General features: G+C 71.3%; 41 protein-coding genes and 1 pseudogene. 14 read left to right on the forward strand and 28 right to left on the reverse strand.

The window, feature by feature from the left end:
* The coding region (locus tag RIN80_RS00940; RefSeq protein WP_309093501.1) for a helix-turn-helix transcriptional regulator at positions 1–189 on the reverse strand (189 nt) is incomplete at its 3' end.
* 130 nt (positions 190–319) lie between these two features.
* Here RIN80_RS00940 and RIN80_RS00945 point away from each other — a divergent pair.
* From RIN80_RS00945 to RIN80_RS00955, 3 genes are all read left to right on the forward strand, one after another.
* Entirely contained in the window at positions 320–802 is a 483-nt protein-coding gene (locus RIN80_RS00945) for an ATP-binding protein (RefSeq protein ID WP_309093502.1), read from the forward strand.
* A 150-nt stretch (positions 803–952) separates the two neighbouring features.
* Entirely contained in the window at positions 953–1,933 is a 981-nt protein-coding gene (locus tag RIN80_RS00950; RefSeq protein WP_309093503.1) for an arabinan endo-1,5-alpha-L-arabinosidase, read from the forward strand.
* Positions 1,915–3,351, forward strand: a complete 1,437-nt coding sequence (locus tag RIN80_RS00955; RefSeq protein ID WP_309093504.1) for a family 43 glycosylhydrolase — start codon at positions 1,915–1,917, stop codon at positions 3,349–3,351. The genes RIN80_RS00950 and RIN80_RS00955 overlap by 19 nt, the downstream gene beginning before the upstream one ends.
* A 61-nt stretch (positions 3,352–3,412) precedes the next feature.
* Here RIN80_RS00955 and RIN80_RS00960 read toward each other — a convergent pair whose 3' ends face one another.
* From RIN80_RS00960 to RIN80_RS01000, 9 genes are all read right to left on the reverse strand, one after another.
* The gene (locus RIN80_RS00960) at positions 3,413–5,143 is read right to left on the reverse strand and encodes a histidinol-phosphate transaminase (RefSeq protein WP_309093505.1); all 1,731 of its coding nucleotides are present in this window, start codon (positions 5,141–5,143) and stop codon (positions 3,413–3,415) included.
* A gap of 193 nt (positions 5,144–5,336) precedes the next feature.
* Positions 5,337–6,485, reverse strand: coding sequence for an aldose epimerase family protein (locus RIN80_RS00965; RefSeq protein ID WP_309093506.1), 1,149 nt, complete (start codon positions 6,483–6,485; stop codon positions 5,337–5,339).
* A gap of 55 nt (positions 6,486–6,540) precedes the next feature.
* Positions 6,541–7,785, reverse strand: coding sequence for a multiple monosaccharide ABC transporter permease (mmsB, locus tag RIN80_RS00970; protein ID WP_309093507.1), 1,245 nt, complete (start codon positions 7,783–7,785; stop codon positions 6,541–6,543).
* Positions 7,782–9,332 (reverse strand): multiple monosaccharide ABC transporter ATP-binding protein, encoded by a 1,551-nt coding sequence (mmsA, locus tag RIN80_RS00975; protein WP_309093508.1) that lies wholly within the window; start codon positions 9,330–9,332, stop codon positions 7,782–7,784. The genes mmsB and mmsA overlap by 4 nt, the downstream gene beginning before the upstream one ends.
* 46 nt (positions 9,333–9,378) lie before the next feature.
* Positions 9,379–10,491 (reverse strand): multiple monosaccharide ABC transporter substrate-binding protein, encoded by a 1,113-nt coding sequence (chvE, locus tag RIN80_RS00980; protein ID WP_375141578.1) that lies wholly within the window; start codon positions 10,489–10,491, stop codon positions 9,379–9,381.
* Positions 10,492–10,631: 140 nt separating this feature from the next.
* Positions 10,632–11,600: a hypothetical protein gene (locus RIN80_RS00985; protein ID WP_309093510.1), complete on the reverse strand. Its 969-nt coding sequence runs from the start codon at positions 11,598–11,600 to the stop codon at positions 10,632–10,634.
* Between the two features lie 111 nt (positions 11,601–11,711).
* A complete protein-coding gene (locus RIN80_RS00990; protein ID WP_309093511.1) occupies positions 11,712–12,716 on the reverse strand; it encodes an alcohol dehydrogenase catalytic domain-containing protein in 1,005 nt (334 codons plus the stop codon).
* Positions 12,717–12,778: 62 nt separating this feature from the next.
* Positions 12,779–13,942 (reverse strand): mandelate racemase/muconate lactonizing enzyme family protein, encoded by a 1,164-nt coding sequence (locus RIN80_RS00995; protein ID WP_309093512.1) that lies wholly within the window; start codon positions 13,940–13,942, stop codon positions 12,779–12,781.
* A 1,215-nt stretch (positions 13,943–15,157) separates the two neighbouring features.
* Positions 15,158–15,610 carry a MarR family transcriptional regulator gene (locus RIN80_RS01000; protein ID WP_309093513.1) on the reverse strand — a complete coding sequence of 151 codons (453 nt, stop codon included), beginning with the start codon at positions 15,608–15,610 and terminating at the stop codon, positions 15,158–15,160.
* A 101-nt stretch (positions 15,611–15,711) separates the two neighbouring features.
* Between RIN80_RS01000 and RIN80_RS01005 the strand changes: the two genes are divergently transcribed.
* Positions 15,712–16,734, forward strand: a complete 1,023-nt coding sequence (locus tag RIN80_RS01005; protein WP_309093514.1) for an NADP-dependent oxidoreductase — start codon at positions 15,712–15,714, stop codon at positions 16,732–16,734.
* A 96-nt stretch (positions 16,735–16,830) separates the two neighbouring features.
* Positions 16,831–17,250, forward strand: a complete 420-nt coding sequence (locus RIN80_RS01010) for an organic hydroperoxide resistance protein (protein ID WP_309093515.1) — start codon at positions 16,831–16,833, stop codon at positions 17,248–17,250.
* Between the two features lie 63 nt (positions 17,251–17,313).
* On the opposite strand, the gene RIN80_RS01015 is transcribed toward RIN80_RS01010, so the two are convergent.
* The gene (locus tag RIN80_RS01015; protein WP_309093516.1) at positions 17,314–18,459 is read right to left on the reverse strand and encodes a serine hydrolase domain-containing protein; all 1,146 of its coding nucleotides are present in this window, start codon (positions 18,457–18,459) and stop codon (positions 17,314–17,316) included.
* The gene (locus tag RIN80_RS01020; RefSeq protein ID WP_309093517.1) at positions 18,456–21,032 is read right to left on the reverse strand and encodes a M14 family zinc carboxypeptidase; all 2,577 of its coding nucleotides are present in this window, start codon (positions 21,030–21,032) and stop codon (positions 18,456–18,458) included. Before RIN80_RS01020 ends, RIN80_RS01015 begins: the two co-directional genes overlap by 4 nt.
* Before the next feature lie 198 nt (positions 21,033–21,230).
* Here RIN80_RS01020 and RIN80_RS01025 point away from each other — a divergent pair, with 198 nt between their 5' ends.
* A complete protein-coding gene (locus tag RIN80_RS01025) occupies positions 21,231–22,046 on the forward strand; it encodes an EI24 domain-containing protein (protein ID WP_309093518.1) in 816 nt (271 codons plus the stop codon).
* Here RIN80_RS01025 and RIN80_RS01030 read toward each other — a convergent pair.
* Together RIN80_RS01030 and RIN80_RS01035 are read right to left on the reverse strand one after the other, a co-directional pair.
* Positions 22,009–23,241, reverse strand: a complete 1,233-nt coding sequence (locus RIN80_RS01030; RefSeq protein ID WP_309093519.1) for a pyroglutamyl peptidase — start codon at positions 23,239–23,241, stop codon at positions 22,009–22,011. The two genes, RIN80_RS01025 and RIN80_RS01030, sit on opposite strands and share 38 nt — an antisense overlap.
* A gap of 107 nt (positions 23,242–23,348) precedes the next feature.
* Complete coding sequence (locus RIN80_RS01035; protein WP_309093520.1) at positions 23,349–23,930, reverse strand: TetR/AcrR family transcriptional regulator; 582 nt, start codon at positions 23,928–23,930, stop codon at positions 23,349–23,351.
* A 64-nt stretch (positions 23,931–23,994) separates the two neighbouring features.
* Between RIN80_RS01035 and RIN80_RS01040 the strand changes: the two genes are divergently transcribed.
* Positions 23,995–26,469, forward strand: a complete 2,475-nt coding sequence (locus tag RIN80_RS01040; protein ID WP_309093521.1) for a glycoside hydrolase family 3 C-terminal domain-containing protein — start codon at positions 23,995–23,997, stop codon at positions 26,467–26,469.
* A gap of 69 nt (positions 26,470–26,538) precedes the next feature.
* On the opposite strand, the gene RIN80_RS01045 is transcribed toward RIN80_RS01040, so the two are convergent.
* Both RIN80_RS01045 and RIN80_RS01050 read right to left on the reverse strand, forming a co-directional pair.
* Complete coding sequence (locus tag RIN80_RS01045; protein WP_309093522.1) at positions 26,539–27,510, reverse strand: aldose epimerase family protein; 972 nt, start codon at positions 27,508–27,510, stop codon at positions 26,539–26,541.
* A gap of 10 nt (positions 27,511–27,520) precedes the next feature.
* Positions 27,521–28,414, reverse strand: coding sequence for an SGNH/GDSL hydrolase family protein (locus RIN80_RS01050; protein ID WP_309093523.1), 894 nt, complete (start codon positions 28,412–28,414; stop codon positions 27,521–27,523).
* A 258-nt stretch (positions 28,415–28,672) separates the two neighbouring features.
* On the opposite strand from RIN80_RS01050, the gene RIN80_RS01055 reads away from it, so the two are divergent.
* On the forward strand, positions 28,673–29,167 hold the full coding sequence (locus tag RIN80_RS01055) for a DUF3145 domain-containing protein (RefSeq protein WP_309093524.1): 495 nt from the start codon (positions 28,673–28,675) through the stop codon (positions 29,165–29,167).
* 79 nt (positions 29,168–29,246) lie between these two features.
* Here the strand turns inward: RIN80_RS01055 and fabF are convergent, their stop codons facing one another.
* From fabF to fasR, 5 genes are all read right to left on the reverse strand, one after another.
* Entirely contained in the window at positions 29,247–30,518 is a 1,272-nt protein-coding gene (gene fabF / locus RIN80_RS01060; RefSeq protein ID WP_309093525.1) for a beta-ketoacyl-ACP synthase II, read from the reverse strand.
* 86 nt (positions 30,519–30,604) lie between these two features.
* Positions 30,605–30,853 carry an acyl carrier protein gene (locus RIN80_RS01065; protein WP_121746777.1) on the reverse strand — a complete coding sequence of 83 codons (249 nt, stop codon included), beginning with the start codon at positions 30,851–30,853 and terminating at the stop codon, positions 30,605–30,607.
* 81 nt (positions 30,854–30,934) lie between these two features.
* On the reverse strand, positions 30,935–31,936 hold the full coding sequence (locus RIN80_RS01070) for a ketoacyl-ACP synthase III (protein ID WP_309093526.1): 1,002 nt from the start codon (positions 31,934–31,936) through the stop codon (positions 30,935–30,937).
* A 16-nt stretch (positions 31,937–31,952) separates the two neighbouring features.
* Positions 31,953–32,888, reverse strand: a complete 936-nt coding sequence (locus RIN80_RS01075) for an ACP S-malonyltransferase (protein ID WP_309093527.1) — start codon at positions 32,886–32,888, stop codon at positions 31,953–31,955.
* Positions 32,889–32,977: 89 nt separating this feature from the next.
* Positions 32,978–34,183, reverse strand: coding sequence for a fatty acid biosynthesis transcriptional regulator FasR (gene fasR, locus RIN80_RS01080; RefSeq protein WP_309093528.1), 1,206 nt, complete (start codon positions 34,181–34,183; stop codon positions 32,978–32,980).
* Between the two features lie 58 nt (positions 34,184–34,241).
* Between fasR and RIN80_RS01085 the strand changes: the two genes are divergently transcribed.
* Positions 34,242–34,895, forward strand: a complete 654-nt coding sequence (locus RIN80_RS01085; protein ID WP_309093529.1) for a pirin family protein — start codon at positions 34,242–34,244, stop codon at positions 34,893–34,895.
* A gap of 15 nt (positions 34,896–34,910) precedes the next feature.
* Here RIN80_RS01085 and RIN80_RS01090 read toward each other — a convergent pair whose 3' ends face one another.
* Together RIN80_RS01090 and RIN80_RS01095 are read right to left on the reverse strand one after the other, a co-directional pair.
* Positions 34,911–35,726, reverse strand: coding sequence for a serine hydrolase domain-containing protein (locus RIN80_RS01090; protein ID WP_309093530.1), 816 nt, complete (start codon positions 35,724–35,726; stop codon positions 34,911–34,913).
* A gap of 18 nt (positions 35,727–35,744) precedes the next feature.
* Entirely contained in the window at positions 35,745–36,215 is a 471-nt protein-coding gene (locus RIN80_RS01095; protein ID WP_309093531.1) for a GNAT family N-acetyltransferase, read from the reverse strand.
* A 98-nt stretch (positions 36,216–36,313) separates the two neighbouring features.
* Between RIN80_RS01095 and RIN80_RS01100 the strand changes: the two genes are divergently transcribed.
* The gene (locus tag RIN80_RS01100; protein WP_309093532.1) at positions 36,314–36,778 is read left to right on the forward strand and encodes a MerR family transcriptional regulator; all 465 of its coding nucleotides are present in this window, start codon (positions 36,314–36,316) and stop codon (positions 36,776–36,778) included.
* Positions 36,775–37,788, forward strand: a complete 1,014-nt coding sequence (locus RIN80_RS01105; RefSeq protein WP_309093533.1) for an aldo/keto reductase — start codon at positions 36,775–36,777, stop codon at positions 37,786–37,788. The genes RIN80_RS01100 and RIN80_RS01105 overlap by 4 nt, the downstream gene beginning before the upstream one ends.
* Positions 37,789–37,897: 109 nt before the next feature.
* On the opposite strand, the gene RIN80_RS01110 is transcribed toward RIN80_RS01105, so the two are convergent.
* The 3 genes from RIN80_RS01110 to RIN80_RS01120 form a co-directional block, all read right to left on the reverse strand.
* On the reverse strand, positions 37,898–38,749 hold the full coding sequence (locus RIN80_RS01110) for a DUF4429 domain-containing protein (protein WP_309093542.1): 852 nt from the start codon (positions 38,747–38,749) through the stop codon (positions 37,898–37,900).
* A 66-nt stretch (positions 38,750–38,815) separates the two neighbouring features.
* Entirely contained in the window at positions 38,816–40,024 is a 1,209-nt protein-coding gene (locus RIN80_RS01115) for an alpha/beta hydrolase (RefSeq protein ID WP_309093534.1), read from the reverse strand.
* Positions 40,025–40,097: 73 nt separating this feature from the next.
* Complete coding sequence (locus tag RIN80_RS01120) at positions 40,098–40,730, reverse strand: TetR family transcriptional regulator (protein ID WP_309093535.1); 633 nt, start codon at positions 40,728–40,730, stop codon at positions 40,098–40,100.
* Between the two features lie 116 nt (positions 40,731–40,846).
* Here RIN80_RS01120 and RIN80_RS01125 point away from each other — a divergent pair, with 116 nt between their 5' ends.
* Together RIN80_RS01125 and RIN80_RS01130 are read left to right on the forward strand one after the other, a co-directional pair.
* Positions 40,847–42,466: an MFS transporter gene (locus RIN80_RS01125; protein WP_309093536.1), complete on the forward strand. Its 1,620-nt coding sequence runs from the start codon at positions 40,847–40,849 to the stop codon at positions 42,464–42,466.
* A gap of 242 nt (positions 42,467–42,708) precedes the next feature.
* Entirely contained in the window at positions 42,709–43,020 is a 312-nt protein-coding gene (locus RIN80_RS01130; RefSeq protein ID WP_309093543.1) for a small hydrophobic protein, read from the forward strand.
* Positions 43,021–43,087: 67 nt separating this feature from the next.
* Here RIN80_RS01130 and RIN80_RS01135 read toward each other — a convergent pair whose 3' ends face one another.
* Both RIN80_RS01135 and aceE read right to left on the reverse strand, forming a co-directional pair.
* A complete protein-coding gene (locus RIN80_RS01135; RefSeq protein WP_309093537.1) occupies positions 43,088–43,822 on the reverse strand; it encodes a potassium channel family protein in 735 nt (244 codons plus the stop codon).
* 84 nt (positions 43,823–43,906) lie between these two features.
* Complete coding sequence (gene aceE, locus RIN80_RS01140; protein ID WP_309093538.1) at positions 43,907–46,654, reverse strand: pyruvate dehydrogenase (acetyl-transferring), homodimeric type; 2,748 nt, start codon at positions 46,652–46,654, stop codon at positions 43,907–43,909.
* A gap of 420 nt (positions 46,655–47,074) precedes the next feature.
* Between aceE and RIN80_RS01145 the strand changes: the two are divergent.
* Positions 47,075–47,175, forward strand: a pseudogene (locus RIN80_RS01145) (DUF3052 domain-containing protein); the annotation flags it as partial.

Here is a 47,175-nt window from a genome sequence, read left to right on the forward strand (position 1 = left end):
ATCCGGCATCCGCCTCCCCAACTCCACCGAAGCCACCGTGTGTTTGGAGAACCGCACCAGTTCCCCGAACTCCTCCCGGCTCAGCCCGGCGTGTTCGCGCAAGCCCTGGACCACCGCCCCGAACGTCCGCAGACTGTCCGACGACTCCGGCTCGCCACCCGTGCCCGTCCCCACCATGCCATCGACCACTGTCGGTCACCTCCCGCACGCATGGTTACGGGACGTCACCGGTACTGTCCAGTCCGTGACCGCGTACGCTGCCGCAGCGTACGCGGCGCCGGGCTGGAGAATCGCCGTTCCCGCACGTCACATTGGGCGCATGACAGCGCCGATCAACCGCAGCACCGCCCAACCTCCGGTTACCGTACGTGTGTTCACGCAGCGTCTCAGCTCCACCCCGCGCGGCGCCCGGCTCGCCCGCCGTCTCACGCTGAACCAGCTGCACTCCTGGGGCATCCCCTACGGCACGGACGTCTCCGACGCGGTCGGGGCGATCGTGGCCGAGCTGGCGGCCAACGCCGTGACGCACGGGCGGGTGCCGGGGCGGGACTTCGCGCTGCGGCTGGAGCTCGTGCCGGGCCGCGTCCGGGTCGAGGTGACCGATTCACGCGGCGGGCCGCCGCGTCCGCCCGCGCCCGGTGCCGTACGACCGCCCCGGCCCCTCGACGAGCACGGCCGTGGGTACGTCCTCGTCGACGCACTCGCCGACCGCTGGGAGGTGCTCGACCGCGAGCCGCCCGGCAAGACCGTGCGTGCGGAGGTCGACCTTCCGGAGTGGATCTGCCGCAGTGCCGCGAAATGACCGGGCGCCTCTCCGGGGCGGGGCGCCCTGGTTGTTGCTGCGCGAACCATTGACGCGCAAGGGGTTCGATTCTACGGTCCGTTCGAACTTGCGAGCACTGTTCGAAATGTCGACCAGTTGTGACACCCCCACCGCAAGGAGGACCCCCGTATGAGCCGCACCCCCTTCCGCAGGCGCACCACCCTGCTCGCCCTGCCCGCCGCCGCCCTTCTGGCGCTGATCCCGGGCACGGCGTCGGCCTATCCCAACCCCGGCCGGGTCACCGGCGACGTCGTCACGCACGACCCGTCGATGATCCGCACCTCGTCCGGCCAGTACCTGCTCTACGCCACCGGCGGCGGCATCGCCCACAAGACCAGCGGCGACCGCACCGCCTTCCGCAACGGAGCCGACGCCTTCTCCAGCAGGCCGAGCTGGTGGCGGAACTACTCCTCCGTCCCCGAGGCCTGGGCGCCGGACATCTCGTACCAGGGCGGCACGTACCTGATGTACTACTCCGTCTCGAAGTTCGGCTCGAACACCTCCGCCATCGGCCTGGCGACCTCCACCACCGGCCAGCCGGGCAGCTGGACCGACCAGGGCACCGTCTACACCTCGAACTCCGCCAGCGACTTCAACGCCATCGACCCGAACCTCTTCGTGGACGACGACGGCAAGTGGTGGCTGTCGTTCGGCAGTTGGTGGACCGGGATCAAGATGATCCAGATCAACCCGTCCACCGGGAAGCAGCTCGGCTCCAACACCACCCGGTACTCGCTCGCCTCCCGCCCCACCGGGACCAAGGCCGTCGAGGCGCCCTTCATCGTGAAGCGGGGCGGCTACTACTACCTCTTCGCCTCCTACGACACCTGCTGCGCCGGCACCAGCTCCACGTACAAGGTGAAGGTCGGGCGCGCCACCAGCGTCACCGGACCCTACGTCGACAGCAACGGCGTCTCGCTGATGAACAACGGCGGCACCCCCGTCCTCGCATCGCACGGCAGCGTCATCGGCCCCGGCGGCCAGTCGATCCTGAAGGACACCGACGGCGACCTGATCGTCTACCACTACTACGACGGCAACGACAACGGCACGCCCAAGCTCGGCATCAACCTCCTGAACTGGAGCAGCGGATGGCCCGTCGCCTACTGACCCTGCTGGCGGCCCTGCTGCTGGCGCTGTCCGTCCACCAGCCCTCCGCGAGTGCCGCCTCCTTCACGAACCCCGTCAAGTCCGTCAAGGGCGCCGACCCCTGGATCGCGTACCACGACGGCAACTACTACCTGGTGACGACCAGTTGGACCGACGCCATCACCATCCGCAAGTCCACCACCCTCGCCGGGCTCGCCACCGCCCCCAGCGTCCAGGTGTGGAAGGGCGACGCCGCCTCCCGCTGCTGCAACATCTGGGCGCCCGAGCTGCACTTCCTCAATGGCCGCTGGTACCTGTACTACGTCGCCGGACAGAACGTGTCCGACTACAACCCCACCCAGCGCAGCCACGTGCTGGAGAGCGCCGGCTCCGACCCCATGGGGCCGTACACCTACAAGGGGCAGCTCAGCAGCGGGTGGATGCTCGACCCGAGCGTGCTGAACGTGAACGGCCGGCTCTACATGCTGGGCAGCGCCGTCACGGGCGGGACCCAGAACCTCGTCATCGCGCCGATGTCCAACCCGTACACCGTCAGCGGCGCCTACTCGACCATCTCGACACCGACGTACGCCTGGGAACGGCAGGGCGGCACGGTCAACGAGGGCGCGGAGGTGCTCCAGCGGGGCGGACGGACCTTCCTGATCTACTCCGCGAGCGGCTGCTGGACGCCCGACTACAAACTCGGGCAACTGGAGCTGACCGGCACCGACCCGCTGTCCGCGTCCTCCTGGACGAAGAAGTCCGCGCCCGTCTTCCAGCGCAGTGACGCCAACGGGGTGTACGGGCCCGGCCACAACGGCTTCTTCACCTCACCCGACGGCCGCGAGAACTGGATCGTCTACCACGCCAACGACGCGGCCTCCGAGGGCTGCGACAACGGCCGTACGACCCGCGCGCAGAAGTTCACCTGGAACGCCGACGGCACGCCGAACCTCGGCACACCGGTGCGGCTCGGCGCCTCTCTCCCCGGGCCGTCCGGGGAGCCGTCCAGCGCCTCCGCCACCTACACGGTCACCAACCGCAACAGCGGCAAGTGCCTGGATGTCACGGGCGGTTCGACGGCGGACGGCGCCGACGTCGCGCAGTACACCTGCAACGGCAACGCCAACCAGCGCTGGCGCCTGGAGGACCTCGGCGACGACACCCACCGGCTGGTGAACGTCGCCACCGGCAAGGTCCTCGACACCGCCGACTGCTCCACCGCCGACGGCGCCGACCTGCGTCAGTGGTCGTGGCTGAACAACACCTGCCAGCGGTTCCGCTTCGTGGCGACGGACGGCGGCTTCGTCCGCATCACCAACCAGGCGACGGGCAAGGTCGCCGACGTGGCGGACTGCGGGACGGCGGACGGGGCGGACGTACGCCAGTGGTCATGGCTGAACAACGCGTGCCAGCAGTGGAAGCTGACGGCCGTGTAGCGCCGCCCCTGGGGGCGCGGGGAACCGCGCGACCAGCCACGACGGCCCCGCACCCGCCGGACTACCCCGCCTGCCCCATCCCCGCCGCGTTGGGCCAGCTCTGCGCGGCGGGCCACCCCGTGGCCGGCGCCGGTGTCAGCCCGTTCGTCCCCCGCACCTGCGCGGCCGTCAGACCACCCCGAGCGGGGACACCGGGCGGAGTGGGCCCGGTGAACGGCGCGGCCACGGGCTGGGGAGCCGGCTGCGCCACCTGGGGCTGCGGCACCTGCGGCATCTGCGGCATCTGCGGGACCGGCTGCGGCTGCGGTTGCGGCAGCTGTGCCGCGGCCGGCATCGGCATCCCACCGCCCGCGCCCGCCGGCACGGCGGACGCGGCGGCGGGGAGCGGCATGCCGATGCCGGCGGCCGGGGCGGGGGTGGGCATCGGGCTGGGCATCGGCGCGGTGGGCGCCGGCGCGGGGGCGAGGCCCGGGCCGCCGGAACCCGCGCTCGCGGCGGCCGGGACCGGGGCCGGAACCGCCGCCGGGCCGGGTCCGCCCGGCCCGGCCGCCATGGCCTGCGCCGCCAGCCCCCGGGTTCCCGCCCCGTTCGTCTCGCTCACCAGCCGGTCCACGGCCGCCGTACCCGAGCTGTAGCTGGTCCCGTTGCCCAGCTCGGGTACGGCGGCTCCCCTCCTGGACGTCCCGTAGAGCACCTGCTCCAGGCCGGACACCAGGCGACGCACGTCCACCTGGGGGCGCACCACGAGACGCAGGAAGCGGCTGGACGAACCGATCTTGTTGCCGCACTCGCGGACCAGGATCCGGTGCTCGGTGAGCATCCGGTCCCGGACCACGGTGCCCTCCGCGCCCACGGGCAGGCGCACGAAGAGGAAGTTGCCCTGGGACGGGTAGACCGTCAGCCCGGGCAGCGCGGAGAGCTGGGAGGCCATGTCGAGCCGGTCCCGGCGCACCTGTTGCAGGCTCTGCGCGTACTCGGCGCCGTGCTCCTTCAGCATGAAGACGACGTGCTCGGCGAAGGAGTTGAGGTTCCACTTCGGCAGCATCGAGCGGATCCGGCCCGCGAGCGCCGGGTTGGCGACCAGGTAGCCGAAGCGGATGCCGTGCAGGCCGAAGTTCTTGCCGAGGCTGCGCAGGACCACGACGTTGGGGCGGAGCATCGCCTCCTGCACGACGGACGGTTCGGCCTCGGCGTCCGCGAACTCCAGGAACGACTCGTCGATCACGACGAGGTCGAGGTCGGCCATGGCGTCCATGAACTGCACGACGGCGTGCTTGTGCACAAAGCCGCCGTCGGGGTTGTTCGGGTTGCAGATCACGGCGACCCGGGTGCCCCGGGCGCGGATGAACTCGGCGTACTGGGCGAGGTCCAGGGCGAAGCCGCTGGACTCCTGGAGCGGGAACATGTCGACCCGCTTGCCGGTCTCCATGGGCTGGTCGGTCCAGCGGCCGAACGTGGGGACGGGGACGGCGAGGGACTCGCGGACCAGCAAGTGGTCGATCCAGGTGATCAGTTCGGTCGAGCCGTTGCCCATGGCGACGCACTGCGGCGGCAACTGGAGCAGGCTGCACAGCTCGGCCGTGATCGTGTCGGCGCTGCTCGGGTAGTACGTGATGATGTCCCGCAGCCTGGCCGCCATGTCCTCGAACATGGCGGGGGTGGGGAAGTAGGGGTTGCACGGGATACAGAAGTCCACGGGACCGGCTCCCTCGCCGCCCTCGCGTGTCAGAGCCGCCATCGACGGGCTGTGGGCCGCGGTACTGCGGAACAGCGACGTGACGTTGTCGGCCATGGAACCTCCGTATAGGGCGGGCCCGTGGGGGCGGCGGGCCCGACGTTTGAGGGCGGCCCGCGCGGGGGAGCGCGGGCCGCCCTTACATACGGAGACTCCGGTGACGTCGTTCAACCAGTGAGGCTTCCCGCAGGAAGTTGTGTGCCACCTGTGAAGACGGCCGAAGACGGCCGAAGACGGCCGCGGGGCCGGATCAGCAGCCGAACGTGTGGATCGTGGTCGTCCGGTAGGTCTGCCCGGGCCGCAGCACCGTCGACGGGAACGACGGCTTGTTCGGCGAGTCCGGGAAGTGCTGTGTCTCCAGGCACAGCGCGTCGCCCTGCCGGTAGGTGCGACCGGACGGGCCGGTGAGCGTGCCGTCGAGGAAGTTGCCGGAGTAGAACTGCAGGCCCGGCTCGTTCGTGGCGATCTTCAGCGTGCGTCCGGAGGCCGGGTCGCGCAGGGTGGCCACGTGCTCGGGCCGGGCGGTGATGCCCTTGTCCAGCACCCAGTTGTGGTCGAAGCCCTTGGCGGTGACCAGCTGCGGGTGCGAGACGCGGATGTCCCGGCCGATCGGCTTGGCCTTGCGGAAGTCGAAGGGGGTGCCCGCGACCCTGGCCAGCTCGCCGGTGGGGATCAGGCCCGCGTCGGTGGGGGTGTAGCGGGAGGCGGCGATGTGCAGCTCGTGGTCCTCGATCGTGCCGCTGCCCTCGCCGGCCAGGTTCCAGTAGACGTGGCTGGTGAGGTTGACGACCGTGGCCTTGTCGGTGGTGGCCTCGTAGTCGATGCGCCAGTCGCCGTGCTCGGTGAGGGTGTACGTCACCTTCGTCTTGAGCGTGCCCGGGTAGCCCATCTCCCCGTCGACGCTCGTGTAGTACAGGTGCAGACCGACGTCGGAGCCCTTCACGAACGGCTCGACGTCCCAGACGCGCTTGTCGAAGCCCTTGGCGCCGCCGTGCAGGCTCTGCTCGCCGTCGTTGACGGACAGCTGGTAGGCCTTGCCGTCGAGCGTGAACCTGCCCTGGCCGATGCGGTTGCCGTACCGGCCGATCAGGGCGCCGAAGTACGGGCTGCCGGCGACGTAGTCCTCCATGTTGTCGAAGCCCGCGGAGACGTTGGCGTAGCGGCCCCGGCGGTCGGGGATCTCCAGGGACTGCACGATGCCGCCGTAGGAGAGGACCTTCAGGCGGGTGCCGCCGTTCTCCAGCGACCAGCTGTGGACCTTGGTGCCGTCGGCGAGCTTGCCGAAGAGCGTCTTCACCGGCTTCCTGCCTCCCGTGGCGTGCGCCGTGCCGCCGAGCGTGGTGGCGGCCATGCCCGCCGCCGCGGCTCCCGCGATGACCGTGCGTCTGTTCAGTTCCATCTGTGCGGCTCCCGATGAGGAAAGGGCCCCGCCTTCCGGCGGGGCCCGAGCTGACTTACGAACCGACCTTGCGCTTGTTCCACACGTCGAACCCGACCGCCGCCAGCAGCACCATGCCCTTGATGACCTGCTGCCAGTCGGTGCCGATGCCGACGAGGTTCATGCCGTTGTTCAGCACGCCCAGGACCAGGCCGCCGATGATCGCGCCGAGGACGGTGCCGACACCGCCGCTCATCGACGCGCCGCCGATGAACGAGGCCGCGATCGCCTCCAGCTCGAAGTTGAGGCCGGCCTTGGGAGAGGCCGCGTTGAAGCGGGCGGCGAAGACCAGACCCGCCAGGGCCGCGAGCATGCCCATGTTCAGGAAGACCAGGAAGGTGACCTTCTTGTCCTTCACACCCGACAGCTTGGCCGCCGGGAGGTTGCCGCCGATCGCGTAGATGTGGCGGCCGATGATCGCGTTGCGCATCACGTAGCCGAAGCCGACGAGCAGCACGCCCAGGATGAGCAGCACGATCGGGGCGCCCTTGTAGCTGGCCAGCAGCAGCGTCAGCGTGAGGATGGCCGCGCCGATCGCGACCAGCTTCAGCAGGAACAGCTTGGCCGGCGGGACCTCCAGGGCGAACTCCTGCTGCCGCTTGCGGTCACGGACCTCCTGGAAGATCACGAAGGCGATCATCGCGAAGCCCAGCAGCAGCGTGAGGTTGTGGTAGTTGGTGTTCGGGCCGACCTCGGGCAGGAAGCCGTTGGCGACCTTCTGCAGTCCGTCCGGGAACGGGCCGAGGGTCTGGCCCTCCAGGAAGATCTCCGTCAGACCGCGGAAGATCAGCATGCCCGCCAGGGTCACGATGAACGACGGTATGCCGCCGTACGCGATGAAGAACCCCTGGACGGCGCCCGCGACCGCGCCGACGGCGAGGCACAGCACCACCGCGAGCGGCCACGGCATGTCCTGTTTGACCATGAACACGGCGGCCATCGAGCCGACGAACGCCGTCAGCGAGCCGACCGACAGGTCGATGTGGCCCGCGATGATCACCAGCATCATGCCGATCGCGAGGATCAGGATGTAGCTGTTCTGCAGCACCAGGTTGGAGACGTTGCGCGGCAGCAGCAGGTCGCCGTCGGTCCACACGGCGAACAGGACCACGATCAGGCCCAGCGCGATCAGCATGCCGTACTGCCGCATGTTGCGGCGCATGCCGTCCAGCACCAGGGCCAGCAGGCCGTCGCCCGCGGCCCCTCCGCTCCTGCCCGGCGGCGCGGGGGCCGGGCTCTTTGCGGTCACGTCCGTGCTCATCGGGATACCTCTTTGTCCTTCGTCATCTGACGCATCAGCGATTCCTGGGAGGCCTCGGCCCGCGAGAACTCACCCGTCAGCCGCCCCGCGGCCATCGTGTAGATGCGGTCGCACATGCCGAGCAGTTCGGGCAGCTCGGAGGAGATGAAGACGACCGCCTTGCCCTCGGCGGCCAACTGGTCGATGACCGTGTAGATCTCGTACTTGGCGCCGACGTCGATACCGCGCGTCGGCTCGTCCAGGATCAGCACGTCCGGACCCGAGAAGATCCACTTGCTGAGGACGACCTTCTGCTGGTTGCCGCCGGACAGCTTGCCCACCGGCTCGAAGACGGTCGGCGCCTTGATGTTCATGGACTTGCGGAAGCCCTCGGCGACCTGCCGCTCCTCGTGCTCGTCGACCACACCGCGCCTGGCGACCTTGCCCAGGGCGCTCAGCGAGATGTTGCGGTTGATGGTGTCGATGAGGTTCAGGCCGTAGTGCTTGCGGTCCTCGGTGACGTACGCGATGCCGTGCTTGACCGCCTCGGGGACGGACTTCGTACGGATCTCCCTGCCGTCCTTGAGGACCGTGCCGCCCGCGTACCGGCCGTAGGCCCGCCCGAAGACGCTCATGGCGAGTTCGGTGCGGCCGGCGCCCATCAGGCCCGCGATGCCCACGATCTCCCCGCGGCGCACGTGCAGCGACACGTCGTCGCACACCTTGCGCTGCTGGTCGATCGGGTGGTGCACGGTCCAGTTGCGGATCTCCAGGGCGGGCGCGGCGCCCTCCTCGGGCTCGTGCGGCGACCGTTCGGGGAAGCGGTGCTCCAGGTCGCGGCCGACCATGCCGCTGATGATCCGGTCCTCGGTGGTCTCCGGCGCCTTCACGTCGAGGGTCTCGATGGTCTGGCCGTCGCGGAGGATCGTCACCGAGTCGGCGACCTTGCGGATCTCGTTGAGCTTGTGGGAGATGATGATCGAGGTGATGCCCTGCTTTTTCAACTCCAGGATGAGATCCAGGAGTTTGCCGCTGTCCTCGTCGTTCAGGGCCGCGGTCGGCTCGTCCAGGATGAGCAGCTTCACCTTCTTGGACAGGGCCTTGGCGATCTCCACGAGCTGCTGCTTGCCCACGCCGATGTCGGCGACGCGGGTGTCCGGGTGGTCGGACAGGCCGACCCGGCGCAGCAGTTCGGTGGCGTGCCGCAGGGTCTCGGTCCAGCTGATGATCCCCCGGGTGGCGTGCTCGTTGCCGAGGAAGATGTTCTCCGCCAGGGAGAGGTAGGGCACCAGGGCCAGCTCCTGGTGGATGATCACGATGCCGCGCTCTTCGCTGGCCCGGATGTCCTTGAACCGGCAGACCTCCCCCTCGAAGAGGATGTCGCCCTCGTAGGTGCCGTGCGGGTGGACGCCGGAGAGGACCTTCATCAGGGTCGACTTGCCGGCGCCGTTCTCCCCGCAGATGGCGTGGACCTCGCCCTGCCGGACGGTCAGTGTGACGTCCGACAGCGCCTTGACGCCGGGAAAGGTCTTGACGATCGAGCGCATTTCCAGGACGGGTCCCGCCATGGTCGTGCCTTCCAATCAGTGGTGAATCGTCGGTGGGTGGCGGGGCTTACTTGAGGTCGCTCTCCTTGATGTAGCCGGAGTCGACGACCTCCTTCTGGTAGTTGCCCTTGTCGACGGCGACCGGCTCCAGCAGGTAGGCGGGGACGACCTTGGCGCCGTTGTCGTAGGTCTTGGTGTCGTTGACCTCGGGCTTCTTGTCGCTCAGCAGGGCGTCGACCATGTTGGAGGCCACCTTCGCCAGCTGGCGGGTGTCCTTGTAGACGGTCATCGACTGCTGGTCGGCGATGATCGACTTCACCGAGGCGACCTCGGCGTCCTGGCCGGTGACGATCGGCAGCGGCTTGCTCTTGGAGCCGTAGTCGTCCGACTTCAGGGCGGACAGGATGCCGATGGAGATGCCGTCGTAGGGGGAGAGGACGGCGTCGACGCGCTGGCTCTTGTAGGCCGAGGTCAGGATGTCGTCCATGCGCTTCTGGGCGGTGCCGCCGTCCCAGCGCAGGGTGGTGACCTGGTTGAGCTTGGTCTGGCCGGAGCGGACGACGAGCTGCTTCTTGTCGATGTAGGGCTGCAGGACGTTCATCGCGCCCTGGAAGAAGTAGCGGGTGTTGTTGTCGTCGTTGGAGCCGGCGAACAGCTCGATGTTGAAGGGGCCCTTCTTCGAGCCGTCCTTCAGGCCGAGCTTCTCGACGATGTAGCTGCCCTGGAGCTCGCCGACCTTCTCGTTGTCGAAGGAGGCGTAGTAGTCGACGTTCTTCGTGCCGAGGATCAGGCGGTCGTAGGAGATGACCGGGATGTTCGCGTCCTTGGCCTGCTGGAGCACGTTGTTCATCGACTTGTTGTCGATGGCCGCGACGATCAGCGCCTTGACGCCCTGCGTGATCAGGTTCTCGATCTGCGAGACCTGCTGGTCCGGGTCGTCCTCGCCGTAGACCAGCTGGGTCTTGTAGCCCTTGGACTCCAGGTCCCTCTTGACGTTGTTGCCGTCGGCGATCCAGCGCTCGGAGGACTTGGTCGGCATCGCGATGCCGATGGTGCCGCCCTTGGCGCTGTCCCCGCTCTCCTCGCTGCCGCCCTCGCTGTTCTGCCCGCAGGCGGACAGGGTCAGGGCGAGGGACGCGGCTCCGGCTATGGCGGCGAGGGCGGCTCTGCGGTTTCGCATGATCATCATCCTTGATCTGTGTGCAGGGCTCGGTCTGGGAGGCCCGAAGTCGCTCCGGGGGTGGTGCCGGAAAGACCGAGAGGAGGTGTGTGGGATTGTGGTCGGCTGTGTCGTCTTTTGTAAGAAGAGTTTCCGGAACGTTATGACGAGATTTCGAACCGTTGCAGAGCGCCGGGCAGTCGCGAGCCCAGCGGCGCCATGTCACCGTCGGCTCCGTGACGGGCCAGGAGGTCGAGGGCGAGCCGGCCGCGCCGCACCCGTTCCTTGGCGGTGGCCAGGGTCAGCTCCCGCATGTGGTGTCCGTAGGGGTAGATCCCGGGCGCCTTCGACAGGCCGAACTTCAGGTAGAGCGGTGCGCCGCGCCGGATCAGCTCGGCGACCTCGTACATCCGGACGTAGCCACCGAGGTCGTCGGGGGCCTCGATGTACATGTCCATGGGAGCGCCGGACACCCGGCGGATCTCGGTGAGGTGATCGAGCGTCAGGTCGCTCGGCACGTTGACCGAGTCGGCGCCGAGGCGCTCGTAGACGGCGTAGGCCGCCGGGTTGACGGGCCCGATGAGCGCGCTCACCTTGAGCGTGGTGTCGGCCGGGATGATGCCGGCCGCGCGGGCCCGGTGCAGCGTCCACAGCACGCCCTCGTCGGCGACGAGCAGGCACTTGACGCCCAGCTCCGTGGCGCGGACGGCGTCTTCGACACAGCCGGCGACGGCGTCGTGGCCGCGGGCGCGCAGTCCGGCCCCCCGCGAGTCGGTGCGCGTGGAGCCGCCGATGTCCCAGGTGCCGCGCGGGCCGGTGAACAGGCAGAGCTCGATGTCGCGTTCGGCCGTCGCCTCCACCATCTCGGTGATCTCGGCGTCGGTCAGCATCCACACGCCGCTGCCCTGGCTGATCCGGTGGATCGGCACGTCCAGCCGCGAGGCCTCCTTGAGGACCACGGCCAGCGCCTCGGGCCCCTCGCAGGAGGGGATCTCGGTGCGCCAGCGGCCGCCGCCGGGGAAGGAGTGCGGCGAGGCGTCGGCGGGGTCGAGGGCGGGCGCGTTCAGGCCCAGTGCGGTGAGCGCCTGCTCACCGGGCCTGCGGGCGGCCGGGGCGGAAGCGTCGGTCACAGGAATGTCCTTCGGTTCGATATTTCGGACGAAGTTCGCGGCTCGGGGTACGGCAAGGCTGGGTGTACGCCGGTACGGGAGCCGTCAGGTCGCCCCCGTACCGGCGTACGTCTACGGGCGGAGCAGCACCTTGCCCACCTTCGGATCGCCGGCGCCCACCAGCTCGATGGCCCGCGAGAACTCGGCGAGCGGCAGCTCGTGCGTCACCAGCGGCAGCGGGTCGAGCAGCCCGGCGGCGAACACCCGCACGGTGTGCGCCCAGGCGTCCGGCGGAGCACCGAAGACGGTGTGCACCTCCAGTTGCCGCACGACCAGGTCGGTCGGGTCGAGGCCCTCGGCGCCCGGAGCCGGGATGCCCGTCAGGACCAGCCGGCCCCCGCGCCTGAGCAGGGCGGCGGAGATCCGGGCGGCGTCCGCGGACCCGGCAGTCTCGATCACCACGTCGACGTCGTCCGGGAGCTGCTGGTCCTTGGTCCGGAAGTCCGTCGCGCCGTACTGCCGCGACAGCGCCTCACGGTCCCGGCGGGTGCCGACGACCAGCAGCTCCGCCGGCGAGTTGGCCTTCAGGAACTGCACGGCGAACATGCCGAGCGTGCCGGTGCCGACCACGGCGACCTTCTCGCCGGGCCGCGCGTTCGCCTTCAGCGCGGCGGCCGCGATGCACGCGGCGGGCTCCAGCAGCGCCGCTGCCGTGAGGTCGCAGCCGTCCGGGAGGACGTGCAGCAGCCGCGCCGGGAGGGTCAGCGTGGCCGCCATCGCGCCCGGCTGGGTGAACCCGGTCTCCTCGTACCCGGCCGAGCACAGGGTCGTGTCGCCCGCGTGACAGCGGTCGCAGACCTGGCAGTTGCGGAAGCCCTCACCGACGACCTTGCGGCCGACCAGGGAGGCGGGGACGTCCGCGCCCACGGCCTCCACCGTCCCGGACCACTCGTGGCCCGGGGTGAGCGGGTAGCGCACATAGCCCTCGGGGCGGTTGCCCTGGTACACCTCGCGGTCGCTGCCGCAGATGCCGGAGGCGTGCACGCGCACCAGGGCCTCGCCGGCCCCGGGCCGCCGGGGCTCGTGCGGGACGAGACGGTGCTCGCCCGGGGCGTCGATCACTACCGCGGTGCTCACGGGGCGCCTTTCGGTTTTCGAAGGTTTCGGTGGCCGGTTCCGGGTTTCCGGGGGCCGGACGGTCACTGGGTGCCCTTGGGCTTGCGCTGCTCCCAGCCCTCCGCCCAGAGGTCGAAACGGGCCTGCTGCTGCGGGAACTCGGCGGCGGCGTCGACGTCCAGCTCCACGCCCAGGCCCGGGGCGTCGGACAGGTGGAAGCAGCCGTCCTCCGGGTTCACCTGCGGCGCGCCCTTGACGACCTTCTTGATCTCCGCGTCCGCGAAGTCGTTGAAGTGCTCCAGGATCTTGAAGTTCGGGGAGGTGAACCCGACCTGGAGGGAGGCGGCGGTCAGCACCGAGCCGCCCACGTTGTGCGGAGCGACCAGCATGTAGTGGGTCTCGGCGGTCGCGGCGAGCTTCCGGGTCTCCCAGATTCCGCCGATGTGGCCGACGTCCGGCTGGATGATGTCGACGGCCTGGTTCTCGAACAGCTCCCGGAACTCGATCCGGTCGTGGATGCGCTCGCCGGTGGCGACCGGCATGTCGACCTTGGCGGCGACCTTCTCCAGCGCCTTCAGGTTCTCCGGCGGGACCGGCTCCTCCAGCCACGCCGGCTTGAACGGCGCCAGCTCCTTGGCCAGGCGCACGGCCGTGGCCGGGGAGAAGCGGCCGTGCATCTCCAGCATCAGCTCGGCCTCGGGGCCGATGGCGTCCCGGACCGCCTCGATCAGGGAGACGGCGTACAGGGTCTCCTTGTGGTCCAGCTCGAAGTGGCCGGTGCCGAAGGGGTCGATCTTCAGCGCCCGGTAGCCGCGCTCCATGACCCCCTGGGCGGCCTTGTGGTAGGCCTCCGGCGTCCGCTCGGTGGTGTACCAGCCGTTGGCGTACGCCTTGACCTTGTCGGTGACCTTGCCGCCCAGGAGCTGCCACACGGGGACGCCCAGGGCCTTGCCCTTGATGTCCCAGCAGGCCATCTCGATCACGGCGATGCCCGACATCACGATCTCGCCCGCGCGGCCGTAGTCGCCGTACTTCATGCGCTTGACGAGGTCCTCGACAGCGAACGGGTCGGAGCCGAGAATGTGGTTGACCTCGGCTTCCCTCAGGTAACCGAGAAGGGCGTCGGTGTGTCCCAGCATCCGGGTCTCGCCGACTCCGGTGATGCCCTCGTCGGTGTGCACCTGGACGTACGTCAGGTTGCGCCACGGCGTCCCGACCACGTGTGTGCTGATTCCGGTGATGCGCACGGCGATTGTCCCTCGCAGCTTCGTCGGCTCGGTTTCCGTCAGTGTTCCGTCCGTGTGCCCGTCATGCGACGTTCGAGATTTCGGCACACGTTCGAAATGCTGGCGTGACAGTAAGGACGGGGCGGCGGGGGTGTCAATGGGTCGCGCGCATAACGGTTTCGACAGTTTCGAAACCACCGACGGGGTGTGTCCCTACAGAACTTTCACAGCGGAATCTAGGAACGGGACCCGCGCGGAACTTAATCTTCCCGCGTCATGGACTACTGCGACCCGTGCCGACGGCACCTCAACGGCGCGCTGGCCTGCCCCGGGTGTGGCACCTCAGCGGAATCGCTGCACTGGCGTGAGCCTGAGCAGGGCGGGTACGACGGCGATGCCGACGACGCTGCCGAGGGGGTCTTTGGCGACACGGTCGACCAAGCCGATGACGAGCCCTCGGGGCGTGCCGCGCGCCGGCGTGGCCAGGGTCCGGACGGTGACGGCCCGGGCGGGTCGACCCGGCGGGACCGCAAGGCGGCGGCACACCGCCGGCGGCGGCGCCGGACCCTGTTCGTCGCGGCCGGGTTCGTCCTGGCGGCGGGCGGGCTGAGCCTGGCGGAACTGGGCATGGACGCGCAGAAGCAGGCACCGAAGCCCGCGGCGGCCGGCGGGGAGTCGGCAGACGGCGACGCCACCGAGGTCGAAGTGGGCGAGCAGGAAGCAGGTCCCGGTGGGGGCACCCTCCCTGAGGGCTCGTCAGCGAGCCCCTCGGCGAGCACGTCCGACTCCCCGTCGGCCTCCGCGTCCCCGAAGGACGGGACGTCGGAGTCGCCGGAGGGGAAGGAGGCGGCCAAGGGCCCGGAGTCGGCCCCGGCGGGCACGTCCCCCAGCCGCCCGCCCTCCGCCCCCACGACCGCCCCGCCCGCCCCGGCACCGACCGAGACCTCGGACCCGACGACCCGCCCCCCGGACCCGGAACCGTCCCCCTCGCGAACCTGCGACCGGTTCCTGTGGTGGTGCACGTAGCGCCTGACAGTGGGCGGGGGGTCGGGGCCGCGCCGGGGGGCGCACCCCGCTGCGGGCATGCGTGCCGCGGGGGGCGGCACGGGTGGGCGCAGCGGTATCTCGTCGCCGAGTTGCGCACCCACCCGGCCTCAACAGCGACGCAGAGCCCTCCAAAGCGCCGGGTTGCTCAACGCGCCCGACCCGGGCATCACACCCGAGCGCCCCGCGACCTCACCCCAGCATCCCCCGCAGCGCATCCCGCAGCGCCAGTCTCTCCCCCTCCGACAACCCCGCGAGCGGCTCCCGCGCGAACCGCAGTGACTCCCGCAGACTCCGCGCCACCCGCCGCCCCTCCGCCGTCGCCGCCGCGACCTTCACCCGCCGGTCCGCCGGATCCGGCTGCCGCTCGACCAGCCCGCGCGCCTCCAGCCGGTCCACGATCCCGGTGACGTTCGACGGCTCGCACTTCAGCCGCTGCGCCAGCCTCCGCATCGGCAGCGGCTCCAGGCACAGCAGGCTCAGCAGCCGCGCCTGCGCGCCCGTCAGCGCGTGCTCGGCCGCCGCCGACTCGTAGTCCTCGTGGAACCGCGCGACGACCTCCCCGATCAGCTCCACGACCTCGAGCGTCAGCGGATCGGGGCGGCGGTTCGTCCTGCTCTGGGGAGTCGGTGTGGTGGAGGCCATGCCGTCGAGGGTACCCGGTTGTTTGACAACCTGAAATATTCAGGAGCATGGTTGTTTCAGGTACTGAAACATTTGCCGGAGACCGAAGGAAAGGCCGCACCATGACCGACACGCCCACCCTCCCCGCCGTCAGTCGCGAGTGGCACCTGCTCAACCGCCCGGTCGGCTGGCCGAAGCCCGAGGACTTCGCCCTGGTGGAGGCGGAGGTCCCGCGGCCCGGTGAGGGGCAGGTGCTCGTCCGGAACAAGTACCTCTCCGTGGACCCGTACATGCGCGGCCGGATGAGCGCCGCGAAGTCCTACGTGGCCCCGTTCGAGCTGGGCAAGGTCATGCAGGGCGGCGCCGTCGGCGAGGTCGTGGCCTCCAACGCCGAGGGCGTCTCCGTCGGCGACCACGTGCTGCACTTCTTCGGCTGGCGCGAGTACGCCGTCGTGGCCGGGAAGAACGCCGTGAAGGTGGACCCGGAGGCCGCGCCGCTCTCGGCGTACCTGGGCGTGCTCGGCATGACCGGCCTCACCGCCTACGCGGGCCTGCTGCGCACCGCCTCCTTCAAGGAGGGCGACGCCGTCTTCGTCTCCGGCGCCGCCGGTGCCGTGGGCGGCCAGGTCGGGCAGATCGCGAAGCTGAAGGGCGCCTCTCGGGTCATCGGATCGGCCGGGTCGGAGGAGAAGGTGAAGCTCCTCGTGGAGGAGTACGGCTTCGACGCCGCCTTCAACTACAAGGACGGGCCGGTGAGCGAGCAGCTGCGCGCCGCCGCCCCCGACGGCATCGACGTCTACTTCGACAACGTGGGCGGCGACCACCTGGAGGCGGCCATCGGCTCCCTCAACGAGGGCGGCCGGATCGCGGTCTGCGGCATGATCTCCGTCTACAACAACACCGAGCCCGCCCCGGGCCCGAAGAACCTCGCCCGTCTCATCCAGACCCGCGGCCGGATCGAGGGCTTCCTGGTCGGCGACCACTACGACCTTCAGCCGCAGTTCGTGCGGGAGGTCGCCCCCTGGGTCGCCTCGGGGCAGCTCAAGTACCGCGAGACGGTCGTTGAGGGCATCGAGAACAACCTGGAGGCCTTCCTGGGCGTCCTGCGCGGCGACAACACCGGGAAGATGATCGTCAAGCTCTGACCCCCTGTGCTGGCATTCCGGCATGCGGTAGTTTCTTTCCGAATCCGGCCCGGCCCGGGCGCGAGCCGCGGCGGACGACCGAAGGAACACCACCGCATGCCGATCCAGCAGTCCGACGTCCTGTACACCGCCGTGGCGACCGCACAGAACGGGCGCGACGGGCGGGTGGCCACCGACGACGGCAAGCTCGACGTCGTCGTCAACCCGCCGAAGGAGATGGGCGGGAGCGGCGCCGGGACCAACCCGGAGCAGCTCTTCGCCGCCGGGTACAGCGCCTGCTTCCAGGGCGCCCTCGGTGTCGTCGCCCGTCAGGAGGGTGCCGACCTCACCGGTTCGACCGTGACCGCGAAGGTCGGCCTCGGCAGGAACGGGGAGGGGTTCGGGATCATCGTCGAGATCTCGGCCGACATCCCCCGGGTCGACCGGGGCACCGCCCGGTCGCTGATCGAGAAGGCCCACGACGTGTGCCCGTACTCGAAGGCGACCCGCGGGAACATCGCCGTGACGCTGGTCTGACGACCGTCGTCGCGCACGCGGAGGCCGCACCCCCGATGGGGTGCGGCCTTGTCCGTGCCCGGCTCAGGCGGCGAGCGCGGCCCTGTGGACCGCCCGCGCCAGCCGGTCGTTCTCCGGGGCCGCCCCGCCCGGGAAGGCGAACCGCCGGCGCGTGTAGCCGTACGCCAGGCCGCTCCACGGGTCCGCGAAGGCCTGGGAACCGCTCGCGCCGCTGTGCCCGATCGTCCCGGCGCCGAGGAACGGGTGCCACGTGTCAGCCGTCGCCTGGAAGCCCAGGCCGAACGACCTGTGGGACCGGGCGACCAGGTCGTAGCCGACCGAGTGGGGCTGGCCGAACTCCGCCACGGTGTCGGGCTTGAGCAGCGGCGCCCGGTCGCCCAGCTCGCTGATCGCCGCCGCGTACATCCCGGCCAGGCCCCGCGCGGACGCCACCCCGCCCACGGAGGCCGGGCCCTTGGCCCGCACCAGCGGCATGTTGGGCAGCGAGGCCAGGTCGGCCGGCTCCGCCGCGTTGCCGTTGAAGGCGATCGAGGTGAGGGTGTGCGGGCCCGCGGGCACCGCGTCGAGAAGGGCCTGCTGCCGCGGGGTCGGGGCCATCGGCTGCGTCGTGCGGAAGCGCGGTTCCTGCGGGGCGGGCAGGCCCAGGTGGAAGTCCAGGGCGTACGGGGTCCGGATCCGCTCCTGGTAGACCTCCTGGAGCGTGCGGCCCGTGGCCCGGTGGACCACCTCGCCGGCCAGGGCGCCGCTGACCAGCGCGTGGTAGCCGAACGCCGTGCCGGGGCGCCAGAACGGCCGCTGGTCCGCGAGGCGTTCGGCGAGCTGGCGGTCGTCCGCCAGCTCCGCGAGCGTGAAGCCGGTGTCCGTGCCGACCACGCCCGCCCGGTGCGCGAGCAGGTCGCGCAGGGTCAGCGCCCCCTTGCCCTCGGCCGCGAACTCCGGCCAGTAGTACGTCACCTTGCGGTCCAGTTCGAGCGTGCCGTCCTGGACGAGGAGGGCCACCACCAGGGAGGCGGCGCCCTTGGTGGAGGAGAACACGCCGTACAGGGCGTCCGCCTCGGTGCCCGCCCACAGGTCGACGACCTTGCGCCCGTGGACGTAGGCGCACAGCTGGCCCTCGTAGTCGGGCCGTTCCCCGGCCACGAACGCGGCGAACTCCTCGCGTACGTCCTCGAAGCCGTCCGCCACGGTGCCGTGGATCTCCTGCGTCATCCGCTCTCCTCAACCGAACCGCTGTGTGCCACTGTGAACAATGCCCTCGCCACCTGCGCGAATTCTCCCTTGGGGTGGTCCCGGAAGAGTGGTTCCGTACCGAACAGGACCGTCCGGTCACCGCTGACCACGGCCGCCCGGCCGGCCGCCGCGGCCGGGCCGCCGGAGCCGTCCCGCAGCGGACGCCAGTGGCCGGAGAGCAGCGGATTCCCGGTCGCATACGCCTGTTCGACGCGCACCCCGGCACCCAGGCCGGTGAACCAGAGCGGGGCGTAGACGAAGGTGTGGTCCGGTGCGCCCCGGGTGAGCGGGCCCGGATTGGTCACCCGCACCACGCCGTTGGCGTCCCCGTTGCCCGCCACGGGCGTGACGGGCAGCAGACCCGCCGCCGCGTTCAGGGCCGCGCCCGTCGCGCCCCGGCCGACCAGGCCGTGACGGCCGAGGAACGCGTCCAGGGCGCTGCGGGCGGGCGCCGTCAGCCGGGCCCGGTCCAGGCCGGCGGAGACGAACAGCACGTCCGTGCCGGACCAGTCGAAGCCCGCGTTCAGCACGGCCGTCGAGACGGGCGTGACGTCGAAGTCCATCTCCCGCAGCGCGAACAGCTCACCGGGCGTGACGGCGGCGGCGACGCGCGGGCGGCGCAGCGGGGTGGTACCGGTGAGCCGGGTGGCGGTGAAGGCCACGTCGTGCGTCCGGGCGGCGGTGAGCGCCTCGCGGCGGGCCGAGGCGGGCACGATCGCGCTGCCGTCCGGGGCCTCGCGCACGGTGACGCCGCGCCGCAGGAGGGAGTTGAGCGCCGCGATCTCGCGCGGGTCGTCCAGGCGCAGACCCAGGTCGCCGTGCGGGGCCACGCGGGCGACGGCGGCCGCCTCGGTGACCGGGCGCAGGGGCGCGCCCCGCAGGCTGCCCGACGCCACCGGCTCGACCGTGGCGCCCCACAGCCGGCCCAGGCTCCAGCCGGAGATGTCGTACATCACCGACACCTTGTCGCTGATGTCCCGGCCGTCGGCCAGCAGCACGTTCGCCATGCCGCGCTTGGGCTGGTGCATGTCCACGACGTACGAGCCCGCCGGGTGGGTCCGCCCGGCGAGCCGGAACGGGCGGGTGGCGCGGGTGACGCGGACGTCGTTGGCGAGGAGGTGGTCCACCAGACGCGCGGCGGCCGGGGCGGAGCGCTGCGCGCGCGAGGTGCCCGGCGGGATGACGTAGGCGCGCGGGAAGGCGGTCGTGTAGACGTCCTCCGGGCCGATGCCGGGCACGCCGGGGACCGTCCGCGGCGACACCGGCACCTGCGGGGCACCGGAAGCACCACGGCGGAAGACCTCGATCTGGTCGGCGATCAGGCTCGCGCGCCGCTCCCGGACGTGGTCCAGGGTCGCGCGCACGGCCGCGCCCGCCACGGCCGTGTTGACCGCCGAGCGGCGGCGCAGCTCCGCCACGGGCAGTTCGTCGTACTCCTCGTTGTTCACCGCCAGCGGGATCTCCACGGTGTGGGCTGCGACCGTGCCGTGGAAGGCCGCGTACTGCGGGGTGAAGATCGGTGGCCAGTCGTCCCAGCCCTCCTCCTGGTCGCGGAAGGGGATCTGGGCCGGTTCCACGCCGTCCTTCGCGGGCGTGTAGCCGAGGGCGTTGACGGCCGCCTCCATGCCGAGGGCGTTGGCGTAGGTGTGCTTCAGGAACAGGTCGTACTCGTAGTTCTCGCCGTGCGGGGGAGTGGTGGGCTCGATGAGGGTGCCGTTGACGTAGCCGTGCAGGTCGAGCAGGACGGCCGGCTGCGTGTCGAGCTGGATCCGCCGCATCGCGCGGGACTCGGGCTGCGAGGCGGTGACGAAGTCCCGGTTCAGGTCGAAGCCGCCCGCGTTGGCGCGGGTGCCGGCGATACGGCCGTCCGGGTTGGCCGTGACGTTGAAGTACAGGCGGCTGTGCGCGAGGAGGTCCCGCGTCCTGGCGTCCTCGGCGGTCGCGAGCTGCTCGATGACCTTCAGGGAGGCGTCCGTGCCCTCCCACTCGTTGCCGTGGATGTTGCTGTTGACGAAGACCGGGGTCTTGTAAAAGCGCTTGATCTCGGGGGACTTGGCCGCCGTGGCGGGCGCGCGCTCGATGAGGTCGCGCATCCGCTGCTGGGCGCGGGCCTCACGGGTGGTCTCCGGGGCGGTGACGGTCACGAGGTAGAGGCGGTGCCCGCCGGCCGAGCGGCCCGCCACCTCCACGCTCACCCGGTCCCCGAGGCGTTGCAGGGCGTTCAGCTTCGGCGCGATCCCGTGGTACGGGACGAGCCCCAGCTTCAGGGACTTGTCGCCGGGGTTCACCGGGTCGGGGGAGAGGACCTGGCGGCGGGGGTAGCCGCGGGTGTCCGTCGCGGTGGAGGAGGTCTCCCCGGCCGCGGCCAGGGCCCGCCGGGCCGCGCTCTCGGGAGCGCGGGCCGCCCGGTCGTCGACGGGGGCGCCCTCCCGGGTGACGGGCTTGGGGTCGGCGCCCGCGGTGCCGGGGGCCAGCAGGAGCGAACCCGCCGTGGCGAGGGCGAGGGGGACGATCAGTACAGGTCTCGCAGGAACGGTTCTCGTGGTGCGCACGCGTACCTCCTGTGGGGCTTCCTGAGATCGGTACGGCGAGGTGTACCGGTTCGACTCAACGGCAACAAGGGCGCGTTGGTGTCACCCGTGACCCGGATGGCTCCGCCGGCGGCCCGCGCCCCGACCCGGGCGGCCTGTGACACCGGTGTGACCGGAGCGCGTCAAGGGCGCGACCCCGGCCCGGATAGGGTCGTCCCCATGCGCGATCTGGGGACGGGTTTCCGGTACCTGCTCAAGGGCCAGCGATGGGTGGCCCGGCACGGCAGGAGTTACGGCTTCGGGCTGCTCCCGGGCCTGATCACCCTGGTGCTCTACGCGGCGGTGCTCGTCGCGCTGGGGCTGTGGGGGGAGGACGCCGTCACCTGGGCGACGCCGTTCGCCGACGGCTGGTCGAGCCCCTGGCCCGGGATCTTCCGCGGCTTCCTCACCGTCATGCTGTTCGCCCTCGCCCTGCTGCTCGCCGTGGTGACCTTCACCGCCGTGACGCTGCTGATCGGCCAGCCCTTCTACGAGAACCTCTCCGAGAAGGTGGACCGGGACGTGTCCCCGGACGGGCACGCCCCCGAGTCCGGGCTGCCGCTGTGGCGGGAGCTGTGGATCTCCGCCCGAGACAGTCTCCGGATCGTCGTGCGGGCCGCCCTGTGGGGCGTGCTGCTGTTCGCGTGCGGTTTCATCCCGGTCGTCGGCCAGACGGCCGTGCCGGTGATCGGGTTCTTCGTCACCGGGTTCTTCCTCACCGAGGAACTGACCGCCGTCGCCCTCCAGCGCCGCGGCGTGGAGCTGCGCACCCGCCTCGCGCTGCTGCGTGGCCGCAGGACCCTGGTCTGGGGCTTCGGCACCCCGCTCGCCGTGTCCTTCCTGGTGCCGTTCGTCGCGGTGTTCCTGATGCCGGGCGCGGTGGCCGGCGCCACCCTCATGGCGCGTGAACTGCTGGGCGAGGAGATCCGGGAGGGCGATGAGGGCGGCGGCCAGACGGTCAAGACGCTTCCGCAGCCACCTTCAGGATCGTCCTGACCTGCGCGATGATGTCCAGCCGGTTGCGCACGAAGTCAGCGTCGGTGACCTCGGTGGTGTTCCCGGCGCCGAACTGCAGCACCGGCGTGTGCACGTGTCCGCCCGGCAGGGCGTCGTGCAGCCCGAGCCGGTCGCGCAGCAGGGTCGCCCGGTAGGCGATCTCGTTGGAGAGGTAGTCCCCGCCGCCGCCCGCGCGCGCGGTCGAGCCGGGGGTCGGCCCCTCGGGACGCACGACGGGCTCGGTGCCGCCGGCCGGGATCTCGGTGACGCTCGTGTTGTCGTACACCGGGAAGCGGCCGGTGGGGGCGGCGACGACCGCCGCGTACGGCAGCGTGGTCGTCGTCCACTGCGGCTGCGAGGCGGGGTCGGTGACGGGGACCGTCTCGGTGCGGCCGATGTTCTCGTTGTCCCCGAAGCCGCCCCGCCAGGCCCCGTTGGTCCGCTCGATGTCGAACCGCCCGACGCGGCCCTGGCTCACGGTCGTGAACAGATCGACCTTCCCCAGGTGGGGCCGCAGGGTCCGCTCCACGGTCCCTTCCGTGAAGTCGCGCCAGCGCACCGGGAACACGGCCGTCTCGATCCGGGCCGGGCCGTCCGCGGTCTCGACGACCGTGCCGTCGAGGGCGAGCGCGGTGGCGCCGGACGGATTGGAGATGCGGATGTCCCGGTCCAGGGTGAACGGGTCGAAGCCGGTGAGCAGGATCCGCTTCAGGCCCTTGCCGTGCGGGTAGCCGATGGCCGACTGGCCGCGCGAGGTGCGCTCCAGCGCGTCCAGCAGCGCGGCCCGCTGCCGGTCGGTCAGACCGAACTCCGGCTCCCAGGTGCGCACTTCGCGGGTCATGCCCAGCCGCGCCCAGTACAGCGGCCGGTCGTCGTCCCGGCTGAGGTCCCCGCCCGCGGGGCCGCGCCCCTGCGCCCGGTCCACCGCCCGCCGCCACAGCTGTGTGCCCTCGCGGGTGACGGCCCGGCGGGCCTCCGCGTAGGAGCGGGCCGAGTCGAGTGCCCGGGCCAGGCGCGGGGCCACGGCGTCGAATCCGGAGCGGCGCAGGATCTCCTGCGGGGCGGCCCGGTCGAGCCGCTGTTCCTCGACGGTGGGGGCGGGGGCCGCCTCGGCGGCGCTCGCCGAGGAGGGAGTGGACAGACCGGTCAGCAGCGCGAGGCCGAGGACGCCGAGGCGAACGCGTAGGGAGTTCAAGGGGGTTGGGCCCTTCCGTCACGGTGGGGGTGGCGTGGTGCCGGACGGCGGAAGTATCGCGTGACGGCAGTGGTCCACGCCATACGTGCCGGGCGGGGGGAGGGGGCTCAGCCGCCGCTCTCGCCCAGCAGCGTCAGGAAGTCCCGGAACGCCGACGCCATGTCCACCGACTCCGGGTCGAGCAGCCACTGGTACTGCAGCCCGTCCAGGATCGCCACCAGCAGCGGGGCGGCCCGCTCGGGGGTGAGGCCGCTGGGCAGGCGGTCGCCGTACTCGGCGCGCAGCACCTCGGCCATGCCGGCGCGGACCCCGACGTAGCGCTCGGTGAAGTAGGCGCGGGCCGGATGCCCTTCGGTGACGCTCTCGCCCAGCAGCGCCGAGAAGGTCTGGATGATGGCCGGGCGCATCGCGTTGTACTCGACCAGCGCGGCCAGCAGGTCCAGGCGCAGCCGGCCGGCGGGCATCGCGTCCCAGCGGTCCCGCTCCTGAAGGACCGCGACGAGCAGCGCCTCCTTGGTCGGGAAGTGGTGCAGCAGGCCCTGCTGGGTCAGCCCGACCCGCTCGGCGACCGCCGCCAGGCTCGCTCCCCGGTAGCCGCGCTCGGCGATCACCTCCAGAGCGGCCCGCACGATCTCCGCGCGCCGTTCCTCGCTCCTCGTCCTGCCCGTCATGGCGTCACCGTACGACATGCCGAACACCTGAACATCACGGGCGAATAACGAAACCTACCGCGTCACAGGCTCCGGGTGCACGATGGTGACATCCAGCGGCTTTCGACGTGGAGGTGCCGACGTGACGGAGACAGCGGAGCAGCGGCGCGAGGCAGCCGTCGAGGCGGCCCTCGGCAAGCTCGACCTGGACGCCAAGGCACGGATCCTGGCCGGCCAGGACATGTGGAGCCTGCCCGCGCTGCCGGAGGCCGGCCTCGCGTCGCTGGTCATGTCCGACGGCCCGATCGGCGTCCGCGGGGTGCACTGGAGCGCCGACGACCCCTCCGTCGCCCTGCCCTCCCCGACCGCCCTCGCCGCCACCTGGGACGCCGGCCTCGCCCGCCGCGCCGGTGTCCTGCTCGCCCAGGAGGCCCGCCGCAAGGGCGTCCACGTCCTGCTCGCCCCCACGGTGAACCTGCACCGCTCCCCGCTGGGCGGCCGCCACTTCGAGGCCTACAGCGAGGACCCGTACCTCACCGGCCGGATCGGCGCCGCGTACGTCCGGGGCGTCCAGTCCGGCGGCGTCGGCACCACCGTCAAGCACTTCGTCGCCAACGACGCCGAGACCGACCGCCTCACCGTGAACAACCTCGTGGGCGAACGCGCCCTGCGCGAGCTGTATCTGGCCCCCTTCGAGGCGATCGTCGCCGACGCCCGCCCCTGGGGCATCATGACCGCCTACAACTCGGTCAACGGCCCGACCATGACCGAGCACCACCACCTGGTCAACGAGGTCCTGCGCGGGGAGTGGGGCTTCGACGGCGTCAACGTCTCCGACTGGACCGCCGCCCGCTCCACCACCGGCGCCCTCACCGGCGGCCTCGACATCGCCATGCCCGGCCCCGGAACCGTCTACGGCGAGAACCTCGCCCGGGCCGTGCGGGCCGGCGAGGCCGCCGAGACGCTGGTCGACGAGGCCGTCCGCCGCGTGCTGCGCCTCGCCGCCCGGGTCGGCGTCCTGGAGGGCGCCGAACCCGTCGTCACCGACCCGCCCCCGGGCGTCGACGGCGAGGCCCTCGCCCGCGAGATCGCCCGCCGCTCCTTCGTCCTCGTCCGCAACGAAGGCGGCGCCCTGCCGCTGAGGCCCGGCCGGGTCGCGCTGATCGGCGCCGCCGCCCGCGACGCCCGCGTCCTCGGCGGCGGCTCCGCCACCGTCTTCCCGGCCCGGACCGTCTCCCCGCTCGACGGCCTGACCGCCGCCCTGCCCGAAGGCACCCTCGGCTACGCCCTCGGCGCCGACCCCAACACCGAACTCCCCGTCGCCGACCGGGGTTTCGAGCTGCGCGCCATCTGCCGGGACGCCGCGGGCACCGTCCTCGGCACCCGCTCCGCGCCCAGCGGCCACATCCAGTGGACGGGCGCCGACCTCCCCGACGGCGTCAGCCACGACATGCTGCACAGCGTCGAACTGACCGGCACCTTCACCCCGCGCGAGACCGGCACGCACACCTTCGGCATCAAGGGTCTCGGCCCCTTCCGGCTGACCGTCGCCGGCACCGTGTACTACGACGACGTCCAGCGCCCCGACGGGGACGACCCGTTCCTCACCTTCTTCGGCCCGCCCGTGCCGCACGCCCGGGTCGACCTCACCGCCGGGGAACCCGTCGAGGTCTCCCTGACCCACACCGTCCCGCCTCCGGACGGTCCCATGCGGGTCATCGGCTTCACCCTCGCCCACCAGGACCCGCAGCGCGACCCCGCGGAACTGATCGCCGAGGCGGTCGAGGCCGCCCGGGCCGCCGACACGGCCGTCGTCGTGGTCGCCACCACCGAGCGCGTCGAGTCCGAGGGCTTCGACCGCGCGGACCTGCGCCTGCCCGGCCACCAGGACGACCTGGTGCGCGCCGTCGCCGCGGCCAACCCCCGCACCGTCGTGGTCGTCAACTCCGGCTCCCCGGTGGAGCTGCCCTGGCGCGACGAGGTCGCCGCCGTGCTGCTGTCGTGGTTCCCCGGCCAGGAGGGCGGCGCGGCCCTCGCCGACGTCCTCACCGGCGCCCACGAGCCCGGCGGCCGCCTGCCCACCACCTGGGGCTCGCTGGCCGACGCCCCGGTCACCCGGGTCGTCCCCGAGAACGGCGAACTCCCCTACGAAGAGGGCGTCTTCATCGGCTACCGCGCCTGGGAGAAGCACGGCCGCACCCCCGCCTACCCCTTCGGCCACGGCCTCGGCTACACCGACTGGACCTACGAGTCCGTCGAGGTCGCCGAGGCACCGGAAGGGATTACCGCGAAGGTCCGCCTCCGCAACACCGGCGACCGCCCCGGCCGCGAGGTCGTCCAGCTCTACCTCGCCCCCCGCGAGCCCGGCCCCACCCGCCCGGCGCGCTGGCTGGCCGGCTTCGCGGGCGTCGAGGCCGGCCCCGGCGAGACGGCCGAGGCGACCGTCGGACTGCCCCGCCGCGCCTTCGAGATCTGGGACGAGGCGACCGGCTCGTGGTCGTTTGTGAAGGGTTCGTACGAGATCCAGGTCGGACGCTCGATCACCGACCGCAGGATCACCGCGACGATTAACGTCTGATCCGGGACAAGTTCCCCACTCGGCAGCCCCGGTCCGGGACCTGACCTCCGGACCGGGGCTCGTGGCCCCTCAGCGGGTGCCGAACCCGTACACCGTCTCCGAGCGGAACACCTCGCCCGGCCGCAGCACGGTCGTCGGGAACTCCGGCCGGTTCGGCGAGTCGGGGAAGTGCTGGGTCTCCAGCGCGACGCCGTCGCCGGGCGCGAACGGCTCGCCCAGGTGATCGGCGGTGTACAGCTGGAGCCCGGGCTCGGTGGTGGCCACCGTCAGCACCCGCCCCGACGCCGGGTCGTGCAGCTCGGCGACCTCCACCGGAGTGTCCGTCACCCCCTTGTCCAGCACGAAGTTGTGGTCGTAGCCGCTGCCCACCTTGCGCGCCGCACGGAAGTCGAACCGCGTGCCGGACACCTCCTCCGGGCCGCCGGCCGGGATCAGGTCCGCGTCGACCGGCGTGTACCGGGAGGCCGCAAGCCGCAGCTCGTGACCGGCCGCGTCACCGGAGCCGGCCAGGTTGAAGTAGCTGTGGTTCGTCAGGTTCACCACGGTCGGCGCGTCCGTCACCGCCTCGTACGCGATCCGCAGCGCCCCGTCCGCCGACAGCGAGTACGTCGCCGAGACCTCCAGCCGCCCGGGGAACCCCTCCTCGCCGTGCGGACTGACCCGGGACAGGCGCACACCGTGCTCGACCGGGCTCACGTCCCACACCCGCTTGTCGAAGCCACGCACCCCGCCGTGCAGCGAGTTCGGCCCGTTGTTCGCCTCCAGGGCGTACGTCCGCCCGTCCAGCGGGAACCGGCCGCCGGCGATCCGGTTGGCGTACCGCCCGACGAGGGCACCCAGATACGGCTCCGGATGGCCGAGGTACCCGTCGAGATCCGGGAACCCCAGCACCACGTCGGCGGCCCGCCCGGCCCGGTCCGGCACCTCGACCGACTGCACGATCCCGCCGTACGACAGCACCCGCACCCGTACACCCGCCCGCTCCAGGGTCCAGCGGTGCACCGGGGTCCCGTCGGGAAGTGTGCCGAAGAGTTCGCTCATGTGCGGAACCCTAAGTCAGGGGCTTTTCCGCCGTGACGGTGCGGTACGCGATCTCCGCCAACCGGGCCTGTCCGTTCACGCTCGGGTGGAAGTAGTCCCAGCGGCTCAACTGGGCCGTGCCGAAGCGGTACTCGTACACCGCCCCGCCGTCGTGACGGCACCGCTCGTCCTGGTCGCAGACCTCCGCCAGGACCTTGTTGTACTCCTCCACGCGCTGGCGCACCCGCTCCCGCCGCAGGGTCGCCGACGCGTCCAGGGCGTCCGCGTCGCCCAGCATCGACGGGCAGATGCCCAGCTGCCAGACCTGCCTGGCCATCGCGCTGGAACGGCCCTCGGACCACAACCGCTTCAGGTCGGGCACGCTCGCCACGAACACCTGGGCCTTGGGCAGGGCCTTGCGCAGGGAACGCAGCGAGTCCTCGAAATCGGCACGGAAGGCGGAGACCGGGGTCATCGCCGAGGGCGTGGCCCGGCAGGCGTCGTTCGCCCCGACCATCACCGTCACCAGCTGCGGTTTGCGCCGCACCGCCCGGGCCATCTGCCCGGGCAGGTCGGCCATCCGCGCGCCCGTCACGGCGTGGTTCCAGCTCCGCCGGGCGGCCCCGGTCCTGCCCAGCAGCCGCACCGCCAGCGAGTCGACCTCGGGGCTGGTGCCGGTCGCCCAGGACGCCTCCGGACAGTCCGACAGCACGTCACACGCGTCGAAGGCGCGCGTGATGGAGTCACCGACGGCGGCGACGGAACTCGGGCTGCGGTCCCACAGGGGCGTGGGCTTCGGGGACGGTTGCGCACGCTGGGACGGGGCTGCGGAGTCGCCGCCCACGGCGTCACACCCGGCCACGCCCAGCACGGCCGCGGCGACCACGGCGAGGACACCCCGTGCGCGATGGCTCCGCGTCCACATGTCTGGTCCGTCCCCTCGCCGTGCCGTCCCTGTCTGCCCAACCCATGACAACGCACGAGGGTTCCCGGCCGATCAGGTGCAACGGCTCACACCCGCACAAGCGTCCCCCTGGGTGAATGGCGGGAGTTTCCCGGCACCCGGACCGACCGTACGTCACACTCCTCGCGCCCCCGCACGGTAGCCTCGCCATCAACGTGACCCGCCCGGTCACCGCCGTTCCGCCTGTTCCAAGATGGTCCGCTCTGCCCGGAGGTTCCGGTGACGACACGTGGAGTTCTGTACGTGCACTCCGCGCCGCGCGCGCTGTGCCCGCACGTCGAGTGGGCCGTCGCCGGGGTGCTCGGCACACGCGTCAGCCTGGACTGGATCCGGCAGCCCGCCGCGCCCGGCACCTGGCGCTCGGAGTTCTCCTGGCAGGGCCAGGTGGGCACGGCGTCCAAACTGGCCTCCGCGCTGCGCGGCTGGCACCTGCTGCGCTTCGAGGTCACCGCGGAACCCTGCCCCACCGCCGAGGGCGAGCGCTACAGCTGCACCCCTGACCTGGGCATCTACCACGCCGTCACCGGCATGCACGGCGACATCCTCATCCCCGAGGACCGCCTGCGCGCGGCACTGCAGCGTTCCCAGCAGGGTGAGACCAACCTGGAAGCGGAGCTCAGCAAGCTCCTGGGCAAGCCCTGGGACGACGAGTTGGAACCCTTCAGATACGCGGGCGAGGGCGCCCCGGTGCGCTGGCTCCACCAGGTGGTCTGATTCCCGCTCGCGCGTACGTGAAGGGCCCCCACCCGCAGGTGGGGGCCCTTCACGTGGAACGAGTGGGAAGCCGGGCTTCTCAGACGGTCCGGAACGCCAGCACCACGTTGTGCCCGCCGAAGCCGAACGAGTCGTTCAGCGCGGCGATACGGCCCTCGACCGGCAGCTTCCGGGCCTCACCCCGCACGACGTCGGCGTTCGCCTCGGCCTCCGGGTCCAGGTTCTCCACGTTGATCGTCGGCGGAGCCACCCGGTGGTACAGCGCGAGCACCGTCGCCACGGTCTCCACACCACCGGCGCCACCCAGCAGGTGCCCGGTCATCGACTTCGTCGCGGACACCGCGATGTGGTCGGTGTCGTCACCGAACACCTTCCGCAGCGCCTTCAGCTCGGCGATGTCCCCGGCCGGCGTCGACGTCGCGTGCGCGTTGACGTGCACGATCTCCGCCGGGTCCAGGTCGGTGCGCTCCAGCAGGTTCTGCAGGGCGTGCGAGATGCCCCGCCCCTCCGGCTCCGGCTGCACGATGTCGTGCGCGTCGGCGGAGATGCCCTGCCCGACCGCCTCGGCGTACACCCGGGCCCCGCGCTTCGCGGCGTGCTCGGCGGACTCCAGGACGACGACTCCGGCGCCCTCACCGAGGACGAAGCCGTCACGGGCGACGTCGTAGGGGCGCGACGCGCCCTGCGGGTCGTCGTTGTTCTTGGACATCGCCATCATGTTGCCGAACGCGGCGATGGGCAGCGGGTGGATCGCCGCCTCCGTGCCACCCGCGACGACGACGTCGGCGCGGCCGGTACGGATCATCTCGATGGCGTAGCCGATGGCCTCGGCGCCCGAGGCGCAGGCGGAGACCGGCGTGTGCACGCCCGCCCGGGCGCCCACGGCCAGACCCACGTTGGCCGACGGGCTGTTGGGCATCAGCATGGGAACGGTGTGCGGGGAGACGCGGCGGACGCCCTTCTCCTTCAGCACGTCGTACTGGTCGAGCAGCGTCGTCACGCCGCCGATGCCGGAGGCGATGACCGCGCCGAGCCGGTCGGGGTCGATGTTCGGGTCCTCGCCGGCCTTCGCCTCGAAACCGGCGTCGGCCCAGGCCTCCTTGGCCGCGACCAGCGCGAACTGGGCCGAGCGGTCCAGTCGGCGGGCCTGCGGCCGGGGGATGACCTCGGTCGGCTCCACGGCGACCGGCGCCGCGATCCTGACGGCCTGGTCGGCCGCCCAGTCCTGCTCCAGGGGCTTGACGCCGGAACGTCCGGCGACCAGGCCCTCCCAGGTAGAGGCTGCGTCGCCACCCAGCGGTGTGGTTGCGCCGATACCGGTGACGACCACGGTGCGATTGGTCGAGCTCACGGGAATTCTTTCTCCAACGGATCCGAGGATTAAGCGGCGCCACCGCCGGGTGGCGGGGCAGTCAGCCAGACGGCCTGATCGGCCGGTCAGCTCTGGTGCTTGAGGATGTAGTCGGTCGCGTCGCCGACGGTCTTGAGGTTCTTGACGTCCTCGTCCGGGATCTTGACGTCGAAGCGCTCCTCGGCGGCGACGACGACCTCGACCATGGACAGCGAGTCGACGTCCAGGTCGTCGGTGAAGGACTTGTCCAGCTGGACGTCCTCAACCGGGATGCCGGCGATCTCGTTCACGATCTCGGCGAGACCGGCGACGATCTCTTCCTGAGTGGCGGCCATGTTGGCGCTCCTTCGTAGATATCCAGAGGGTGTGGCAGGTGGTTCTTCCCGTCCCGGATCGCATGATCCGGCACGGAGTGCCTAGGGGAGGGTAACGACAGTCGCGGCGTAGACGAGACCCGCCCCGAAGCCGATGACGAGCGCGGTGTCGCCGCTCTTCGCCTCGCCGGTCGCCAGGAGCCGCTCCATCGCGAGCGGGATCGAGGCGGCCGAGGTGTTGCCGGTGGTGCGGATGTCACGCGCGACCGTGACGTGCTCCGGCAGTTTCAGGGTCTTCACCATCGAGTCGATGATCCGCACGTTGGCCTGGTGCGGGATGAAGACGTCCAGGTCGTCCACGGTGATCCCGGCCGCGTCCAGCGCCTGCTGGGCGACCTTCGCCATCTCGAACACGGCCCAGCGGAACACCGCCTGGCCTTCCTGGGTGATCGCGGGGAACTTCTCGACCGTCCCGTCGCGGTAGTCCGTCCACGGCACGGTCTGCTTGATGGTGTCGGACTTGTCGCCCTCGGAGCCCCACACGGTCGGGCCGATCGCGGGCTCCTGGGACGGGCCGACCACGACCGCGCCGGCCCCGTCGCCGAACAGGAAGGCCGTCGCCCGGTCCTCCAGGTCGGTCAGGTCGCTCAGCCGCTCGACGCCGATCACCAGGACGTACTCCGCCGAGCCCTCGACGATCATGCCCTTGGCGAGGGTCAGGCCGTAGCCGAAGCCCGCGCAGCCCGCCGAGATGTCGAATGCGGCGGCCCGGTCCGTGCCCAGCTTGTCGGCGATCTCGGTGGCGACGGCCGGCGTCTGCTTGAAGTGCGAGACGGTCGAGACGATCACGCCGCCGATCTGCTCGACGGAGATGCCCGCGTCGGCGATGGCCTTGCCGGACGCCTCGATCGACATCTGCGCGACGGTCTCCTCGTCGGAGGCCCAGTGCCGCGTCTCGATGCCGGAGCGCGAGCGGATCCACTCGTCGGACGACTCGATCGTCTCCAGGATCACCTCGTTCGGCACGACCCGGGTCGGGCGGTAGCCGCCGACGCCCAGGATCCGCGCGTACGGGGCGCCCTTGCTGGGCTTGATCTTCGCCATGCTCTCGGGCTCCTTCTCAGGCACTGTGCTCGGCGACGAGCTCGCGAGCGGCGTCGAGGTCGGCGGGGGACTTCAGGGCCAGCGTCCTCACGCCCGGCAGGGCGCGCTTGGCGAGGCCTGTCAGGGTGCCGCCCGGGCAGACCTCGATCAGGGCCGTGACCCCGAGCTCCTTGAAGGTCTCCATGCACAGGTCCCAGCGGACCGGGTTGGCGACCTGGCCGACCAGACGCTCCAGCACCTCGCCGCCGGCGGCGACGGCCTGCCCGTCCTTGTTGGAGACGTAGGTGACCTTCGGGTCGCCGGTGCCCCGGGCGTCGGCGGCGGCCTTCGCCAGTGTTTCGACCGCGGGGGCCATGTGGTGCGTGTGGAACGCGCCGGCGACCTTCAGCGCGACGACCTTGCGCACGCCCTCGGGCTTGTCCGCCTCCAGCGCGGCGAGTTGCTCCTTGGTGCCGGCCGCGACGATCTGGCCCGCGCCGTTGATGTTCGCCGGGGTCAGGCCCAGCTCCTCCAGGTGCGGAACCGTCACGGCGGGGTCGCCGCCCAGCAGCGCGGCCATGCCCGTCTCGGTGACGGCGGCGGCCTCGGCCATGGCGAGACCGCGGGCACGGACCAGGCGCAGCGCCTCCTCGTGGGGGAGCACCCCGGCGAGCGAGGCGGCGGTGAACTCGCCGACGCTGTGACCGGCGAGGGCGCCGACCTTGCGCGGGAGGTCGGCCGGGTCCTCGAACAGCAGGGACGCGGACGTCAGTCCGGCCGCGACCAGCAGCGGCTGCGCCACCGCGGTGTCGCGGATCTCCTCCGCGTCGGCCTCGGTGCCGTAACGGATCAGGTCGATCCCCGCGGCGTCGGACCATGCCTCCAGGGCACCGCGGACACCGGGGAGGTCGAGCCATTCAGTCAGGAAGCCGGGCGTCTGGGCGCCCTGGCCGGGAGCGACGAGTACGAGCACTCTCACACTCTCTCTTGCGTACGGGCACGGCCGCCCGTGGGGACAGGGACGAAGAACACGGGGGGGTTTTGTCGAGCTTCCACAAAACCTTAGGGCTGGAGATCTCCATCGACCAGGCGCCCCAGGATCAGCGCGATCCGCAGCGTGAAGGCAGAGCGTACATCGGAGGGTGACCAGCCGGTGACGTCAGTCACACGTCGAAGCCGGTAGCGGACGGTGTTGGGATGCACGAACAGCATCCGGGCCGCGCCTTCGAGGCTGCTCGCCTGTTCGAGATAGACGCTGAGGGTCTCCAGGAGCGCAGCCCCGGCCTCCTCCAGCGGTCTGTAGATCTCCTCCACCAGTTGCTCACGCGCCGAGGGGTCACCGGCGATCGCCCGCTCCGGGAGCAGGTCGTCGGCGAGGACCGGGCGCGGGGCGTCCTGCCAGGCGGAACACGCCTTCAGGCCGGCGGCGGCGGCCTGCGCGGACCGCGTCGCGGCCTGCAGGTCGGGTACCACAGGACCGGCCACGACCGGCCCGGCCGCGAACGGGCCGATGAGCGACTTGGCCACGGCCAGCGGGTTGTTGCTGCCGCCCGCGATGACGACCAGCCGGTCGCCGAGCACCCCGGTCAGCACCTGGAGCTTGGCGTGCCGGGAGGCCCGCCGTATGGCCTCGACGGTCAGCTCGCTGTCCCCGTCGGGGGCCGTGCCGAGCACCACGCAGACGTGCTCGGGCGAGTTCCAGCCGAGGGCGGCGGCCCGGGACACGGCCCCTTCGTCGGCCTCGCCGCTCAGCACGGCGTTCACGACCAGGGACTCCAGCCGGGCGTCCCAGGCGCCGCGTGCCTCGGCGGCCTGGGCGTACACCTGGGCGGTGGCGAAGGCGATCTCGCGGGCGTAGACGAGCAGCGCCTCGCGCAGGACGCGCTCGTCGCCGGGGGCCGCGACCTCGTCGATCGCGGACTCCATGACCTCGATGGTGGTGCGCACCATCTCCACGGTCTGGCGCAGCGTGATCGCCCGGGTCAGCTCGCGCGGCGCGGTGCCGAACACGTCGGTGGAGATGGCCTGCGGGGCGTCCGGGTGCCGGAACCACTCGGTGAACGCGGCGATGCCCGCCTGCGCGACCAGACCGATCCAGGAACGGTTCTCCGGGGGCATGGCCCGGTACCAGGGCAGCGTCTCGTCCATCCGCGCGATGGCCTGCGCGGCGAGTGATCCGGAGGACTTCTCCAGCCGCTTCAGGGTCGCGGCATGTGCGTGGAGGTCACGGGCTGCGGCTGCGTTCTTGCTGGTTTCGGGTTCGGGCACGGGACAAGACTGCCTTATCCGGACGGGAAGGTGCGCCGCCGGGTCTACGGTGGACCGCGTGACGGACATTCGGCGCGCCGGCGAGCGCTACCAGGGCGGCGACCCGGCGGCCGGGATCGAGACCCGGCACGCCTTCTCCTTCGGGCCCCACTACGACCCCGACAACCTCCGCTTCGGCGCGCTGCTCGCCTGCAACGAGGAACGGCTGGCCCCGGGCGCCGGGTTCGACGAGCACCCGCACAGCCACACCGAGATCGTGACGTGGGTGGTGGAGGGCGAGCTGACGCACCGCGACTCCAGCGGGCACGAGTCCGTCGTCCGCCACGGCGACGTGCAGCGGCTCAGCTCGGCGGCCGGGGTGCGGCACGTGGAACGCAACGACGGGCCCGAGCCCCTGACCTTCCTGCAGATGTGGCTCGCCCCCCTGGAGCCCGGCGGCGAGCCGTCGTACGAGGTGGTCCGCGGCATCGCCGACTCCACGCCCTACGCCGTCCCGGAGGCCGGCGCCATGCTGCACGTACGGCGCCTGGCGGCGGGGGAGCGGACGGCGGTGCCGGACGCGGCGTACGCGTACGTGCACGTCGTCCGCGGTGAGGTGCGCCTGGACGGCGAGGAGCTGGGCGCCGGCGACGCGGCCCGGATCACCGGCGCCAGGGGCCTGGAGGCCGAGGCCGTGACGCGGGCCGAGCTGCTCGTCTGGGAGATGGCGTAGGGCTGCGGGCCGCTGCTAGAGCTCCGCCAGCACCGCGTCCGTGAACGGCGGCCACGCCTCGATCGCCCACGGCCCGAACGCCCGGTCCGTCAGCGCCACGCACGCCGCCCCCGCGTCCGGGTCGACCCACAGGAACGTACCGGACTGACCGAAATGCCCGAACGTGCGGGGTGAGGACGAAGCGCCCGTCCAGTGCGGCGACTTGGAGTCGCGGATCTCGAAACCGAGCCCCCAGTCGTTGGGGTTCTGGTGGCCGTACCCCGGCAGGACGCCCTTGGTGCCCGGGTAGTGCACGCTCATCGCCTCGGCGACCGTACGGGGGTCCAGCAGCCGCGGCGCCTGCACCTCGGCGGCGAACCGCAGCAGGTCCTCCACCGTGGAGACCCCGTCCTTGGCCGGGGAGCCCTCCAGGGTCGTCGAGGTCATGCCCAGCGGCTCCAGCACGGCCTGCCGCAGGTACTCGGCGAACGGGATGTCGGTCGCCTTCGCGACATGGTCGCCGAGCTGCTCGAACCCGGCGTTGGAGTACAGACGCCGCTCCCCGGGCGGGGCCGTGACCTTGTGCTCGTCGAAGGCCAGGCCCGAGGTGTGCGCGAGCAGATGCCGCACGGTCGACCCGGTCGGACCGGCGGGCTCGTCGAACTCGACCGCGCCCTCCTCGTAGGCGACCAGCACCGCGTAGGCGGCCAGCGGCTTGGTCACCGAGGCGAGCGGGAACCGCCGCCCGGCCGGACCGTGGGTGCCGAGGACGGTGCCGTCCGCCCGGACGACACCCGCCGCGGCGGTGGGAACCGGCCACTTCTCGATCAACGCGAGGCTCTTCAGCGACATGCGTTCGAGCCTATGCGCTCAGAGCGTCAGCTCCAGCAAGGGGTCGGGCTTGGGGCGGAACCCGAGCGAGACGTACAGCGGCTCGGCCTCCGGCGAGGCGGTGAGCTGCACCCGCCGGACGCCGCGCTCGCGGAACCAGCCCAGCAGCGTCGTCATGCACGCGCGGGCGTATCCGCGGCGCCGGGCGTCCGGGTCGGTGGCGACGCTGAACACGAAGCCCACCAGGCCCCGCGGGTCGCCCGGCCTGCCGATGCGGTAGTCGATCGTCCCGGCCACCAGCGAAGCCAGCGCCCCCGGCCGCCGCGGGTGGTCCACCACGAACGCCGCGAAGTTCCCGTCCGCCTCGCCCAGTTCGGACCTCAGCGTCGGAAGGGAGTCGCCGTGCCAGGCGGGGGAGGGGCCGGAGGGGAACAGCGCGTCGATCATGACCTGGCGCAGGCGCAGAACTTCCTCGGCGTCCTCGGGCAGGGCACGGCGTACGAGACTCATGACCCCGTACGCTAACCAGCCGGATCAGGAGACGTCCTGCCGATTTCTTGCCGTCGGCGCTTGCTTCGAGCGCACTCCAAGGTTCTAGCGTGGGGGGCATGACGGTGATGGAGACCACGGGGACCAGGGCCGACACCTGCGCCGGCCCGCCGCAGCAGAACCGGCGCCCGGACGGCGAGGACCGCTACACGATCAGCGAGGTCGTCGCCTTCACCGGCCTGACGGCCCACACCCTGCGCTGGTACGAGCGCATCGGCCTGATGCCGCACATCGACCGCTCCCACACCGGTCAGCGCCGCTACACCAACCGCGACCTCGACTGGCTCGACCTGGTCGGCAAGCTCCGCCTGACGGGCATGCCGGTCGCCGACATGGTCAGGTACGCGGAACTGGTGCGCGAGGGCGACCACACCTACGCCGAGCGCTTCGAGCTGCTGCGGACGACCCGCGAGGACGTCCTCGCGCGGATCGAGGAACTCCGCGGCACGCTCGCCGTGCTCGACCGGAAGATCAGTTTCTACGCGGACGCCGGGCGTGCCCTGGCGTCGGAGAGGTCCCGATGACGGACGGCAGGATCACGACGGCGAAGCTCGGCGACCACGGCCCCGAGGTGGGTGTCCAGGGCCTCGGCTGCATGGGTATGAGCTTCGCCTACGGCCCCTCGGACGCGGACGCCTCCCGCGCCACCCTGGAGAGGGCCCTCGAACTGGGCGTCACCCTCTACGACACGGCCGACGCGTACGGCGCCGGCGAGAACGAGCGGTTCCTGGCGCCGTTCTTCAAGGCCCACCGCGACGAGGTCGTCATCGCGACCAAGTTCGCCCTGTCCATCCCCGCGGACGACCCGACGCGCCGGATCGTCCGCAACGACCCGCCCTACATCCGCCAGGCCGTCGAGGCGAGCCTGAAGCGCCTGGACGTCGAGGCCGTCGACCTCTACTACATGCACCGGCGCGATGTGAACGTGCCGATCGAGGAGAGCGTCGGCACCATGGCGGACCTGGTCCGCGAGGGCAAGGTCAAGCACCTGGGCCTGAGCGAGGTCACGGCGGACGAACTGCGCGCCGCGCACGCCGTGCACCCCATCGCCGCCGTGCAGTCGGAGTGGTCCCTGTTCAGCCGCGACATCGAGGCGCGCGTCGTCCCGGCGGCCCGCGAGCTGGGCGTGGCCCTCGTGCCGTACTCCCCGCTCGGCCGGGGCTTCCTGACCGGCTCGTTCACCAGCGCGGAGGAGCTGTCGTCCGACGACTTCCGCCGCCATCAGCCCCGCTTCACGGGCGACAACGCGATGGCCAACGCCACCCTGCTGGAACTGATCCGCTCGGTGGCCGAGGCCCACGAGGCCTCCCTCGGCCAGATCGCCCTGGCCTGGGTCCACCAGCAGGCGGCCCTCCGCGACCTCCCGGTCATCCCGATCCCCGGCACCCGCAAGCCCTCCAGGGTCGAGGAGAACACGGCGGCGACCAGGATCGTCCTGACGGACGAGCAACTGGACCTGCTGGACGGCATCGCGGCCCAGGTGGCGGGCAACCGCTACGCGGACATGGCCTTCACGTCAGCGGGCCGGGAGTAGCGAAGCGCGCCTTCGGGGGCGCGGGGCCGTGCCGATGTGCGGCTCCGCCGCGTGTGCGCGACCGGCCACGCACGAACCCGCGCCCCTCCACGGCGAGATCGAGCAGACGCTAGAGCTGCGCCAGCAACTCCGCCTTCTTGACCGAGAACTCCTCATCCGTCACCAGCCCGGCCTGATGCAGCTCCCCGAGATGCCGGATCCGCTCGGCGATGTCCGCGGGGTCCCGGCGCGGCGCGGGCACGGCGGCCACCGGACTGGACGTCCGCACCGCGGCCAGCACCGCCGCGGCGAACGGCAACGACTCGTGCACCGGCCCGTACCCCAGCCCGAACACCACCGCGGCCGGATCCTGGTCGGCCTGCGCCGCCGTCTGCCCGGCATCCCGCCGCAGCAGCCGCAGATGCCCCTCGAAGACCTCCGGCGAGCGCCACTCCACCCCGTCGAGCTCTCCGACGGAGAAGCTCTGGTCCCCGGCCTTCCACTTCGCCGACGACGCACCGGTCCAGAACCAGCGGAAGTTCACGGTCCGGCCGTCGAAGGAGGCCTTCCCGTCGTACGCCTTGAACGACAGCGGTCCCTTCGGCGGCTCCACGAGGAACCGGTCCGCCGGCCCGGACTCCGTCAGCAGCCCCCGCAGTTCGTCGGCGTAGTACTCCGCGAGCACCTCCCGCTCGGCGGGCAGCACCAGCCGGTAGGGGTCGCCGCTCTCCTTCAGCTGCCCGGCAGCCGCCTCCATCAACGGGTCCGCCCCGGGGCGCGGTTCGACCCGCAGCACGACCGTGCCGCGCTTGCCGCGCGTCAGCGTCACCCCGGCTATGGCGTCCAGCGGGATCCGCCGTTCCCCGAGTGCCTGGAAGAGCTTGGGTGTTCGAATGCCCCGTTCGTAACGGATGAGCACGGAGTCGGACTCGAACTCCCAGGCGGCATGAAATCCGGCCAGTACGTCACCCATGCGGCTCATCGTATGCGGCACGCGCTCCTCCGTCCCCCTGCCGAGCAGACCGCGGTTCCTTCGCCGCTACGCGCGTCAGGCCGCCGCCGTACCGGACGAACCGGTCCGGCAGACGCCGTCTTCGTGCGCGCAGTGCACCGAGCGGTATGCGCCAACGCCGATCTCTGCGAAATTGAACAGACTTGCCGTGCCCGGCTCGAAGTAGCCGGCGTGACCCTTCGCGCCCGCCGCCGACAGCACCCGTGCCCCGAAGCCGGCGGACACCGGATCGGCCCCGTGGCCCAGCCCGCCCAGCTCCAGGTACGGAACGTCCTGGATCCAGTCGTCGGCGTCCCGCATGGCCCACACCCGGGCGCCGGTGCGCAGCTGGGCGGCCTTCTCGACGCGCATGCCGGGGCTGCCGGCCACCGCGATGTCGGACACCCGGTCCGGCAGGCCGTGCGCCGCGACCCCGCAGACCACGGAGCCGTAGCTGTGGCAGAACAGCGACACCGGCGCGGTGCCGGGCAGCGCCCGCACCAGCGAGCCGAGCCGCACGGCACCGTCCTCGGCGCGCATCGCGGTCGCGGAGTCGATGCCGAGGCCGCTCGGCGCCGTGTAGTCGGCCCAGGCGATCACGGCCGTACGGGTCGAGGGGCTCGCCCGCTTCTCGGCCGCGTACAGGGCCTTGGCCATGCCGACGGGCGCCGAGTAGGGGCGGTGGGTGCGCTGGAAGGTGAGCAGGTCGGTGTCGACGCCGGGCACCACGACCGAGACCCGCTCCGCCTCGCGCAGGTCGCCGAAGACCTCCGCCACCCGGCCCGAGCCCTCCGGGTCGAAGGCCAGGATGTGGCGGCCCTTCTCCAGGAGGTCCTCGAAGCGGTGCATCCTGCGCCCGGCCTCGTGCTGCCCGGCCGGGGTGAGGCGCTTGTCGTGCATGCGTTCCCGCTCGACGTCACGCGCCTCGGCCAGTGCCACGCGGTTGGCCCGGTAGCGCAGCTCGATGGGGGCGCCGTTCATGTTGCCGACCGCCAGGGCGTACTTGCGGACCAGGCTCGCGCGGTCCCGCTCGCCGAGCGAGCCGAAGAAGCGGGCGAGCTTCGCCGGCCCGGACTGCGGGTCCGGCAGGCGGCGGCCGGCGATCCGGCCGTCCTCCCACGCGGAGAGCGAGGCCTGCAGCGGCGTGTCACCCCGCTGGTTGCGCAGGGCCGTCCAGCCGGTGGTCGCCAGCATCACGAACACGACGGCCAGAGCGAGCAGTGCGCGCCAGACGGTCAGTTGCGGGGAGGTGTCGAAGGAAGTCACTGAAAGGACACACTAGGAGAACGAGAGGGTCTCGCGTGAGCCAAGTGACCGGGATCACGTTTCGGTGTGTGGTCTAGGGGGACGGCTCCGCACGCCAGTTCCCGGCCAGTGCGGGTCCCACCTGATCGAGGTAGGCCGTGGTGAGTTCGCGCAGCCCGTCCAGGGTGAGGTCGTCCCCGGCGGACCAGAGCCGCTCGGTGACGCGAATCACCCCGCCGAACAGGGCGACGACGATCCTCGGCCGCGGGTCCGCGTCGACGTCGAGCCCCTCGCGCTCGGCGATGATCCGGGCGAGCTGCTCCTCCAGCTCCGCCGCCCGGCGCAGATGGGCGGCGAGCAGCGCGGGTGTCGACTCGATCACCCGGTAGACGCGCATGTGGAGGTCGATCGGCACGATCTCGGCGACGGCCTCGTGGATCGTGTCCCAGCTCTCCACGACGGCCCGGCGCAGCGCCTCCAGCGGCACCTCGTCCCGCGGACGGGCCCGTACGGCGTCGACGACGAGGGCCTCCGCGAGCCGCGGCACGAAGAACGCCGTCTCCTCCTTCCCGGCGAAGTAGCGGAAGAAGGTGCGCTGCGAGACGTCGACGGCGGCGGCGATGTCGTCGACGGTCGTCTCCTCGTACCCGCGCGTGGCGAACAGCTCCAGGGCGGCCCGCAGCAGGGCGTCCCGGGTGCGCTGCTTCTTGCGTTCGCGCAGGTTCAAGGTGTTCCTCTCGTCTGAAGTGTTTTCCCAGATCAGGCTATACGGGGATGTCGTGTCAGTTACCGACTAGTGAATTGGTTTGTCAATTGTCAGTGGCTGTCATTAGCCTCGAACGTATGACTAGTCAGACCACCATCGACACGACGGGGCCGGGGGGCGGCACCCCTGCGACGCCGTCGGACGCGACGCCGGGCAAGGGGCTGCGAGGGCACCCCTGGCTCACCCTCATCACCGTCGCAGTGGGGGTCATGATGGTGGCCCTCGACGGCACCATCGTGGCCATTGCCAACCCGGCGATCGGCAAGGACCTGGGAGCCTCCTGGTCGGATCTGCAATGGATCACCAACGCCTACTTCCTCGCCCTCGCGGTCTCCCTGATCACCGCGGGCAAGCTCGGTGACCGGTTCGGTCACCGCCAGACGTTCCTCATCGGCGTGGCGGGCTTCGCCGCCTCCTCGGCCGCCATCGGACTGTCCAAGGGCATCACCGCGGTCATCGTCTTCCGCGTCTTCCAGGGGCTCTTCGGCGCGTTGCTGATGCCGGCCGCGCTCGGCCTGCTGCGGGCCACCTTCCCGGCCGAGAGGCTGAACATGGCGATCGGCATCTGGGGCATGGTCATCGGTGCCTCCACGGCCGGCGGCCCGATCCTCGGCGGCGTGCTCGTCGAGCACGTCAACTGGCAGTCGGTGTTCTTCATCAACGTGCCGGTCGGTGTCCTCGCCGTCGTCCTCGGCGTCTGGATCCTGCTCGACCACCGCGCCGAGAACGCCCCGCGCTCCTTCGACCTGCTGGGCATCGTCCTGCTGTCGGCCGCGATGTTCTGCCTCGTCTGGGCCCTGATCAAGGCCCCGGAGTGGGGCTGGGGCGATCTGAAGACCTGGTCGTTCATCGTCGCGTCGGTCGTCGGCTTCGGGCTCTTCGCCCTGTGGGAGACGAAGGTCAAGGAGCCGCTGATCCCGCTGGCGCTGTTCCGTTCCGTTCCGCTGTCGGCGGGTGTCGTCCTCATGGTCCTGATGGCCATCGCGTTCATGGGGGGCCTGTTCTTCGTGACGTTCTACCTGCAGAACGTGCACGGGATGAGCCCGATCGACGCCGGTCTGCACCTGCTGCCGCTCACCGGCATGATGATCGTCGGCTCGCCGCTCGCCGGCGTGCTGATCACCAAGTTCGGACCGCGCCTGCCGCTGGCCGGCGGCATGGCCTTCACCGCGATCGCCATGTACGGCATGTCCACGCTGGACGCGGGGACGGGCAGTGGTGTCATGTCCGTCTGGTTCGCCCTGCTCGGCCTCGGCCTCGCGCCCGTCATGGTCGGCGCCACGGAGGTCATCGTCGGCAACGCGCCGATGGAGCTCTCCGGTGTCGCCGGCGGACTCCAGCAGGCCGCCATGCAGATCGGCGGCAGCCTGGGCACGGCCGTGCTGGGCGCCGTCATGGCCTCCAAGGTCGACAACGACCTGGCCGGCAACTGGGCGAAGGCGGGACTGCCCCCGCTCACCCCGGCCCAGACCGAGCAGGCCGCGCTGGCCGTCCAGCAGGGCAGCGCCCCGGTGCCCCCGGGCACGCCCGAGCAGATCGCCGTGAAGATCACCGAGGTCGCGCACACCACGTTCATCGACGGCATGAGCCTGGCCTCGCTGACCGCCGCGGGTGTGGCCGCCGTCGCCGTGTTCGTCGCGTTCCTCACCAAGCGCGGGGAGAACGCCGAGGCGGGCGCGGGCGTCGGGCACATCTGACGGAGTGCCGCGGATCCCGGCCGAGTTCGCCTATCAGGGTGAACGAGGCCGGGGATCCCTCCCCTCCCACCCCCACCGCAGGTCACAGTGGGTCAAGTCCTCCGCAGGGCATGGGGGACGGACGCTGCGGCGCGCTGCCGGAGGGGGGTGGCGCGCAGGCAGCGGGATTGAAGGCCGCATCCGGGGTACTCGCCATGTCGTACCCGCATCGAACCCAACCGACCGAGGGTTTACGGGAGTTGATGATGGCGAGCTTCGGACACGGTACGCGCAGGCACCCCCGCTCACGTGGCCGGACGTGGTCACGTACCGGGCCGGATCGCGCGACGCTCGGAATCATCGGAGTCATCTGCGCGGTCGCCGGTTTCTTCGTGCTGGGGATCATCCTCGGCCCCGTGGCGATGGTCTGCGGCTGGCTCGCGATGGGCCGTAGCTGGGCGGGCTCCCGGCCGGTCACGGCCGTGGTGGCCTTCGTCCTGGGCGCCATCGACACGCTCCTGGCCGTCATCTGGCTGGCCGGAGCGGCGACGCCGGGCAACGGCATGCTGTTCTGACCTGCCGTCCCCCGCGGGGAAGTGAGGGAAGGGTCTCCGGCGACCGCGCCGGAGGCCCTCCTTCCTGTCATTTCACCGGTGTCCCCTTCAGCGCCGCGAGTTCGTCGCGCAGCGCCCGGACCTCCTCCGTCAGCTCCCGAATCGCCTCGGTCTGCCGCCGCTCCTCCACGTCGTCCTTCTCGAACCGGGCGATGAACCAGGCGGCGATGTTCGCGGTCACCACACCCAGCAGGGCGATGCCGGACAGCATCAGCCCGACCGCGAGCATCCGCCCCAGCCCGGTCGTCGGGGCGTGGTCCCCGTAGCCCACGGTCGTCATCGTCGTGAAGGACCACCACACGGCGTCACCCAGCGTCCGGATGTTCCCGTCCGGCGAGTCCCGCTCCACGGACAGCACGGCCAGCGAGCCGAACATCAGCAGCCCGACCACCGAGCCGGCGACATACGTCGTGAGCCTTATCTGCGAGGCCATCCGCGCCCGCTGCCCGACCAGCAGCAGCGTGGACACCAGGCGCAGCAGACGCAGCGGCTGCAGCAGCGGCAGCACCACCGCCGCGAGGTCCAGCCAGTGCGTCCGGACGAACGACAGCCGCCGCTCGGCCAGGGCGAGCCGGACGAGGTAGTCGAGGGCGAACGCCCCCCACACCACCCACTCCACCGCCGTGCAGACCTCCACCACCTCCCGGCCCGCGTCCGGCCGGACGATCGGCACGGCGTAGGCGACGGCGAAGGCCAGGGCCAGGCCGAACAGGGGGCGCTGTGTGTGCTGTTCCCAACGGAGCTGGGCCGACTGCTGGTGCATAGGCCGCATCGTAGGAAAGGTGAAGGGGTGGTGCGCCCACGGTGTACCCGTGAGGCTCACCACCCCTTGACAGGGCTCGCTGTGTTATGCGTCGCCGCCCGCGGCCCCCGGGTCCGCGGCCGACACGTCGAGCAGCTGGTACCGGTCGATGGCCTGCTTGAGCACCGACCGGTCGACCTTGCCCTCGCGGGCCAGCTCGGTGAGGACCGCGACCACGATCGACTGCGCGTCGATGTGGAAGAAGCGCCGCGCCGCACCCCGGGTGTCGGCGAAGCCGAAGCCGTCCGCGCCGAGCGACTGGTACGGCTGCGGAACCCAGCGGGCGATCTGGTCCGGAACCGACCGCATCCAGTCGGACACCGCCACGACCGGCCCCTGCGCGTCCGCGAGCTTGCGCGTCACGTACGGCACCCGCTGCTCCTCCTCCGGGTGCAGCAGGTTGTGCTCCTCGCAGGCCACGGCCTCGCGCCGCAGCTCGTTCCAGGAGGTCGCCGACCAGACGTCCGCCCGGACGTTCCAGTCCTCGGCCAGGATCCGCTGCGCCTCGATCGCCCAGGGCAGCGCGACACCGGACGCCAGGACCTGCGCCGGGGTCTGGCCGGCCGTGCCCTCGCTGAAGCGGTACAGGCCCTTGAGGATGCCCTCCACGTCCACGTTCTCGGGCTCGGCGGGGTGCTGGATGGGCTCGTTGTAGACGGTCAGGTAGTAGAAGACGTCCTCGCCGTGCGGGTGCTCCGGCGAACTGCCGTACATCCTCCGCAGCCCGTCCTTGACGATGTGCGCGATCTCGAAGCCGAACGCCGGGTCGTACGCCACGCAGCCCGGGTTGGTCGAGGCCAGCAGCTGCGAGTGGCCGTCGGCGTGCTGCAGGCCCTCACCGGTCAGGGTCGTCCGGCCGGCGGTCGCGCCCAGGACGAAACCGCGCGCCAGCTGGTCGGCCATCTGCCAGAACTGGTCGCCGGTGCGCTGGAAGCCGAACATCGAGTAGAAGACGTAGACCGGGATCAGCGGCTCGCCGTGCGTGGCGTAGGCCGAGCCCGCGGCGATCAGCGAGGCCGTGCAGCCCGCCTCGGAAATGCCGTCGTGCAGCATCTGGCCGTTCGGCGACTCCTTGTAGGCGAGCAGCAGCTCGCGGTCGACCGACTCGTACTGCTGGCCGAGCGGGTTGTAGATCTTCGCGCTCGGGAAGAACGAGTCCATGCCGAACGTGCGGTACTCGTCCGGCGCGATCAGCACGAACCGCCTGCCGATCTCCTTGTCCCGCATGAGGTCCTTGAGCAGCCGCACGAACGCCATCGTCGTCGCGATGGACTGGTGTCCCGAGCCCTTCTTCACGGTCGCGTACGTCTTGTCCTCGGGCAGCGGCAGCGGCTTGGAGCGGACGACGCGGGTGGGCACGTAACCGCCGAGCGACCTGCGGCGGTCGTGCATGTACTGGATCTCCTCCGAGTCCCGGCCCGGGTGGTAGTACGGCGGCACGCCGGACTCCAGCTCCTTGTCCGGGATCGGCAGGTGCAGCCGGTCGCGGAAGCGCTTGAGGTCGTCGACCGTCAGCTTCTTCATCTGGTGCGTGGCGTTGCGGCCCTCGAAGTTCGGGCCCAGCGTCCAGCCCTTGATGGTCTTGGCGAGGATGACCGTCGGCTGTCCCTTGTGCTCCACGGCCGCCTTGTACGCCGCGAAGATCTTGCGGTGGTCGTGACCGCCGCGCCCCAGGTGCAGGATCTGGTCGTCGGTCATGTTCTCGACCATCGCGCGCAGCCGGTGGTCGTCACCGAAGAAGTGGTCGCGGATGTACGCGCCGGTCTCCGTGGCGTACGTCTGGAACTGCCCGTCCGGCGTGGTGTTCATCTTGTTGACCAGCACGCCGTCGCGGTCCTGGGCGAGCAGCGGGTCCCATGTGCGGTCCCATACCAGCTTGATCACGTTCCAGCCGGCGCCCCGGAAGATCGACTCCAGTTCCTGAATGATCTTGCCGTTGCCGCGCACCGGGCCGTCGAGGCGCTGCAGGTTGCAGTTGACGACGAACGTGAGGTTGTCCAGGCCCTCGCGGGCGGCGATGGACAGCTGGCCCAGCGACTCCGGCTCGTCCATCTCGCCGTCGCCCAGGAACGCCCAGACGTGCGACTTGGAGGTGTCGGCGATCCCGCGCGCCTCCATGTAGCGGTTCATGCGCGCCTGGTAGATCGCGCCGATCGGGCCGAGGCCCATCGACACCGTCGGGAACTCCCAGAAGTCCGGCATCGACCGCGGATGCGGGTACGACGACAGCGCGTACGGCGCCTTCGACTTCTCCTGGCGGAAGCCGTCCAGGTGCTGTTCGCTCAGCCGGTCCAGCAGGAAGGCGCGGGCGTAGATGCCGGGGGAGGCGTGGCCCTGGAAGAAGACCTGGTCGCCGCCGTCGCCCTCGTCCTTGCCGCGGAAGAAGTGGTTGAAGCCCACGTCGTAGAGGGAGGCGGAGGAGGCGAACGTGGCGATGTGGCCGCCGACGCCGATGCCCGGGCGCTGGGCGCGGGAGACCATCACGGCCGCGTTCCAGCGGGTGGCGTTGAGGATCTTGCGCTCGATCTCCTCGTTGCCCGGGAAGAACGGCTCGCTCTTGGTGGGGATGGTGTTGACGTAGTCCGTGCTGCGCATCTCCGGCACGGCCACGCGCTTCTCGCGGGCCCGCTCGATCAGCCGCAGCATCAGGTAGCGGGCGCGCTCCCGGCCGCGCTCGTCGACGGCGGCGTCGAGGGAGTCGAGCCACTCCTGCGTCTCTTCGGGATCGAAGTCAGGAACCTGACTCGGAAGGCCGCCAATGATGATCGGGTTGCGATCGGATGCGGAAGCCACGCTGTTCCTTACCTGTCAGAGGGCCGTGCGAGGGCCGCTGTTTCGCTGTCGTCGCTGGGCGTCGTCGCTGGGGGGCCGCGCCGCTCCCCATGGTCCACCTCGGGGCCGTGAAACGTCATCTCTACCGAGCGGTAACCCGTGCGTGAGATCGACTCCGTGACGTATGGGGCGAATACCTTCGAGTCTCGTACCCACGGACGATTCCCAAACGCCCAAACGGGGCAGAAAGGTGTGGTGTGCGTCACCTGGGACCATGATGGTGTGCCTGGAGTTGCGGTGACACGGCCAGGATCGTCACCGTTTCGGCGGTCTGGACGGCCGGGTACTTGCGCGATCCGTCCCGCCCGTGTGGACTACGGCCAATGCTTCGCGCACGCGCGTGGCTGAGATATTTCCCAAAACATGATCAGGAGGCAACCCGTGAGCGCGACCGCGGACCACGCGGAGGAGCGGACGAACCCTGCCGCCAGGCTGGGGTTCCAGCCCGGGCAGGTGGTCCAGGAGATCGGCTACGACGACGA

This window comes from Streptomyces sp., assembly GCF_031181705.1.
Classification (GTDB): domain Bacteria; phylum Actinomycetota; class Actinomycetes; order Streptomycetales; family Streptomycetaceae; genus Streptomyces.

Excerpts from the sequence above, each read along its gene's own strand:
- RIN80_RS00965 (WP_309093506.1), bottom strand. The coding sequence starts at position 6,485 with ATGGAACTGAACAGACGCACGGTCATCGCGGGAGCCGCGGCGGCGGGC.
- RIN80_RS01050 (WP_309093523.1), bottom strand. The coding sequence starts at position 28,414 with ATGTGGACGCGGAGCCATCGCGCACGGGGTGTCCTCGCCGTGGTCGCC.
- RIN80_RS01125 (WP_309093536.1), top strand. The coding sequence starts at position 40,847 with ATGACTAGTCAGACCACCATCGACACGACGGGGCCGGGGGGCGGCACC.
- RIN80_RS01025 (WP_309093518.1), top strand. The coding sequence starts at position 21,231 with ATGCGCGATCTGGGGACGGGTTTCCGGTACCTGCTCAAGGGCCAGCGA.
- RIN80_RS01130 (WP_309093543.1), top strand. The coding sequence starts at position 42,709 with ATGATGGCGAGCTTCGGACACGGTACGCGCAGGCACCCCCGCTCACGT.
- RIN80_RS01090 (WP_309093530.1), bottom strand. The coding sequence starts at position 35,726 with ATGTCGCTGAAGAGCCTCGCGTTGATCGAGAAGTGGCCGGTTCCCACC.
- chvE (WP_375141578.1), bottom strand. The coding sequence starts at position 10,491 with ATGCGAAACCGCAGAGCCGCCCTCGCCGCCATAGCCGGAGCCGCGTCC.
- RIN80_RS00950 (WP_309093503.1), top strand. The coding sequence starts at position 953 with ATGAGCCGCACCCCCTTCCGCAGGCGCACCACCCTGCTCGCCCTGCCC.
- mmsA (WP_309093508.1), bottom strand. The coding sequence starts at position 9,332 with ATGGCGGGACCCGTCCTGGAAATGCGCTCGATCGTCAAGACCTTTCCC.
- RIN80_RS01035 (WP_309093520.1), bottom strand. The coding sequence starts at position 23,930 with ATGTCGTACGGTGACGCCATGACGGGCAGGACGAGGAGCGAGGAACGG.
- RIN80_RS01015 (WP_309093516.1), bottom strand. The coding sequence starts at position 18,459 with ATGACGCAGGAGATCCACGGCACCGTGGCGGACGGCTTCGAGGACGTA.
- RIN80_RS01105 (WP_309093533.1), top strand. The coding sequence starts at position 36,775 with ATGACGGACGGCAGGATCACGACGGCGAAGCTCGGCGACCACGGCCCC.
- RIN80_RS01000 (WP_309093513.1), bottom strand. The coding sequence starts at position 15,610 with ATGGCCTCCACCACACCGACTCCCCAGAGCAGGACGAACCGCCGCCCC.
- mmsB (WP_309093507.1), bottom strand. The coding sequence starts at position 7,785 with ATGAGCACGGACGTGACCGCAAAGAGCCCGGCCCCCGCGCCGCCGGGC.
- RIN80_RS00945 (WP_309093502.1), top strand. The coding sequence starts at position 320 with ATGACAGCGCCGATCAACCGCAGCACCGCCCAACCTCCGGTTACCGTA.
- RIN80_RS01135 (WP_309093537.1), bottom strand. The coding sequence starts at position 43,822 with ATGCACCAGCAGTCGGCCCAGCTCCGTTGGGAACAGCACACACAGCGC.
- RIN80_RS01110 (WP_309093542.1), bottom strand. The coding sequence starts at position 38,749 with ATGAGCCGCATGGGTGACGTACTGGCCGGATTTCATGCCGCCTGGGAG.
- RIN80_RS00955 (WP_309093504.1), top strand. The coding sequence starts at position 1,915 with ATGGCCCGTCGCCTACTGACCCTGCTGGCGGCCCTGCTGCTGGCGCTG.
- RIN80_RS00960 (WP_309093505.1), bottom strand. The coding sequence starts at position 5,143 with ATGGCCGACAACGTCACGTCGCTGTTCCGCAGTACCGCGGCCCACAGC.
- RIN80_RS01070 (WP_309093526.1), bottom strand. The coding sequence starts at position 31,936 with ATGGCGAAGATCAAGCCCAGCAAGGGCGCCCCGTACGCGCGGATCCTG.
- RIN80_RS01005 (WP_309093514.1), top strand. The coding sequence starts at position 15,712 with ATGACCGACACGCCCACCCTCCCCGCCGTCAGTCGCGAGTGGCACCTG.
- RIN80_RS01100 (WP_309093532.1), top strand. The coding sequence starts at position 36,314 with ATGACGGTGATGGAGACCACGGGGACCAGGGCCGACACCTGCGCCGGC.
- RIN80_RS01040 (WP_309093521.1), top strand. The coding sequence starts at position 23,995 with ATGGTGACATCCAGCGGCTTTCGACGTGGAGGTGCCGACGTGACGGAG.
- RIN80_RS01065 (WP_121746777.1), bottom strand. The coding sequence starts at position 30,853 with ATGGCCGCCACTCAGGAAGAGATCGTCGCCGGTCTCGCCGAGATCGTG.
- RIN80_RS01095 (WP_309093531.1), bottom strand. The coding sequence starts at position 36,215 with ATGAGTCTCGTACGCCGTGCCCTGCCCGAGGACGCCGAGGAAGTTCTG.
- RIN80_RS01010 (WP_309093515.1), top strand. The coding sequence starts at position 16,831 with ATGCCGATCCAGCAGTCCGACGTCCTGTACACCGCCGTGGCGACCGCA.
- RIN80_RS01045 (WP_309093522.1), bottom strand. The coding sequence starts at position 27,510 with ATGAGCGAACTCTTCGGCACACTTCCCGACGGGACCCCGGTGCACCGC.